Here is a 57,214-nt window from a genome sequence, read left to right as displayed (position 1 = left end):
GCTCCGGGCTCCGGGCTCCGGGCTCCGGGCTCCGGGCTCCGGGCTCCGGGCTCCGGGCTCCGGGCTCCGGGCTCCGGGCTCCGGGCTCCGGGCTCCGGGCTCCGGGCTCCGGGCTCCGGGCTCCGGGCTCCGGGCTCCGGGCTCCGGGCTCCGGGGAATTGTCGCGGAGCTCGGCGGGAAGAGTCGCCCCTCCAAGAATCAGCGCAGCCAAGCCGCCCCAACTTCGGCGATCTTCCCGTTTCACGTGAAACACAGAGACATGAGCCAGAGCTACGCGAGTGACCCAGGAATACCAATAACGCATTCTCAGTGATCTTGCCGGTTTCACGTGAAACGACCACCCGACCCCGAGCCCTGTCGTCGTCGCGGCAGATCCAGCCACGGTTCCGAATCAGAACCCCCACACCCGCCGACACCCCACCAGCGGCTACTGCCAACGTGAGAACCGGTCGCTTTGGGGTTCTGTCAGAGCGATTCTCCTGGGATTTCACGTTGGGGCTCGTGGGGCAAAAGATCACTTCAGAACGCCGATTCCACAACCCTGGGCACGAAAAAGCGCGCGACCACCACGGCCACGCGCTTCCGTCACCTTCCAGCAACCGGAGCCGATCCGGCTACTCCTCCGCGGCCTCGCTACCGCGTTCGCCGGCTCCCTCTTCCTCAACGCCGATCATGCCCACGATCCGCTCGAGGTCGTCGACCGTCGCGAACTCGATCGTTATCTTTCCCTTGTTCCGGCCGATGTCGACCTTCACCCGGGTGTCGAAGCGATCCGACAGACGCTCGGCCAGATCGTTCAGGGCGGGTGCGTGCACCTTGGCTCGGCGGGCGGGTGCCGCCTTCTTGGCCGGGCCTTCGGCTGCCGCAAGCTGAACCAGTTCCTCGGTGGCCCGCACCGACAGGCCTTCGGCCACGATTCGCAGCGCGAGCTTCTCCTGGGCTTCGCTGTCGTCCAAGCCGAGGAGTGCCCGCGCGTGTCCCGCCGACAGCACGCCGACCGCCACCCGCCGCTGCACCGGCGCCGGCAGGTTCATCAGCCGGATGGTGTTGGAGATCTGCGGGCGGCTGCGGCCGATCCGCCGGGCGAGTTCCTCGTGCGTGGCACCGAACTCTTCGAGCAGCTGCTGGTACGCCGCGGCTTCTTCCAGCGGGTTGAGGTTCGCCCGGTGGATGTTCTCGAGCAGCGCGTCGCGCAGCATCGCGTCGTCGGGGGTGTCCCGCACGATCGCCGGGATGGTCTCCTTGCCGACGGCCTGGGCGGCACGCCACCGGCGCTCGCCCATGACCAGTTCGTAGCGGCCGTCGCCGAGCTCCCGCACCACGATCGGCTGGAGGAAGCCGACCTCCTGAATCGAGGCCTTCAACTCCTCCAGCGCCTCTTCGTCGAAGACATGCCGGGGCTGCTTCGCGTTCGGCTCGATGTCGGAGACGGCGAGTTCGGCGAACCGGGCACCCGGCACCGGCGCGAGTTCCACCTCAGGAAGCGACGGCAGCGCCGACGACTGCAGCGCCGGCGGCAACGACGACAGTGGTGCCAGAGTCGACAGAGACGACGAGCCCGCCGCATCCGACGGGAAGGACGCCAGACCGGCGGCCGCCCCCGCGCCCTCCGGCGATTCCTCAGCCTCGCCGGGAGTGGCCGGCTCAGCGGCAGGCGCCGTGGGGATCAACGCACCCAGGCCGCGGCCCAGGCCACCCCGCGGACGGTTCTTCATGCCGTTCCTCCCGTGTTGACCCCACGCATAGCGATCTCCAGGGCTGCCTCGAAGTAGCTCGTTGCACCCCGTGATCCCGGATCGTAGGTCATCACGGACTGGCCATAGCTAGGAGCCTCGGACACTCGTACGTTCCGGGGGATAACGGCGTTCAAGACCTTGGCTCCGAAGTGGTTCCGGACGTCCTGTTCCACCGCGTCGGCCAGGCGCGTACGCCGGTCGTACATGGTCAGCAGGATCGTGGAAACGTCGAGCGTCGGGTTGAGGTGCTGGCGTACCAGGTTGATGTTGTTGATCAGCTGGTTGAGGCCCTCCAGCGCGTAGTACTCGCACTGAATGGGTATCAGCACCTCCTGCGCCGCGCAGAGCGCGTTGACCGTCAGCAGGCCGAGCGACGGTGGGCAGTCGATGAAGACGTAGTCGAACTTCTCCGGGTGCCCGGAGATCGCCCGCGCCAGGCGGGATTCCCGGGCCACCACTGAGACGAGTTCGATCTCGGCGCCGGCGAGGTCGATCGTGGCCGGCACGCAGTAGAGAGTCGGAATGCCCTCGACCTGCTGCGCCACCTCGGCGAGCGGAACATTGTCGATCAGGCAGTCGTAGACGTCCGGCACACCCGCATGGTGGGGCACGTTCAGACCGGTGGAGGCATTGCCCTGTGGGTCAAGGTCAACCACCAGCACCCGGTTGCCGTGGAGCGCCAGCGCCACCGCCAGATTGACGGTGGTCGTGGTCTTCCCGACCCCACCCTTCTGGTTGGCGACGCAAATCACCCGCGGGTGGTCGGGGCGCGGCATGACGATCTCGCCGCTCGGGTTGAGGATCTGCACAGCTCGCAACGCTTCCATGGCAAGGGGCGGATCGTCCTCAACCCCGCCCGGCGTTTCACGTGAAACATGCTCGGCGGGGACTCCGGAGGCCGGAGCGCTGGAGGACCGTACCGCCGCAACTGGCTGCTGGGGCAGGGGTGTGCCGTAGCCGTAACGCGCTGGCTGGCCGTAAGCGCCGGCTGCCCGCGGCAGGGGGGCATTCTGGTCACCGGCGTGCAGCCCACCCGCGTTCACTGCCGACGGCCTGTCGAGAGGCGACTCGGTTTCACGTGAAACACCGTACTCATGCACCGCTTTATCCCTGTGAGTGAGGAAGGATTCGGCCGGCTGACCATGCGCCCCGGCGGGGAGAATCCGGTCCACGTTATCGACGCTTGGCCAGCCTACGGCCGTCGGGCTTGTGTCGCCATGGTCCTCAGTCCGATGAGTCGGACGCAACGTCGCTTTACCCGTCACCAAAACGGCATCAATGGGCGCAACCAACGCAGCAAGCTCAGCCGCTTCAGGTACAAGGTCAAAAGATTCAAACCCTTTTCGGGTACGCGTGACCCCGCCCCTCAACCGCACCACGGTCGTCCCGCCAAGCGGAGGAAGCACCCCTGACCCGGCTTCCACCAGAGGCGCACAGTCCGAGCACGCCCCGCCTCGAACACACGCCGCCCGCAAACAGGTAGACAACGCACCGCTACCCACCACGTGAAGCTGCGGCGCCACGGTGGACCCGTCCCACCGAACGCCCGCCAGCCCGTCCAGCCACGTGGCCACCGCCTCGTCGACGCGCACCACGGCCGGCCCTGCACGGCGTACACCCGAGGTCCCGTCCACGCAGGCCGCGAAAGAGCCACCGCCTGCGGAAGAACCACCGGCCGTCGCAGAGGAACCGCCGACCGGGGAGGAACCATCGGCCGGGGAGGAACCGCCGGCCCTGACGGCAGCCACACCTTCGCAGCGCACCACCGCAGGCCCGGGAGCAACGGCGGGATGCACTTTGGCCTTACGTCTCCGTGCGCCCCGCCTGCCCATGGTTATCTCCTCCGCGTTCCCTTCCGCCCATCACCGCGCCGAGCCCCGCCCTGCCCCGCCTCCGAACGCCCATCCAAGCGCCCATCCGAGCGACGCTCTGAGCGCCCCTCAGAACGACGCTCCGTACGCCGCTCCGCGCGCCGAACAGCAGCCGCACTGGGGCCCCGCACCGGCACCACGTGCCGTTCCTTGATCACGTCCACCACCGTCGCCGGCGGGTCGATCAGCCCGGCTCCGCAGAGCCGCACCACCGTCTCGCCACCGCCCAGCTTCGCCAGGGCCCTGGCGTGCTCGGCGACCTCGTCTGCCGCCGACGCCCCCTTGAGCGCCAGCAGCCGTCCGCCGACCTTGGCCAGCGGCAGGCACCAGCCCGCGAGTTTGTCGAGGGCGGCGACCGCGCGTGCCGTCACGACGTCCGCTTCGGGCAGTTCTCCGATCACTTCTTCGGCACGCCCGCGGACGACCGTGACGTTGCTCAGGTCGAGCGCTTCCACCGCCTCGTCGAGGAAGGAGGTGCGCCGTGCCAGTGGCTCGACCAGCGTGATGTCCAGGTCTGGGCGGGCCACAGCCAGCACGATACCGGGCAGACCGGCACCAGATCCGACGTCAATCACCGAAGCGCCTAATGGGATTAACTGGGACATAACTCCACAGTTGACCAGGTGCCTCTCCCAGAGCCGGGGAGTCTCCCGGGGCCCGATCAGCCCACGGACGACACCCTCGGTGGCGAGCAGCTCCGCGTACCGGCCGGCCAGCTCGAGGCGCTCTCCGAACACCTCAGCGGCCGCGGCGGCGATCTCCGCGGGCGGCACCAACACCGACGGACCGTCCGGGTCCGCAGGATCAGAACCGGCCACCACGGAGGAAACGCCAGGGGGGACAACAGCTTCGGGGGACGACAACGGGAAAGACGACGGCCCGGGCGTCAGCTCGCCCGGGCCGAGGTCACCCGCGCCGTGGCGTGGGTTCGTCATGATCAGTCCGCCACACGCACCACGATGCGCCGGTTGGGCTCCACGCCCTCGGACTCGCTCTGCACACCCGAGATCGCGTTGACGACGTCGTGCACGCACTTGCGTTCGAAGGCCGACATCGGCTCCAGGCGGACCGGGTCGCCGTGCTCCTTGACCTTCTCCACGGCGTTGCGGGCCACCGCCCCGAGTTCCTTGCGCCGGGCCGCGCGGTAGCCGCCGATGTCCAGCAGCAGCCGGCTGGGCGAGCCGGTGGCGCGGAAGATCGCCAGGCGGGTGAGTTCCTGGAGCGCTTCGAGCGTGGCGCCCCGCTGGCCGACGAGCGGCTGCAGGCGGCCACCGACGACCTCGACCATCGGACGACCGGCGGAGACCAGCTCGTCGATGTCGCCGTCGTAGTCGAGGATGTCCAGCAGCCCCTCGACGTAGTCCGCGGCGATCTCGCTCTGGCGGAACAGGTCGCCGTCCGAGGCGACGCTCTCCGACTTCTTGACCTCGGTGGAGGCTGTCCCCTCGGCACCGGCGACCGGCTCGACGTCCTCTGATGCGGACGAACCGGCGGACGAACCGGCGGAAGGGGGCGTGCTGGTGTCGGTCACGGTCTCATCTCCGTTGTCACTCGGGCCGGACCGAAGTCGGTCCGATGTTTCCCACGGCGCCGATTCGTGCCCGGCAGCGCGGGGAGGTCGGTAGCGGGAGAGCGCTCGGGTCCGGACGGGCCCGAGCAGCGATCATCCCTTGGGTTTGGCCGCCGGTCGGGCGCCCTTCTTCGGATTCACCGGTTTGGCACCGGGCTTGGGCGCCCGGGCGTTGGCGTCGACGACCGGGGTGACCGGCTCGGCCTGCGCCTTGCGGGCACCGAAGAGACCACCGGTGCGGGCCGGCTGAACCGGGCTCTTGGCGCTGCCGCCCCGGTTCGTGCCGCCGCCCGGCTTCGCCGCGGAGGACGTCTTGGCGCCCGCCATCTGCACCGGCGGGAACTTGCGGAGCACCCACTGCTGCTGGGCCAGGGTGAACAGGTTGTTGGTGACCCAGTAGATGACCACACCGATCGGGAACAGCGAGCCGGAGATCAGCAGCGAGAACGGGATGCCGTAGAGCATCAGGCGCTGGATCATCTTCTGCTGCGGGTCCTCGGCCCAGCCGGTCTTGAGGATCATCTGGCGGCTGGTGAGGAACGTCGTCCCCATCATGACCAGGACCAGGATGCCGGCCAGGACCTTGACGGTGGTCCCGTCGGCACCGACCGCGGCCAGTTCGGCGGCGGAGGAGCCGAACTTGGCGCTGATCGGGGCGCTGAACAGGTGCGCGTTGGCGGCGCTGTCGAACTGGCCGAGCGTCCAGCCGTAGAGGAGTTTGTACTTCTCGGAGATCGACGGGTCCAGGTGCTGAAGCACGTGGAAGAGGCCGAAGAAGACCGGGATCTGCAAGAACATCGGAAGGCAGCCCATCAGCGGGTTGGCCTTCTCCGTCTTGTAGAGCTCCATCATCTCTTTCTGGAGCGTCTCGCGGTCACCCTTGTGCTTCTCCTGCAGAGCCTTGACCTTGGGCTGCAGTGCCTGCATGGCCCGCTGGCTCTTGATCTGCTTCACGAAGACCGGGAAGAGAATGACGCGCAGCGTCACCACCAGGAAGATGATCGCCAGGATCCAGGCCCAGTTGGTGCCGACCACCCGGCCGTCCGGGATGCCGATCGCGTCCCACAGGGCATGCCAGCGGAGGAGGATCCACGAAATGGCGTAGTAGATCCAGTCGAGACTCAATCTATGCTCCAGTCACATCGGCAGGACGGTGACGGATCGGGTCAGGCACCGGGTCGTACCCGCCAGGGTGGAAAGGTTGGCAGCGCAGGAGCCGCCAGACTGTCAGGCCCGTACCCCGAATCGCACCGTGCTTCGCCAACGCCTCCTGGGCGTATGCGCTGCACGAGGGATAGAACCGGCAGCGAGCCGGCAACGCCGGACTCAAGTATCGACGGTACGCGACGACCGCTGCGCTCAGCAGCCGGGCGGTGACGCTCATCGGGGCCGCCGCGATCGGCGGGCGGCTGCGAGCGCCGACTCCAGGTCCGCGGCGAGCACGGCGAACGGAGCGGCGGCGGAAGGTGGCAGCGCGCGCACGACCAGGGACGCGCCAGCCGGAAGGTCGTCCAGCAAGGGACGGACCAGGTGCCGGAGACGGCGCTTGACCTCGTTGCGGGTCACCGCGTTGCCCACGGCTTTGGATACGACGAAGCCGGCGCGCGCCGTGGAGGCGAACGCCGGCTCCTCGATAAGCAGGTGAACGACCAGAGTCCCACGGCCGGCACGACGGCCACCGCGGATCGCTGCGGCGAAGTCGTTGCTACGCCGCAGTCGCTGCGTCGCGGCCAGCACGACTACCTGAGCATTCCGGCCTGACTGCGGTCGGCTCAGGCCGACAGCTTGTCGCGGCCCTTGGTACGGCGGGCCGAGAGGATGGCGCGACCGGCACGGGTGCGCATGCGCAGCCGGAAGCCGTGGGTCTTGGCACGCCGGCGGTTGTTCGGCTGGTAGGTGCGCTTGCTCACGTCAATACTCCGTCTTCGTCTTACATCCAGGGGGCATCCGCTGCAAGACGCCACTTTAGCAGAGTGCGGCGGAGCAACCGCCCAACCCTACGCAGGGCACTTACAGCGGTCAACCATATCCTTGGTCGGCACGCCGACAAGCCGGGGCGTGCGCCAACCACCTGGTCTTTCCACGCACAAAGTGAATCTTTTCCTGCGGACGGGCTGCGGCGGGCTCCGGGCGGCAGTTGTAGTCCACGCGTCACCGCTGTTAGCGTGCGCGGTTGCTGGTCTCACCGGCCGTCTGCAAACCGCGAAGCGGCGGCCAAAACCGGACAAGCAGGTGGATCGTTCGCCACGATGAGCCTGTTTTCAGCCCGCGCCGCTACAGGCTCCGGTAAATCTGCCGACCAATCCGGCCGGGAGCGGCCACCGGTGGCGCCACAGGTTGTGGATAACCTGTGGATAGCTGGGTGGCGCCGTGCGTGTTCAGCAGGTTAGCTGTGCTGGGTTGGGGGAAGCCGATCGACCGCCCATGGGGGCGACGAGAGGCAGCACAGGCGAAAGGCCGGACAAGCTCCACCGGGGGTCGGTGGCGATGGGGGTGGCGCGGCGGTGGCCGATCAGGTCGACCTGGGCGGGTTGTGGCGGGAGACTCTCGAGGAATTGTCCGACGAGATCGCCTCGCCCCAGCAGCGTGCCTATCTACAGCTGACCCGGCTCCGGGCGATCGTCGAGGACACCGCTCTACTGTCGGTTCCGGACACGTACACCCGCGACATCATCGAGTCCCGCCTGCGCCCGGCGATCACCGAAGCACTGACCAAGCGCCTCAACCGGCCGATCCAGGTCGCCGTTACGGTTCGTCCCCCGGAGGACGGTTCCGGGATATCCACGATGACCGGCACGGTCTACGGCTCACCGTCCGAGGTGGGCGAGCCGCCCGCCGGCGAACCGCAGGCCCGGCACTACGACCCCCGGCCGTACCAGCCCGAACTGCCGACCTATCCGGGTCAGCCACGCCAGCAGGAACCCGCCTACACCCCGCAGGAGTACCCCGCCGAGGCGTACCCGACGGGTTCCGCGCAGCATTCGTCGCTGCCCGGGCCGTACCCACGCGGGGTGCCCACCGCCCGTGACGGGCAGGAGGCCCTGTTCGCCGACCCGTCGCAGCAACCGCCGCCCCCGCCGTCGAACCGGACCGGTGTGACGCACCCGCCGGACCAGGGACCGGACCAGGTGGCACCGCCGACGCCGAACGACACGGTCGCGCACCGGCTCGCCGCCGACCCGTCGCAGCTGCGCGACAACCAGCGTTACCCGGACAACCAGCGGTTTCCCGACGACCGGCCGGCCCTGATCGGCCAGGACCGTCGTGACGACCCGCTGCCCGTCCGCGGCGACAACGGCCCCGGCCGTCCCCCGATCGACCTGCGCGGCCCGGGCGCCTCGCCGCGGCCCGGGGGCAACGACGGCAACCGGCTCAATCCGAAGTACCTGTTCGAGTCGTTCGTCATCGGCTCGTCCAACCGCTTCGCGCACGCCGCCTCGGTGGCCGTCGCCGAATCGCCGGCCAAGGCGTACAACCCGCTCTTCATCTACGGAAGCTCCGGGCTGGGCAAGACCCACCTCCTGCATGCGATCGGCCACTACGCCACCACCCTCGGCCACGCGCGCTCGGTGCGCTACGTGTCGACCGAGGAGTTCACCAACGATTTCATCAACAGCCTGCGCGACGACAAGACCCAAGCGTTCCAGCGCCGCTACCGCGACGTCGACATCCTGCTGATCGACGACATCCAGTTCCTGGAGAACCGCGAGCGGACGCAGGAGGAGTTCTTCCACACCTTCAACACCCTGCACAACGCCAACAAGCAGATCGTGATCAGCTCGGACCGGTCGCCGCGCCAACTGGCCACACTGGAGGACCGGATGCGTACCCGGTTCGAGTGGGGCCTGCTCGCCGACATCCAGCCGCCCGACCTGGAGACGCGCATCGCGATCCTGCAGAAGAAGGCCGCGCAGGAACGGATGTATGCGCCGGCCGACGTCCTGGAGTTCATCGCGAGCCGGGTCTCCAACTCGATCCGGGAACTCGAGGGCGCCCTGATCCGGGTCACCGCGTTCGCCAGCCTGACCCGCTCGCCGGTACAACTGTCGCTGGCCGAGGAGGTCCTGCGCGACTTCATGCCGGACGGCGCCGGGCCGGAGATCACCGCCGACCAGATCATGGTGTCCACTGCGGACTACTTCGGTGTCAGCCTGGAGGATCTGCGCGGCCACTCCCGCAGCCGGGTGCTCGTCAACGCCCGCCAGGTCGCCATGTACCTGTGCCGCGAGCTGACCGATCTCTCCCTGCCGCGCATCGGCCAGGCGTTCGGCGGACGCGACCACACCACCGTGATGCACGCCGACCGCAAGATCAGGCAACACATGGCCGAACGCCGGTCGCTCTACAACCAGATCGCCGAACTCACCAACCGCATCAAACAGAACACCTGATCTTTCTCGTACGCGCCACACCTCCCTCAGCCGCAACCAAGCCGTCCCCGAGCTCTCCGGGACGGCTTCGTGCTTTCCGGGTCCCCGCCTTGCCGCCGCACCGCTACCTCGGACCGCCTGTGGAGCTGCTGAGCCGTCGAGCCCACGCTGCCCAGCCGACCTGTGGAAACCGCGCGTACGCTGCGGAAACGAGCGCTGAGTCGGCCGCCCCGCCGCCCGCATCGATCTTCACGATTACGCGCGGTGACTGGTGAATCCTCCTCGCAGACGGCCTTCCGCAGAGGTTGTCGGTCAACTGGTTGACCGACTCACTAAAGAGTGACGGCGCCTCGCGTTCGGATCTTGGACGGTTCGCGCTCCGGCAGCGTTGTACACAGAGTGATGACTAGAGGGTGGCCGCTTATGCCCACAGGGCGTGAGCAGCGAAACCACTAAACGATCCACAGGCAGGCCCAGGTTATACACCGGGTTATCCACAAGTTATGCCCAGATCATCGCAGGTCAAGGTCATATTGATGACAATCGTTGTCCGAAAATGAGTACCAAGAACGTCGAGTTGTCAACGTCGCGACGGTTCAGTTTCGTGCCAACGTTTTCCACACTTGTCCACAGGCTTCCACAGGCTTCATCCCCAGATCGTGGATATCCCGGAGGTGAGTTATCCCCAGATGTGGAAAAACCCTGGGGATATCGATGTGGACAGTCGCTCTCCGTAATATTTCTGTCCCCAGGCTGTGGAAGGCTGTGGATAGCCTGTTGAAGGATCTGGGGACGACGGGTCAGTAGCGTCTCAGCGTTATGCACAGGGCAGGGGATAAACCCGGTGGATAACCGGTGGATAACTCGTGGATGCCTGTGGACGACTGTGTGGAGACAGGTCGTAGATGACCTTCCTGTGGACAGAGGGCCGGGTTTATACCCTGGTTACCCACAGGCTAAACACCGGTGGATAACTCGCTGACCTGCGAAAAGGCCGGTTATCCACAGAATCCACAGCACCGATGAAGACGACTAGATATTTCTTCCTAGAAAACTTAAAAGCAATCATCAGCGTTGTGGATGGTGTGGGAGGGCTGCTTGCGGGTCGCTGCGCCTCGGGCTCGACTTCGCAGCACCGGGGTCGGGCGCGCATCAGTGCCGTCAGCGCCATAGAGTTCAGTGGGGTCGGACCCCCTGTAGAGGAAGCATCGCGGAGGACAGCATGAAGTTCCGGGTTGAGCGAGACGCACTCGCCGACGCCGTGGCCTGGACAGCCAAGAGCCTGCCCAGCCGGCCGTCTGTTCCGGTGCTCGCCGGCGTCCTGCTGCGAGTCACCGACGGCAGGTTGCAGGTCTCCGGCTTCGATTACGAGGTCTCCAGTCAGGTGACCGTCGAGGTGCAGGCCGACGCCGACGGCGCCGCCCTCGTCTCCGGCCGCCTGCTCGCCGAGATCACCAAGGCGCTCCCCGGCAAGCCGGTCGACATCGCCGCCGTCGGTGCGCATCTGGAGCTGGTCTGCGGCAGCGCACGCTTCACTCTGCCGACGATGCCGGTCGAGGACTACCCGAGCCTTCCGGAGATGCCGTCCAGTGCCGGCACCGTCGACGCCGCCACGTTCGCTTCCGCCGTGTCGCAGGTGGCGATCGCCGCGGGCCGTGACGAGACGCTGCCGATGATGACCGGTGTCCGGCTGGAGCTCAACGGAACGACGATGGCGATGCTCGCCACCGACCGCTACCGCCTGGCGATGCGCGAGATCGAGTGGAACCCGGACGACCCGGAGATCAACATCAACGCGCTGGTGCCCGCCAAGACCCTCAACGACACCGCCAAGGCCCTCGGCCCGATCGGTGGCTCGGTGACGATGGCTCTGGCGCAGGGCAGCGCGGGCGAGGGCATGATCGGGTTCGCCGGTGGCGCCCGCCGCACCACGAGCCGTCTGCTCGACGGGGCCAACTACCCGCCGGTGCGGTCGCTCTTCCCGGCATCGCACAACGCCGAGGCACGGGTGACCGTCGCGGCCCTGGTCGAGGTGGTCCGGCGTGTCGCGCTGGTCGCCGAGCGCACCACCCCGGTGCTGCTGAGCTTCAGCGAGGACGGTCTGGTGGTCGAGGCCGGCCAGACCGAGGAGGCCCGGGCCAGCGAGGCCATGGAGGCGGCGTTCACCGGTGAGCCGCTGACGATCGGCTTCAACCCGCAGTACCTGATCGACGGTCTGCAGAACCTCGGATCGGCCACCGCGGTGCTGTCGTTCGTCGACGCGTTCAAGCCAGCTGTGATCTCGCCCGCTGGCGAAAGCGGCGAAATCATCCCGGGTTACCGCTATCTGATCATGCCGATCCGGGTCACTCGCTGATACTGAGCTGGAAGCAATCGCTCATCTAGGGAGATCACCATGCAACTCGGCCTGATCGGTCTCGGCCGAATGGGTGGCAACATGCGGGACCGTCTGCGTGCTGCCGGGCATGAAGTAGTTGGATTCGACCACAACGCGGACAAGAGTGACGTCGCCAACCTGGCCGAGTTGGTGGACAAGCTGGCCGCACCTCGCGTGATCTGGACGATGGTTCCGGCCGGCAAGATCACCGAGGAGACCGTCGACGCGCTCGCGGAGCTGCTGTCCGAGGGTGACATCGTCATCGACGGCGGCAACTCGAAGTTCACCGACGACGCCCCGCGCGCCGCCCGCCTGGGCGCCAAGGGCATCCACTACCTGGACGTCGGCGTCTCCGGCGGCGTCTGGGGCATCACCAACGGGTACGCGCTGATGGTCGGCGGCGACGCCGCGCAGGTCGAGCACTGCAAGCCGATCTTCGAGGCGCTCAAGCCGGCCGGCGAGTTCGGTTTCGCGCACGCCGGCACGCACGGCGCCGGCCACTACGCCAAGATGATCCACAACGGCATCGAGTACGGGATGATGCAGGCGTACGGCGAGGGTTACGAGATCCTCATGGCGTCCGAGCTCGTGCACGACGTGCCCGCGGTCATCAAGAGCTGGCGTGAGGGCAGCGTCGTCAAGTCGTGGCTGCTCGACCTGCTCGACCGGGCGCTCGACGAGGACCCGACGCTGGCCAACCTCAAGGGCTACGTCGAGGACACCGGTGAGGGCCGCTGGACCGTCGACGAGGCCGTCCGCCTCGCCGTTCCGGCCCACGTCCTGGCCGCCTCGATCTTCACGCGTTTCGAGTCGCGCCAGGAGGACTCGCCCGCGATGAAGGCCGTCGCCGCGCTGCGCCAGCAGTTCGGTGGCCACGCCGTGAAGCGCTGATCCATGCACGTACGCCGGGTCGAGCTCACCGACTTCCGCTCGTACGAGCGGGTGGCCGTGGACCTCGATCCCGGCGTGTCCGTGCTGGTCGGGCAGAACGGCATGGGCAAGACGAACCTCATCGAGGCGTTGGGCTACGTGGCCACTCTGGACAGTCACCGGGTGGCCACCGACGCTCCACTGGTCCGGGCCGGCGCCACGTCGGCGGTGATCCGGTGCGCGGTCGTCCACGATGGACGCGAACTCCTCGTCGAGCTGGAGATCGTCCCGGGCCGGGCCAACCGGGCACGGCTCAACCGGTCGCCGGTACGCCGTCCCCGTGAGGTGCTCGGGGCGCTGCGGATGGTGCTGTTCGCCCCGGAGGATCTCGAACTGGTCCGGGGCGACCCGTCCGAACGCCGCCGCTACCTCGACGACCTGCTGGTCGCCCGCCAGCCGCGGTTTGCGGGCGTGCGCGCCGACTACGACCGGGTGGTCAAGCAACGCAACGCGCTGCTCCGGACGTCGTACCTGACCCGCAAGGTCGGCGGCACCCGCGGGCAGGACCTGTCGACGCTCGCCGTCTGGGATCAGCACCTGGCCCACCACGGCGCCGAGCTGCTGGCCGGCCGGCTGGAGCTGGCCGCGGCGCTCGGCCCGCACCTGACGAAGGCCTACGACGCGGTGGCGGCCGGGCGGACGGCGGCGTCGATCGCCTACTCGTCGCGGCTCGGCGAGTCTCTGGTCCCGGACCGGCCGGCTCTCGAGGCGGCTCTGCTCGCCTCGCTGGAGGAGCGCCGGACCGCCGAGGTCGAACGCGGCACCACCCTGGTCGGCCCGCATCGCGACGACCTGGCCCTGACGCTCGGAGACCTGCCGACCAAGGGCTACGCGAGCCACGGGGAGTCGTGGTCGTTCGCACTGGCGCTGCGGCTGGCCGCCTACGAACTGCTGCGGTCGGACGGCATCGAACCGGTGCTGGTCCTCGACGACGTCTTCGCCGAACTGGACGCGGGCCGCCGGGAACGCCTGGCCGCGCTGGTGTCGGACGCGGCCCAGCTGCTGGTGACGTGCGCGGTCGCCGAGGACGTGCCGGCGTCGCTGGCCGGTGCGCGGTTCGACGTGAGCACCGGAACGGTGGACCGTGTCACGTGACGCCATCCCGGCGAGTGATTGTTTCCGGTCTCAGCGGCCCGTGAGAGCTCTCGGGGTGCTGTGGGTGGGTCCGGGTGTGGCCGGAGGCGCTTCGGGGCCGCAGAGGGCTCGTGAGGGGCGGTTGCGGCTGTCCGGGTTCGGGGCCACGTCGTGTGGATCATTGATTCGACGGCGGGCTGGTTCGTTCGGCGGCATCGGTGGAGACTTCTCGGGGCCGAACCCGACAGGGCCGAACCCGACAGGGCCGAAGGCGAAGGCAATGGCGGCCGTCGTGATGGAGCCGGACGTGAAGGCGCTGCGGAGTGCCGGGCGACCACGAGGAGGACCGCGATGAGCGAGGACCCACGACCGGACGCCGACAAGCCGACCGCGGGTGCTGACGGTCCGGCCGGTCCGGAGCTGGCGCGCGCGGTGCTCGACGCCGCCCTCGCCCGGCGGCGGGAGGCGATGCGCCAGCCGCGGAAACGCGCCGGGAGCGGGACCGGCCAGAAGCGCCTGCGGGGATACTCCGGTCCCGGACCGGACCCGCGGGATCCGCAACTGTTCGGGGCGATGCTCGAACGGCTCGTGAAGGCCCGCGGCTGGGAGAAGCCGAAGGCCGAGGCGACCGTGTTCGGCGCCTGGGAGCGGGTCGTCGGACCGGACATCGCCGATCACAGCCGGCCGGTGAAGCTCGAGGGCGGCGTGCTGACCGTCGAGGCGGAGTCGACCGCCTGGGCCACCCAGTTGCGGATGCTGACGGCCACGATCCTGCGGAAGATCGCCGGGGAGGTCGGCCACAACGTGGTCGCCCGGTTGAACATCCACGGTCCGGCGGCGCCGTCCTGGAACCGCGGGCCGCGCCGGGTGCAGGGCCGCGGCCCGCGCGACACCTACGGCTGAGTCCCCCGCAACCTACGGCTCAGTCGGCCGCAACCTACGGCTGAGTCGGCGGCAGCCTGCCGCTGAGTCCGCCGCAATCCGTGGCCGAGCCGGGCGCTGCGGCCGAGGCCCGGCGCACGAAACCGCGACGGTGTGCAACCTGGGCGCGTTTTCGCACGTCGAACCCGCATGATCATGCGTCGGCTGATGGTGCTGCTTCTGCTCGTGTTGGCTCCGATACCCGTCGCCGCGGCACCGGCATGGGCGTGTTCCTGTGCGGTGGACCCGCCCGTCGACGAGGCCGCGCTGGTGTTCTCGGGTGTCGTCGAGGAGGTGGACACCGGTTGGTTCGGGGCGGCGTCGGAGGTGAAGGTGACTTTCGGGGTCGAGTCGGTCACCAAGGGTGATGTCGGTAAATCCGTGACATTGGCCACACCCGCTGAGGAGCCTTCCTGCGGGTACGAGTTCGTCGAGGGCACGCGGTACCGCGTGGTGTCGATGGAGGGCGCGACGACGAACGCCTGTGACGGCAACGAGCAGTTGGCCGTCGGCCCGGCCCCGGCTCAGGACTCCGGTCGCGAGTTGATCGCGTGGTCGGTCTCCGGCCTGATCGTGCTGCTCATGATCGGTGCGTTGTTCTGGCTGCTGCGTCATCCACGCGGCGCGGCCGCCGCATCCGGTCCCGCTGATCCCGTCGAGCCGGGCGAACGGGACGGCCGCTGAGCTGGAGCGCGATGCGGCCGTCGACCAGCGTGAACGTGACTGTCGCCGAACGCGGGGTGAGAGTGGGTGCGCACGCAGAATGAAGGGTGCGGCGATCGGGCTGGACGCGCCAGCGGCCAGATCGCCGTGCCCGGCCTCCGCGGGAGCGACGGTCCGCACCCACCACCCAGGTGGGACCAGAAGCTCTTGACCTGGATCTCCGTCCAGATGGTGATCGGTTCAGTAGTCGGCGAACACCGCGAAACCACGTTCCGCGCAGCGCCGGTAGAAGCCGGCCAGCACGGCCAGTTCGGTGCGGGCGAAACTCCAGTGCGGAGCGTTGCCGGCGTCGTCGCGCAGGGCGGTCAGGCGCTGATCGAGCCAGCGCAACTGCTGCTCGGGCAGGCGCCCACCGGCGATCGCGGTGCGCATCACCTCGGCGACGGTGTCGAAGGTGACCAGGTCACCGAACTTGTCGTGGCCCTCGACGAACCGTTCCAGGCCGCCGGCGATCCACGCGCAACCGTCCGGATCGATCACCGGATCCTCGTCCTCGGCGGCCGCGTCGGTGGCGTAGAGCACACCTTCCAGGCCCAACAGGAGATCGACCAGTTCGGTGTACGCCGTGGCGCGCACCGTCCCGGTCTTCGCCACGTGCAGCGCCAGCGCACCGGTGGGCGCGGCGATCTCGGGGCGGTCGGCGATCGTGCCGAAGTCGACGAACTCGGCGGGAGCCACCGGGTCGTAGTACTGGTTCGTGCGCGGCCAGTGCACCGCGACGTTGTCCAGGCCCTTGTCGTGCGCCATCGGGCCACCCCTCCTCGACCTGCCTGCGAAGCCTCATCCGCGGACGCGGACCCTCCGGTGGGGCCCGTCGCGGCGGACGACCGGTGCCATTCGTCCGACGGCGTCCGGCCATCACCGGTCCGCGCGGGCGAGGCTACGACACCGGCGCGGGCGGCTGTCGAGCAGTGTCGCAGTGAGTGCCGGTCGGGCACGGCAGGCGCGCCCGAGGGGGCAAACAGCCGCAGCGTTTGCCGTTGTGCTCCCTGGTAGTTCCGTGTAGGGGAACACGTGGGTAGCGGCCTGAATCGCGCTACGGGACTCTCAGGCACCCGGAAGGGGTGCCGGACCCTCGCCAACTCGCTTCGGCGGAGTAGAATCGACGGCGACCGGGAAAACTGTGCTTGACGGTGGCGGCCCTGGCTCATTCGACTGCCATGCGGCCCACACCGTCACGCTATGCGGTTTTTCCAGCCGATCACGATCCGCGGGACGTCCGCGGCGGCCGGCGTGCACGGTTCCACCGGTGGTCCGCTCCTCTCCGCGGTGTCATCTCCGGTGCTCGGTGCGTGCCGTTCTCCGCTGGTCGCCCGACAACCCCGCGTGAGGGCTCCGCAAGGGCTCGCCGCGAGAAAGTGGCCGAGGGTGGCAGAGAACAAGCAGGAGTACGGTGCGGATTCAATCACCGTGCTCGAAGGTCTCGAGGCGGTCCGCAAGCGTCCCGGTATGTACATCGGCTCCACCGGTGAGCGAGGGCTGCACCACCTGGTCTGGGAGGTCGTCGACAACGCCGTCGACGAGGCGCTCGCCGGGTACTGCGACACGATCGACGTGATCCTGTTCGCCGACGGCGGTGTCTCGGTCACGGACAACGGCCGTGGCTTCCCGGTCGACCTGCACCCCCAGCTGAAGAAGCCCGGCGTCGAGGTGGCGCTGACGGTTCTGCACGCGGGCGGCAAGTTCGACGGCAAGGCCTACGCGGTCTCCGGTGGTCTGCACGGCGTGGGTGTCTCGGTCGTCAACGCGCTCTCCGTCCGGATGGCCGTCGAGATCCACAAGTCCGGTTTCGTGTGGCGGCAGAAGTACAACGCCTCCAAGCCGGAGGAGCTGATCAAGGGCGAGCCGACCGACAAGAACGGATCGACCGTCCAGTTCTGGCCGGATCCGACCATCTTCGAGACGGTCGAGTTCGACTTCCAGACGATCTACCGCCGGCTGCAGGAGATGGCGTTCCTCAACCGGGGCCTGACCATCAACCTCACCGACGAGCGGGCCGAGTCCCTCGACGAGGAGGGCAAGCCCCGCCAGGTCACGTTCATGTATGCGGGCGGCATCGCGGACTTCGTGCGGCACCTCAACGCGACCAAGAGCGCCATCCACAAGACGGTGATCGAGTTCCAGTCCGAGGACAACGAAGCGCGCATGGCGGTCGAGATCGCGATGCAGTGGAACGAGTCGTACGGCGAGTCGGTCTACACCTTCGCGAACCGCATCAACACCCACGAGGGCGGCACCCACGAGGAGGGCTTCCGCGCCGCGCTGACCAGCATCGTCAACCGGTACGGCGTCGAGAAGAAGTTCCTCAAGGCCGACCAGAAGCTCTCCGGCGAGGACATCCGTGAGGGCCTGGCCGCGATCATCTCGGTGACCCTGGCGAACCCGCAGTTCGAGGGCCAGACCAAGACGAAGCTCGGCAACACCGACATGAAGAGCTTCGTGCAGAAGGTCGCCAACGAGCAGCTCGCCGACTGGTTCGACCGCAACCCGGCCGACGCCAAGCTGATCATCACCAAGGCGGACCAGGCGGCTCGCGCCCGGATCGCCGCGCAGCAGGCCCGCAAGCTGGCCCGGCGCAAGTCGCTGCTGGAGTCCGGTTCGATGCCGGGCAAGCTGGCCGACTGCCAGTCGACCGACCCGCGCGAGACTGAGCTGTTCATCGTCGAGGGCGACTCGGCCGGCGGTTCGGCCAAGTCGGGCCGGGAGAGCCGGATCCAGGCGATCCTGCCGATCCGCGGCAAGATCCTCAACGTGGAGAAGGCCCGGATCGACCGGGTGTTGAAGAACAACGAGGTCCAGGCGCTGATCACGGCGATGGGCACCGGCATCCACGACGAGTTCGACATCGGCAAGCTGCGGTACCACAAGATCATCCTGATGGCCGACGCCGACGTGGACGGCCAGCACATCCAGACGCTCCTGCTCACCCTGCTGTTCCGGTTCGTGCGGCCGCTGATCGAGATGGGCCACGTCTACCTGGCGTCGCCGCCGCTTTACAAGATCAAGTGGAACAAGCGGGGCGACGACGCGCAGTACGCGTACTCGGACCGCGAGCGTGACGGCCTGATCGCGCTGCGCCAGCAGAAGAAGGCCAACGCGAAGCCGGACGACATCCAGCGGTTCAAGGGTCTCGGCGAGATGAACTTCGACGAGCTCTGGGACACCACGATGAACCCGGACACCCGGACGCTGCGCCAGGTCACGCTCGACGACGCCGCGGTCGCGGACGAGCTGTTCAGCGTGCTGATGGGCGAGGACGTCGAGGCGCGGCGGTCGTTCATCCAGCGCAACGCCAAGGATGTTCGCTTCCTGGACATCTAGTGGCGTCGCGTATCCACAGCGTGAGCCTACTTTCCACATGGTTATCCACAGCGATATGCGGGCTTTGGCCGCACATGTCTGGTTTCACCTTGAGTAAGGGTTAAAAGTGACTGACATTCCCGAGCCCTCGGACGGCGACGAGACACAGGACGAAACCGGCGGTGGCGTGAGCCAGCGTGTCGAGCCGGTCGGCCTCGAGGTCGAGATGCAGCGGTCCTACCTCGACTACGCGATGAGCGTCATCGTGGGCCGTGCGCTGCCCGACGTCCGTGACGGCCTCAAGCCCGTACACCGCAAGATCCTCTACGCCATGTACGACTCCGGGTTCCGCCCGGACCGCGGATACGTCAAATGTGCCCGCATCGTCGGCGACGTGATGGGCAACTACCACCCGCACGGCGACTCGTCGATCTACGACGCCCTGGTCCGGATGGGGCAGCGCTGGTCGCTGCGCTACCCGCTGATCGACAGCAACGGCAACTTCGGTTCGCCGGGTAACGACCCGCCCGCCGCCATGCGCTACACCGAGGCGAAGCTGTCCCCGCTGGCGATGGAGATGCTGCGGGACATCGACGAGGACACCGTCGATATGCAGGACAACTACGACGGGCGCACCAAGGAGCCGACGATCCTGCCGGCCCGGTTCCCCAACCTGCTGGTCAACGGTTCCGAGGGCATCGCGGTCGGCATGGCCACCAAGATCCCGCCGCACAACCTGCGCGAGATCGCCGCGGCCGTCCAGTGGTGCCTGGACAACACCGAGGCCGACGAGCAGACCACCCTCGAGGCGCTGCTCGAGCTGGTCAAGGGCCCGGACTTCCCGACCAAGGGTCTGATCGTCGGACAGCAGGCGATCCAGGACGCCTACCGGACCGGCCGCGGCTCGATCCGGATGCGGGCCGTCGTCGAGGTCGAGGAGGACAGCCGGGGCCGGCCGTGCCTCGTCGTGACCGAGCTGCCCTACCAGGTCAACCCGGACAACCTCGCCGAGCGGGTCGCCGAGCTGGTCAAGGAAGGCAAGCTCACCGGCATCGCCGACATCCGGGACGAGTCGTCCGGGCGTACCGGCATGCGGCTCATCCTGGTGCTCAAGCGTGACGCGGTCGCCAAGGTGGTGCTGAACAACCTCTACAAGCACACCCAGCTGCAGGAGACCTTCGGCGCCAACATGCTGGCGCTGGTCGACGGGGTGCCGCGCACGCTCAACCTGGCGCAGTTCATCCGGTACTACGTCGAGCACCAGATCGAGGTCATCCGCCGGCGGACCGAGTACCGCCTGCGCAAGGCCGAGGAGCGCGCGCACATCCTGCGCGGTCTGGCCAAGGCCCTCGACATGCTCGACGAGGTCATCGCCCTGATCCGGCGTTCGCCCACCGTCGAGGACTCCCGCCAGGGCCTGATGTCGCTGCTCGACGTGGACGAGGTGCAGGCCACCGCCATCCTCGACATGCAGCTGCGCCGGCTGGCCGCCCTCGAACGGCAGCGGATCGTCGACGAGCTCGGCAAGATCGAGCTGGAGATCGCCGACTTCAAGGACATCCTGGCCAAGCCGGAACGTCAGCGTGCCATCATCTCCGACGAACTGGGCGAGATCGTCCAGAAGTTCGGGGACGAGCGGCGCACCCAGATCATCCCGTTCGACGGCGAGGTCTCGATGGAGGACCTCATCGCGCGCGAGGACGTTGTGGTGACGATCACACGTACCGGTTACGCGAAGCGCACCAAGGTCGACCTGTACCGGTCGCAGAAGCGCGGCGGCAAGGGCGTGAGCGGCGCAACCCTCCGTCAGGACGACATCGTCTCGCACTTCTTCGTGATCTCGACGCACGACTGGATGCTGTTCTTCACGAACAAGGGCCGGGTCTACCGGGCGAAGGCCTACGAGCTGCCCGAGGCGCAGCGTGTGGCGAAGGGGCAGCACGTCGCCAACCTGCTCGCCTTCCAGCCGGACGAGCACATCGCGCAGGTCATCCAGATCCCGAATTACCAGGTCGCGCCCTACCTTGTGCTCGCCACCAAGAATGGTCTCGTGAAGAAGACCCGGCTCGAGGAGTTTGACTCCAACCGCAGCGGTGGCATCATCGCCATCAACCTGCGGGAGGATGACGAGTTGGTGGGCGCTGCCCTGGTGGCACCGGAAGAGGATCTGCTGCTGGTCTCCAAGAACGCGCAGGCCATCCGGTTCAACGCCACGGACGACGCACTACGTCCTATGGGCAGGGCCACTTCGGGCGTGATCGGGATGCGGTTCGGCGACAACGACGAGCTCCTGGCGATGGAAGTTGTTCGCGAGGGGTTGGATGTGTTGGTGGCGACCAACGGTGGGTATGCCAAGCGCACACCGATCGAGGAGTATCCCGTTCAGGGTCGTGGCGGTAAGGGGGTGCTGACCGCCAAGATCACCGAGCGTCGTGGTGGACTTGTGGGCGCTCTGGTGATCAGCCCGGAGGATGAACTGTTTGCCATCACCAGCAATGGTGGTGTCATCCGGACTCCCGTGAAGCCTGTACGGCGCACACGGGATCGGAACACAATGGGGGTCAAGCTGATGGACCTCCCAGAAGGTGTAACCATCGTGGCGCTTGCTCGCAATGCCGACGAGCCTGACGAACAGGACTAGTTGATGCCGGAGACACAGGCGAAGTCGGGGGGCCCGGGGGCCTCGGCGACTCCGGACGATGCGGCGAAGAAGGACGGCGCCGCAGCGAACGGACGCGAGGCTGCAGGGCGCGCCGCTGTCCCCGCCGATTCCCCGTCTGGGCCGAAGTTCACCAGGGCGCCGGGAATGGCGCCGCCGCCCGGCGAGCCGGCTGCCGGCAGTGACGGCGGTGCCGACGCCAAGCGTCCGGGCGGACCCTCCGTGGTGAAGGGATCGGCCACCGTGCCGGTCGTCACCAAGGGCAAGGGTGCCGCACCGGGGACCCCGGCCGCCCGGCCGGGGACGACGCCGCCCAGCACGGGCACGGCGGCCCCACGGGCCACCGTGACCCCGCCACCGGCCCAGCCGGCCACAGCGCCCGTCTCCACCACCGGTAAGCAGCGGACCGGCTCCGCGCCGGCCGGTGCGGCCGCGGTGGGCGCCGCCCGTGTCTCGGAAGCGGTGCGGTCCGCGCGGTCGACGGTCTCGTCGGCCGCTGCTCGCGGTCCGCGCCGGGCCCGTCTCAACCTCAAGCGGATCGACCCCTGGTCCGTGATGAAGTTCGCGTTCGCGGTGTCGATCGTGCTCTTCATCGTGGTGGTGGTCGCCACATCGGTGCTCTACCTCGCCCTGGACACCATGGGCGTGTGGACGTCGGTCAACGACAGCCTCAAGGACCTGGTGACCGCCAGCGGTGGGGCCGACGCCTCGTCCGGCAGCGCCTTCCGGATCACCGCCTGGGGCGTCATCGGCACGTCGATGCTGATCGGGGCGGTCAACGTGGTGCTGTTCACCGCGCTGGCGACCCTGAGCGCGTTCATCTACAACGTGTGCGCCGACCTGGTCGGTGGCATCGAGCTGACGCTCGCCGAACGGGACTGACCGCGCGATCGGGTTGTGAGCCACCCCCGCTTTGGTGGCTCGCAACCCGATGCGGTAACGTTCTCTTCGCAGTTGAGGGGCTATAGCTCAGTCGGTTAGAGCGCAGAGCTGATAACTCTGAGGTCGCTGGTTCGATTCCAGCTAGCCCCACGAGATGGTTGGGTGGTCTCTGCCCGTGGAAAACGCGGGCCGGGATCACCTCGTCATATCTGCTCCGGAGGCCGAGCCCCCGGAAACCCCGCGATCTGATGATCGCGCTGGAAAGTGCCTGGTTGCGCTTCGCGAATGTGGGGGAAGCATTCAATGTTGAAGAAGCTTCTGATCGTCGCCGCTGTTGCGGGTGCGGCCTTCGTGGTGGTCAAGAAGGTCAAGGCGTCCAGCGACGAGCGGGCTCTGTGGCACGAGGCGACTACCGCCCCCGACCTCCGCTAGGTTGGTAGGGACGGGGCCCTAGCTCAACTGGCAGAGCACCGCCTTTGCAAGGCGGGGGTTAGGGGTTCGAGTCCCCTGGGCTCCACAACGAAACATCTCGCGCCGCCCCTCGAGGGCGGCGTTTGTCATATCCGGTCCGACGGGGCCGCGCGGGCGGGTTCCGTGCTGTTTCACTGATGCCGTGAAACGCCGTGCCGTCCTTCTCCTGCTCGCCGCCACCGGTCTCGCGAGCTGCGCCGACCCGGAGCCGGCCGAGCCGCGGACCGGCGTGTCCAGCGCCGCAGCCGACTACCTGTGGCCGGTGCACAGCCGGGAGCTCGGACAGGGCTTCTGCTTCACGCTGGTGCAGGGCCTCACCCCCGTCGAGGTGGTCGCACGGCTCGGCGGCACCGAACTGGAACGGGTCGAATGGCAGCGCCTGGTCGGGCCCGGCGACGGCGAACGGGGCGACACCGGGCGGTTCTTCCTCGGCGTGACCCGGGCCGGCGACGACTGGTCGTTGATCGTCGAGGACAACGGGGCGCTGGGGGTCACTGAGAGCCTCGTGGAGCCACTTTCGGCGGGGAGCACGGTTCTGGCCTACTACAGCGACGCCGAGGAGCACGGGCGGCTTCTGGCGCTGCGTGACGGCGACGTGGTCCTGGACTTCGACTCGGGCACCCCGGACCGGTGGGGCGGCAGCCGCCCCGGCGACTTCGTGCCGGCGATGCGCGCGGCCGGGCTCATCGGCGGCACCGGTGTGACGGGACCCACCGGGCCGGCACTGGCCTTCCTGGACGGACAGACCGGTGTCCGGCTCACCCACGACTTCCTGGCGGAACGGACATATCTCCTGGTCACCGTTCCGAAACCGTAGTTCCGCAAATGCCCGATCTACCGGGTGACGGGGTATCCACAGAGGAATGAAGGAATCCTGCGGAGCACAGTTCCTCCGGCTAGCCTGCGACTCGTGAGCGAACGAAGACGGGCCGCCGCCGTGATCGTGCGGGACGGCCGTGTGCTGATGGTGCACGAGCGCAGCCGGCGATCCGGTGGCGGCGAGTGGTGGACCCTGCCCGGCGGCGGTCTGCGCCCGGGCGAGACCGCCGAGGAGGCACTGCGCCGCGAGGTCTTCGAGGAGACCGGCCTGATCGTCGGCGACGCGCGCCACGTGCTGGAGATGCCCTATCCGTCCGGCATGACGTCGGTCTTCGCGGTGACCGTGGCCGACGGCGAGCCACGGGCCGGCCACGACGACGGGTTCGGCCCCGAGCCGCTGGGGGTGGACTGGCTGCCGGTGCCGGAGCTGCCGATCGAGACCAGCGGGGTGCCGGTGCCCCCGCTGATGGTGGTGCTGCCGACCCTGGCGCCGGATCCTTCGGCGGCTCCGGCGCCGGAGCCAGCCCCATAGGTTGCAGCGGACCTCGGCGCTCAGGGGCGAGGTCGAAGCCGGCACCATTGCCGGCGGCGCGTCGCCGTGGTGTGCGACCGCATCGACCTCCCCGACCGGCTTCTCGCGGTCTTCGACAGCCACGCGCCGCTGTGTCCGTTCATCGCGGCGGCCGTCGAGATCCCGGACCCGGAACACCCGGCCCGCGTGCTCGCCCGCGACTACAAGAGGGCTTTCGCGGTACGCCTGACCGACAGTGCCCGCGAGGCCGGTGCCGCCGATCCCGAGCGCCTCGGTGAGCAACTGGCGCTTCTCCTGGACGGCGCCTCGGCCCGTAGTCGCGTTCTGAACACCGAGACCCTGGCCACCGCCGCCGCCATCGCGGCTGTCCTCGTCGACAACGTCCTGCCGACAACGCCCTGCCGACGATGGCGCCGGCCCGTGCGACTCCCATGCCGCTCAGCTCAAGTTGATCAAGGCCGTGACCGGTGACTGTGCAATCCTCTTCGCCGTGGCGATTCGTCGGCGGTGACGGTGGCGGTCGGATCAGCGCGGCTCAGTCGTTTGTTGCAGCGTGGGGTCACGTCCAAGGTCACCTTGAGCTGGGTGGCATGGTGCGACTGCCGGCCGTCGCCCGCGGTTGCTTTCGGTTTGCGGATGGACCGCAGTCGACGGCCGGGCCGGTCGAGCCGTCGGTCACGGCTGTTCGGGAGGGCGGGAATGAGCCGTCGGCGACGGCTCGGGGTCACTCGGCCGTCGTCTGTGGTCGTTTTCGGCTCCCGGGTGGACCGTGGGCGACGGCCGGGGTGTCCGGAACGCCACTCGACCTCTTCCGATCTCGGCGGCGGCTTCGGGGAGGCCGCGAGTGGCTGAACGGTGCCGACGCACGGGCGACCGGAGGCGGCGCTGTGGTTCTCAGGCCGAGTCGGGCAGCGACCGAGCGGCTTCGACGGCCGGTGAAGTGCCGGTCTGTTCGACGCGCGCTGCGGTACTGGTCTGTTCGACGCGCGCTGCGGTACTGGTCTGTTCGACGCGCGCTGCGGTACTGGTCTGTTCGACGCGTGGTGCGGTACTGGTCTGTTCGACGCGTGGTGCGGGACCGGCCGGTTCGTGGTGTGGCGCGGTGTCGACCCATTCCGCGTGGGGCGCCGAGTCGTCCTGGTCGTCGGGCACACCGGTGTCGGCGTGGTCGACGGATGTCACTCCGATCGGCAGGGACACGATGGTTCGCCGCCGCTCCACGACGAAGTAGGCGCACGCCGCGGCGTACCCGGCACCGAGGATCGCGCCGAGCAGCCGGACCGCGTCGGAGACCAGCGGGAGCAGCGGTAGTGCGACGGCGGCCATCGACCACGCGGCCAGCAGCATGGTGTTGACGGTGTCGTGCCGTCCCCAGATCCGGGTCCGTCGCCGGGCCTGCCGCTGGATCTCGACGATCAGTGCGTGGGACATGCCGAGCGAGAGCAGGCCGAGCAGCAGGGTGGCGAAGATCGAGTGATGGCCGCCGGCCACCGCGACGAGGGCGGTGGCTCCGGTCAGGAGGGCGAGGCCGCTGACGGTCCCGACCCGTGCTTTCCGACGCTCCTCCACATCCTCTGGCGGTCGGCATGATCGGCATGGACCTGAGGGTTCCCGGGGTCCGGTACCGGGCAGTCGAGTATCCGAAGATCCACGGCCTGGGTGAGGATGAACAGCATGATGGGAAGCCTGCAGACCGAATCAGCCCAGTCCCGGCTGGACCTGCTCGCCCCGCCGGTGGCCAAGGCGCTGGAGGTCTGGCCGGTGGAGGCGCCGATCGACGCCGATCAGGTGCTGGTCGCGCCGATCGATGCGAGCCTGGCCGACACCGCGGCGTTCTGCGAGGCGTACGGGGTGAGCCTGGCCGAGTCCGCCAACTGCGTGATCGTGGCCGGCCGCCGCGGTGAGGTCACCCGCTACGCGGCCTGCATCGTGCTCGCCACCACCCGGGCCGACGTCAACGGTGTGATCCGGAAGCACCTGGACGTCCGCAAGGCCAGCTTCGCGCCGATGGACGACGCGGTCTCGTTGACCGGGATGGAATACGGCGGGATCACCCCGATCGGGCTGCCGTCCTCCTGGCCGATCCTGGTCGACTCCCGGGTGATCGCCACCCCGCACGTGATCATCGGGTCCGGTGTCCGGCACAGCAAGATCGCCATCGCCGGCCCGGCCCTCGGAGCGCTGCCCGGCGCCGAGGTGATCGAGGGGCTGGCCCGCGAGGTCGGCTGACATCGCCGGGTCTCGATGTTGTTCCACGTGAAACATCCACGGAAACGTCATCGACCGGGATCACCGCCCCGCTTCGACCGTCTCGCGTCGCCGGATCTCCTGGAACGCCGACAGCAGCGTGGCGGGATCCTGCGCTCCCTGGATCACGAACTTGCCGTCGATCACCAGTGTCGGGACGCTGGCGACGCCGAGTTCCCGGGCCTCGTCCAGGTCGTTGCGGACCGCCGCGGTGCCGGCCTGCGATTCCAGGTAGGACAGAGCTTCGGCGGCGTCCAGCCCGATCGATCCGGCCACGGCCGCCAAGGCCGGCACCGACCCGAGGTCCACGCCGTCGGCGAAGTGCGCGCGCTGCAGCGCGTCCAGCATTGCGGACTGCCGGTCGCGGAGCGCCGCCCAAGCGATCAGCCGATGCGCCGTGAAGGTGTTGGCGGTGATCGCCCGGCCGAAGTCCAGGACCAGTCCGTCGGCCGCACCCGCCGCGGTCACCCGGTCGACCATCTCCGCGGCGTTCGTCATCACCGTGGTGACCGGCAACGGCTCGGGCACCGGGGACGGGTCGAGCTGGTAGGCGCGGTAGGTCACCGTGACGTCCTCGCCGAACATCGCGAGGGCCGCCTCCAGTCGGTGGCGGCCGAGGTAACACCAGGGGCAGACGACGTCGGACCAGACCTGGATGTCCACGTCACTCCGCCGGGAGCGGGGCGAGCTGCTCGGCGACCTGCCGCTTGAGCCGGGCCAGGACCGCCGTGCCGCCGCGGACCCGCAGCGGGCTGATCGCCTGCGCCAGCCCCATCCGCGCGTAGAGGTCGGCCGGCACCGCGAGGATCTCGTCGGCGGTCGCGCCGGCCAGGCCCTCGGCCAGGATGCCGGCGAAGGCGCGGGTGGTCGGGGCCTCCGGCGGGCAGTCGAAGTGCGTCACCACGGTCCGGTCCGGCTGGACCACGGCCTTCAGGAAGAACGCGGTCTGGCACTCCGGGACCTGTTCCATGCCCTCGTGCCCGGCGAGTTCCGCGGGCAGAGGGGCGACCGCGTCCGAGAACTCCAGCAACATCTCCAGGACCACGTCACGGGGTGCGGAGGAGAAGTCGTCGACGATCTCGGCCAGTTTCGGCGGCATGTCAGTCACGCCCTCGAATCTACGCGCCGGGTGATCCGGTCATCCGCCGCGCCGAGCAGCGGATGACCGGAGACCGCAGAGCGGACCGTCAGGCGGCCGTGGCGGTGGCGGACAGTGCCACGTCACTGAGGCTGAGGATGCCGACCAGGTTGCGGTCCGCGTCGCAGACCAGCAGCCGGCGCACACCCCGCTCCCGCATCGCCTGCACCGCCTCCTCCACGGTGGCGGTCTGCTCGATCATGACCAGCTCGCGGCTGGCGACCGTGGCCAAGGTGGTGGAATCCGGTGGCAGGTTCTCCGCGATCGCACGGATCACGATGTCCCGGTCGGTGACGATGCCGGCCAGAGCCGGGCCGCGCGTCACCACGACATCGCCGATCCCGCGGTCGCGCATCGCCTGCGCGGCCTCGTCGAGTGGTGTGTCCTCCGGCAGATAGACGACCTGCCGGGTCATCGCGTCCGCGACCAGTCTGACCATGACTCTGCCGCCCCTCCAGCGCTGTTGTGTCACGGTTACCCGACCTCGGGCCGGATTACACCGATGACGTCCACAAGGGGCGTTCGTGACCTGTGGTGTGTGCGGCGTAGCAGCATGTCAACCAAGGCTAGGGATCGGGGGTGGTGAAAGCACGCCCATATCACTGTGTCGCCAGCGTCACGTTCCGTCTGGCCGCCGTCCGGTGGAAACTTGCTCAGCAGGCAAAGCTGAACAGACGTTAGGGGGCGAGATGGCCTGGCGCAGCTTCGTGGCTATGGGGGACAGCTTCACCGAGGGCATGTCCGACGAGTACCCGGACGGCACCTACCGCGGATGGGCGGACCTGGTGGCCACCCGCTTGGCAGTGGAACACGGTCCGGAGTTCGGGTATGCGAACCTCGCGGTCCGCGGGCGTCTCCTCGACCAGGTGCTCGCCGAGCAGCTGGAACCGACGTTGGAGATGAAACCCGACCTGGTCAGTTTCGCGGCCGGCGGCAACGACATCCTGCGGCCCCGGGTGGACCCGGAGATGCTGCTCGACAAGATCGACCCGGTGGTGGCGCGACTGCGCGCGGCCGGCGCCGACGTGATCCTGTTCCGGTTCGCCGACATCGCGTCGCTGGTGCCCGGCGGGCGCCGGATGATCGGATCCCGGGCGGACGCCCTGAACGACGGCTTCCGGGACATCGCCGCCCGGCACGGCGGCCACGTGATCGACCTCTTCGGGGACCACGCGTTCCTCAACCGCGACCTGTGGAACGCCGACCGGCTGCACCTGTCCGCGGCCGGCCACCGGCGGGTCGCCGGGCACGTGCTGAACGCGCTCGGCGTCGGGGTCGAGGAGGAGTGGATGCTGGTGCCGCCGATGCCGCAGTCCACGCCGTGGCGGCTGGCGCTGAGCGCGGACCTGCGCTGGGCCCGCGAGCACCTGGCCCCCTGGGTGGGACGGCACCTGCGCGGACGCTCGTCCGGTGACCTCGTCACGGCGAAGCGCCCGGTGCTGACCCCGTTCGGGGACTGAACAGGGTTCCGTCAGGGGGCGGGAGCGAGGCGAGGTCCAGCCCTCTGACGGAACAGGCGCTAGCGTGGCAGGCATGTCCGTTCCGAACGATCCGGCGCCGGCGCTGCAGGCGTACGCGCATCCCGAGAAACTGGTCACCACCGAGTGGCTCGCCGCGAACCTGAACAGCCCGGGCCTGGTCGTCGTCGAGTCGGACGAGGACGTGCTGCTCTACGACACCGGGCACATCCCGGGCGCGGTCAAGGTCGACTGGCATCTGGAGCTGAACGACCAGCTCACCCGCGACTACCTGGATCCGGACGCGTTCGCCGCCCTGTGCGCGGCGAAGGGCATCGGCCGCGACGACACGATCGTCTTCTACGGCGACAACTTCAACTGGTGGGCGGCGTACGCCCTCTGGGTCTTCGGTCTCTTCGGGCATCGCGACGTGCGGCTGCTCGACGGCGGCCGGCAGAAGTGGTCGGCCGAGGGGCGTGAGCTGACCCGGGAGAAGACCGTCCGGGAACCGGCCGACTATCCGGTCCCGGTGCGCAACGACGTCGAGATCCGGGCGTTCCGTGACCAGGTGATGGGGCACATCGCCGGTGGGCGGCCGCTGGTCGACGTGCGGTCCCCGCAGGAGTACACCGGCGAGTTGACGCACATGGCGGCGTACCCGCAGGAGGGTGCGCTGCGCGGCGGGCACATCCCGGGCGCGGTCAGCAAGCCGTGGAAGTCGGCGGCGAACGAGGACGGCTCGTTCAAACCGCACGACGAGCTGATCAAGATCTACCGCGACGAACTCGGCCTCGAGGAGGCGGACGACATCATCGCGTACTGCCGGATCGGCGAGCGGTCGAGCCACACCTGGTTCGTCTTGCGCCATCTGCTCGGCTACCCGCAGGTTCGCAACTACGACGGTTCCTGGACGGAGTGGGGCAACCTCGTGCGGGCGCCGATCGCCCGGGGCCAGGAACCCGGCGGTCTGCGGTGACACCGGGCCGCCGGGCCTGATCGACGCTGTGTAAACAAACGGTGCTGCCCGCTCGGGTAGCACCGTTTCTGTCGGTCCGGCCCGGTACCGTGCACGCCCGTGAGCAACACGTTCCAGGTCGACCTACGGGGCATCGTCGACCTGCTCAGCCACCACCTCTACGCGAGCCCCCGCGTCTATGTCCGCGAGCTGCTGCAGAACGCCGTCGACGCGATCACGGCGGTCGGGCCCGACCACGCCGGGGCGGTGGCGATCACGTCCGCCGATGCCACCGGGGACGGCACCCTGCGGATCAGTGACAACGGCATCGGCCTCACCGAGGCTCAGGTGCACGAGCTGCTCGCCACCATCGGCCGCAGTTCCAAGCGCGACGAGCTCGGCTTCGCCCGGCACGAGTTCCTCGGCCAGTTCGGCATCGGCCTGCTCTCCTGCTTCCTGGTCGCCGACGAGATCCGCGTGCACACCCGGCGGGAGGGTGCGGCCCCGGTGCTCTGGACCGGTTTCTCCGACGGGCGCTACGAGGTGCGGCCGGGTCCGGAGCGCGAGGCCGGCACCACGGTCACCCTGCTGCCGCGCCGTGGCGCCGAGCATTTCCTGACGGGTACGACCGTCGTCGAACTCGCCACCGTCTATGGCTCTCTGCTGCCGGTCGCCGTGACGGTCGACGACCGGACCGTCACCACGGGCGTCCTCCCGTGGCAGCTGCCGCCGGCCGGCCGGATGGCGTACGCGCAGGAGACCCTGGGTTTCCGGCCGTTCGACGTGATCGAGCTGAACGTGCCCGGTGCCGGGCTCACCGGTGCCGCGTTCGTGCTGCCCACCCCGGTCAACCCGGCCAGCCGCGGCGGGCACCGCGTCTACCTCAAGCGGATGCTGCTCTCGGAGAACGTCGAGGGACTGCTGCCGGAGTGGGCGTTCTTCGCCCGGTGCGTGGTGGACAGCTCCGAGCTGCGGCCGACCGCCAGCCGGGAGGCGCTCTACGACGACGGCATGCTCGCCGAGACCCGCGACGCCATCGCCGACCAGCTGCGCGGCTGGCTGGTCCGGCTGGCCGCCACCGACCCGCACCAGCTCGGCGAGTTCCTGCGGATCCACCACCTCGGGGTCAAGGCGCTCGCCCTGCACGACGACGAGATGTTGCGCCTGGTCGAGCAGTGGTTCCCGATGCAGACCAACATGGGTGAGGTCACCCTCGCCGAGTTCCGGTCCCGGCACGGCGTGCTGCGTTACGCGGCCACCGCCGACGAGTTCCGCCAGCTCGCCGCGGTCGCGGCGGCGCAGGACGTCGGCCTGATCAACGGCGGGTACGTCTACGATGCCGAGCTGATCGAGCGGCTGGCCGCCACCGACCCGGAGGTCCGCGTCGAGCGGCTCGACCCCACCGACCTGACCACCCGGTTCGTTCCGCTGGACACCGAGGTCGAGTTGCGGCTGCGCCCGTTCCTGGCCGCCGCCCAGCGCCGGCTCGACCGGCTGGGCTGTGAGGTGGTGGTCCGCGCGTTCGATCCGGTCACCCTTCCGTCGCTCTACCTGGTCAGTCGGGCAGCGGCGTTCCACGATGAGTTCACCGCGAGCCGCGATGAGGCGGATGATCTGTGGGGCGGGGTGCTGGACGCTTTGTCGCGGACAGTGCCGGCCGACCGTCCGCAACTGGTGCTCAACCATCGCAACCCGTTGGTCCGCCGGGTCGCCGCCCTCGGTGACGCGGAGTTGGCCGGCCTCGCCGTCGAGTCGCTCTACGGCCAGGCCCTGATGCTCGGCCACCACCCGATCCGCCCGTCCGACGCGGCGCTGCTCACCACGTCGTTCCTCGGACTGCTGGACCGGGCCGTCCCGGGGGAGGAGAACCGATGAAGACCGCACAGGAGCTCTGGGAACTGCTGCACCAGGCGTACGACCTGCCGTACGGCGCGGCGCAGATCGCCCTGACCGAACAGGTGCTGCGGCACGTGGAGGCGACCGGCGACCCGGAGTTGCGTTTCCACGCCCGCCTCTTCGCCACCACGGCGTATCTCTACGGCGGTGAGCCGGTGAAGGCGTTCCCGACCTTCTCCTGGTGTGTGAGCGATTTCGACCGCAACCCCGCGCCGTACCACGCGAGCCGGGTGCACAACATGTTGTGGCTGTTCAAGAACATGGTCAGCTCGTTGACGAAGTTTCCCGAGGTGCCGCTGGAGCGGACCTACGCGGTGCTCGACGACATGGAGCGGCGCTACCGCGAGGGCGGCCACGGCCTGCAGCCGGTCTACAAGTACCGCTACCTGGTCGCCGATCACGTCGGTGACACCGAGCAGGCCGAGGAGTGGTTCGCGAAATGGCAGACGGCGCCGCGCAACGAGTTGTCCGACTGCATCGGCTGTGACCCCAGCACCCTGGTCCGGCACCTGGCCGAGAACGGCAAGCACGCCGAGGCGGTCGAGCTGGCCGAGCCGGTGCTGGCCGGCGAGCTGACCTGCTCGGAGCAGCCGCAGAGCATCCTCAGCGACCTGATGGTGCCGTTCCTGCGGATCGGCCGGTTGCGGGAGTCGGCCGACGCGCACCGCCGTTCCTACCTGGTCGAGCGCAACAACCTGGCCGACCTGTGGGGCGTCGGCGACCACATCGCGTTCTGCGCCCGGACCGGCAACGAGAGCCGCGGCCTGGAGATCCTGCAACGGCACATCGACTGGCTGGACCGTGCCCCGTCACCGGCCGCCGCGATGAACTTCGCCGCGTCGGCGGCGTTGCTGCTGCGCCGGGTGACGGTGCTGGGCCACGGCGACTCGCCGATCCGCCGGGCCGGCCGCCCGGACATCACGGCGGCGATGCTCGGCGAGGAGCTGGCCGGGTTCGCCACCGGTCTCGCCGCCAGGTTCGACGCCCGTAACGGCACGTCGCACCAGAGTGCCGTGATCGCCGAGGTGCTGGCCGCCGAGCCGTTCGAGGTGACCGTCCCGCTCTCGCCGACCGCCCGCCGTGCGGGCGCGACGCCTGCCGAGCCGGTGACGGTGCCGGCCGGGCCGGTGGCGTCGCCGGCCACCGCACCGGCCGCCGTGATCCCCGAGATTCCGGCCGAGGCGACCGTTGCGGAACTGCTCGACCTGGCCGAGTTCCTGTCCGCCGACGACCAGGAGGTCGCCGCGGTCGCCGTCGTCGCGGTTCTCGGCGAACGCTTCGGGGAGCCGGCCGACCCGGAACAGGCGGCCCGGTTGCTCACCCTGCGGGGCTTCCACCTGCCCGACGAGGAACACGCGGCGACCGTGGCGGTCTGGAAACGGGCCGCCGACCTGTTCGCCGAGGCCGGCCGGACCGGCGAGGCGGTCAGCGTGCTGGCCCGCGCGGCCCTGGAACGCGTCCGGATGGTCAAGGCCGGCGACGACGACGCCGAGGAGGTCCACGCGGTGGCCCTCGCGGCGGTGCAGGCCGACGTCGCCCACCAGGACGAGCACGGCGACGCCGGTCAGCGGGCCGGCGCCTGGACCCGGCTGTCCACGATGTACCTGCTGCTCGGCCGGATCGACGAGGCCAACGACGCCGGTGACCGTGCCGACGAGCACGCCGTGGCGTCCGGCGACCTCCGGCGGCAGGCCCACCACGCGATGATGCGGGTCCGGAACCGGGCCGAGGCGCACCGGCACGACGAGGCCGGTGAGGCGGCCCGTCAGGCGTGGGAGTTCTACCGCGAGCACGGCCCGGTCACCCTGTCGGCCGGTGCCGCCGCGGCGTTCGGGCAGCTCGCCGACGACCCGGACGAGGTGTTCACCGCGCTCACCGAGGTCATCGGGACCGGTCTGCCCGAGACGGTGCTGACGGCCCGGGTCCACAGGGGGCGGGCGCTGATCCGCCTGGAGCGGTTCGAGGAGGCGATCGACGACTTCGTCGAGGCGGTGGCGGTCTGCGCCGAACAGGGCCGCGATGAGGGTGGCCTCTTCGCCCGGCAGGAGCTCGCCGAGGCGTACCGCGAGGGTGGGCACCTGGCGGAGGCGGCCGAGGTGGGCGAGGAGGCGCTGATCGGGTTCCAGCGGCTGGAGATGGACGAGGCGGCCGACGACACCCGGTTCCTGCTGGCCGCGATCTACCGCGACCTGGGCGACAACCAGCGTGCCCTGGACCTCTACCGCGAACTGATCGAACGGCTGGCGGACAACCCGGCCGGCCGGGGCCAGATCGGTGAGCAGGCCGGCCAGCTGCTCTACGACATGGACCGGGACAGCGAGGCGGCGCTGACCTTCCAGGCGGCCGCCGACGCGTTGCGGGAGTCCGGCGACGCGGTCGGTGAGCTGCGGCTGCTCCGCCGTCAGCTGATGGCGCTCAACTACGCCGACGAGGTGCCCGCCGCCGAGGAGCTGATCAGCACGGTCGCCGGCCACTACGCCGAGCTCCCCGCCGAGCTGGCCGACCACCCCGGGGTGATCTGGGGGAAGGCGATCTTCGCGTTCGAGGTGGGCAACCTGCTGATGCGCCGTGGCCGCTACGCCGACACCGTGCCGCATCTGCGTGACGCGCCGGCACTCCTGCGGGGGATCGAGGCGGACGACGACGCCGATCGGGTGGAGGGGATGCTGGCCGAGGCGCTGCTGCGTTCGGGTGCCGCGGCCGAGTCCGAGGAGATCCTCAACGGCCTGCTGACGAGGATGGGACCGGCCTCGCCCACCCACCAGCTCGCCGCCGAGCTTCTCGAGGAGGCGCGCGCCGCGCGAAAATAAGGCCTAACGACCGTTAAGGCGTGGGTTGACATCGGGTTAGAGTGGCCGGGTGACGACGGTAGAACAGCGGAACCGGGCCACCCCGCCGGCGCCCCGGCGGCGGTCACGCCGCGATGAGATTCTCGAGATCGCGGTGGGTCTCTTCGCCTCCCGTGGCTACCACGGCGTGTCGATGGACGACATCGGATCCGCCGCCGGCGTCACCGGGCCGGCCCTCTATCACCATTTCGCGGGCAAGGAGGCGATGCTGGTCGCCGCCCTGATCCCGGTCAGTGAGGGCCTGCTGCAGGGCGGGCAGGAACGGGTCGGCCGGCATCCGGACGACGCGGAGGCCGCCCTCGCCGACCTGATCGACTTCCATGTGGACTTCGCGCTGGCCAACCCGGCGGTGATCGCTCTGCACCTGCACGAGCTGGATCGCCTGCCGGAGGAGCCCCGCCGGCAGATCCGGCGGCTGCAGCGTCTCTACGTGGAGGAATGGGTCGGCGTGCTGTCGCGGGTGCGCCCGGAGCTGACCGCGCCGGAGGCCCGGGTGCTGGCACACGCCGCGTTCGGCCTGATGAACTCGACGCCGTTCCTGGGCGGCGAGGTGGACCGGCGCCGCCGTGCCCACCTGCTGCGTGAGGCGACGGTGCACGCCCTGACGGGCCACTGATCACCCACTCCCCACCGGGACCAGCGGGAAGGGCCACATGATCGAGTCCTTGCTCATCGCCAACCGGGGCGAGATCGCCCGCCGGATCGTCCGCACCGCGAAGCGGCTGGGGGTGCGGGCCGTCGTGGTGCACTCCGAGGCGGACGCCGGCCTGCCGTTCGTCCTCGAGGCGGACGAGGCGGTCTGTGTCGGACCGGCGAGCCCGGCACAGAGTTACCGCAATGCGGAGGCGATCCTCGCCGCGGCCAAGTCGACGGGTGTCCAGGCGGTGCACCCCGGCTACGGCTTCCTGAGTGAGAACGCGGACTTCGCGCGTACGGTGAGATCGAACGGCCTGGTGTGGGTCGGGCCCGGCGCCGAGGCGATCAGCGCGATGGGCGACAAGATCAATGCCCGAAATCTGATGGCCGCGGCCGGGGTGCCGGTCGCACCGGGCTCACCGGAACCCGCCGGCTCGGCCGAGGCCGCGCTGGCGACCGCGACGGCGATCGGTTTCCCGGTGATGGTCAAGGCGGCTGCCGGCGGCGGCGGCATGGGCATGGCGGTCGCGACCGAAGAGGCCGGGCTCCGCACGGAGTACGACAAGGTGCGTGCCTTCGCCGAGCGGATGTTCGGCGACGGATCGGTGCTGATCGAGCGCTACTTCCCCCGGGTGCGCCACGTGGAGGTGCAGATCCTCGGACTTGCCGACGGCCGGGTGGTGGCCCTCTCCGAGCGGGAGTGCTCGGTGCAGCGCCGCAACCAGAAACTCCTGGAGGAGGCGCCGTCCCCGGCGGTCGGCCCGGAGCTGCGGCAACGGCTGCTGGCCGCCGCGGTCAAGGCGGGCGAGGCGGTCGGTTACCGCAACGCGGGCACAGTGGAGTGTCTGCTGGACCCGGCGAGCGGCGAGTTCTTCTTCCTCGAGATGAACACCCGCCTGCAGGTGGAGCACCCGATCACCGAGCTGATCCACGGCATCGACCTGGTCGAGGAGCAGCTGCGGATCGCGTCCGGTCTCGCCCCGCTGTTCGACCCGGACCGGGCGACCCGGGGGCACGCGATCGAGCTGCGGGTCAACGCGGAGGATCCGAAACGGTTCCTGCCGGGGCCGGGCGCGGTCGCGACCTGGGACGAGCCGGCCGGTGAGGGGATCCGCGTCGACGCGGGCTACGCCGAGGGGACGACGGTCACCCCGTTCTACGACTCGCTGATGGCGAAACTGATCGTCACCGGCGCGGACCGGGACGAGGCGATAGCCCGGGCGCGGGCCGCGGTGGCCGGGTTCCGGATCGCCGGCCCGAAGAACAACCTGCCGTTCTTCGCCGAGCTGCTGGAGAACCCGGAGTTCCTCTCCGGCGACTACGACACCGGCATCGTCTCCCGGATGCGGTGACGTGATGACCACCGCGGTGTCGCTTCGGGAGGTCGCACCCCGCGACGGCCTGCAGAACGAGGAGCCGGTCCCGACCGAGGCGAAGATCCGGCTGATCGACGCGCTGAGCGGCACCGGGGTGCGGCGCATCGAGGCGGTGTCGTTCGTGCATCCGCGGGCCATCCCGCAGATGGCCGACGCGGACGAGGTCTGGGCGAAAGCCTGGCACAACCCGGACGTGCGCTACTCGGCTCTGGTGCCGAACACCCGGGGCGCCCAGCGGGCGATCGCTGCCGGGTTCCGGGAGATCGAGGTGGTGGTGTCGGCCAGCGACACCCACAACCGGCGCAACCTCAACCGGTCCACCGTGGACTCGCTGGACGACATCGCCGGCCTGATCCCGCTGGTGCACGAGGCCGGGGCGACGGTGGAGGTGATCGTCGCGACGAGCTTCGGCTGCCCGTTCGAGGGGGACGTGGATCCGGCGCGGGTGGCGGCCATCGTGGCGCGGGTCCGGGGCGACGGCGCGGACCGCATCGCCTTCGGCGACACCACCGGGATGGCGACGCCGCGCCGGGTGCGGGATCTCCTCGCCGAGGTGCGCCCGGATCTGCTGCACTTCCACGACACCCGCGGTACCGGCCTGGCCAACATCCTGACCGCGCTGGAGCTGGGGATCACCGAGTTCGACGCCAGCGTGGGCGGACTGGGTGGCTGCCCGTACGCGCCGGGTGCCACCGGGAACGTGGCGACCGAGGAGGTGGTGCACATGCTGCACGACATGGGCCTCGACACCGGGGTCGACCTCGACCGACTGATCGTGGCGGCGGAGTTGGCCGAGAGGGTGGTCGGTCGACGGTTGTCGTCGGGTGTTCTGCGGGCCGGACCGCGTACCCGATTGGTGTGATTCACCCTTTTTCTCACGATCATTTTTCCGATTTGTCCCCGTGACTTTCCCGTCCGGGGCCTCGTTATCTATACCGAGCGGCCAATATCGCCTGTTCCGGCCACAACCGGACAAAAACGGTGTATAAGGCCTCGGTAGACGACGAGGGGGTGGGTCATGACGGATGTGATCCATAGCGGTTCCGCCCTCATGCCGTTCCACAACCAGGGGACGGCGAGGAGCCCGGAGCGCCGTGCGGTGCTCACCGGTCACCGGTGGGTTCTGCGTGTACTCGTCGTCGGCGGACTGGCCGGTGCGGCCTGGCTGCTCACCGGCACCACCGCGCAGGCCGCGGACCCTGCGGGCGTGCCCGCCGGGGCCGTGGCGGAGGTGCCCGGCTCCGAACCCGCGGCCGGCGAGCCGCGGCCGACGTCCTCCGTCGCGGGCCTGTGGGCGGTGTCCGTCTCCCCGCAGGCCGGCGGGAACACTGTGGACGAAGCGCCGCCGGTCACGGCAGGGGCCGGCGCGAGACCCGTGGCGACTCCGAGTGGGGAGACACCACGGGCCGGCGCCGCGGAGGACGGTGAGACGCTGCGCATCGGGCATGCAGCCGTCCTGCCGCGCGCCGACACCGCATCCCGGCTCCCGGGCGCGATCGACGCCGGCCCGCGGCGACACCATGTCGCGGCACCGGCCGTCCCTCCCGACTGACGCACCCCGCTCCTTCCGCGGCCCGCGATTCCTCAACCGTTTGCGTACGAACGGCGAATCGCCGACGCCGAGCGCCGTTCCCGGACGTGCTCAGAAACAAAAGGAATAGTGCCCGGGCAGCACTGTGTCCGAAAAGCGTAGTTCCGGATCCGCATGTGAATACGCGGAAATCCTCTTGACGACCTTGCGAGAAAGGCGTGCCTCCTGATGAAGAAGACTTGGGTTCGTAAGACGCTCAGCGTGGGAATCCTGGCCGCGGGCGCGCTGCTGTTCGGCCCGGCCGCGGCGGCGAACGCCACCGAGGGCACCGGCGGCTCCTCCTACGGCAACATCGGCGCGCTCAACGGGAACTCGGTCTCGATCCCGGTGGACATGCCGGTGAACGTCGTCGGCAACAGCGGCGCGCTGCTCGGCGGCAAGAGCGTCGCCGGTGGCAGCGGCAGCAACCAGGTCAAGGGGCAGGGCAAGACCGCTCAGCAGGCCGCCGGCACCAACCTGGGCCTGCTGAACGGCAACTCGATCTCGGTGCCGGTGACCGTGCCGGTCAACGTCTGCGGCAACTCCGACGCGGTGCTGGGGCACAGTGCCGCCGGGGCGTCCTGCTCGAACAGCGTGGGCGGCGTCGGGGGCGGCAACGGGTACGGCTCGGCCGCGAAGGACAAGAAGGGCCGCACGCTGGAGAGCACCACCCGGCAGGGTGGCGGCAACCCGCTGGCGACCAACATCGGGCACCTGAACGGGAACGACATCGCCTCCACGGCCATCTCGCCGGCGAACCTCTGCGGCAACTCGCTCGGCATGCTGGGGCACGCGTACAGCGCCGGGTCCTGCGGCAACGACGTGAGCGGCGGCAAGTACACCAAGCCGGGCAACAGCCACAAGGTGCAGCCGAGCCACGACTGGGCGCACGACCTGTGGCACGGTGGCGCCGGGTACGTCTACGGCGCGGCCCACAACCTGGCCCACGGTGGCGTCAAGACCACGTCTCCGGCCGCCGGCAACCTCGGCGTCCTGAACGGCAACTCGATCAACATCCCGATCACCGTGCCGGTCAACCACTGCGGCAACTCCCTCGGGCTGGCCGGTGCGGCGTACGGCTCGGGCAGCTGCGGCAACAACGTGGGTGGCGGCTACCAGCACAAGGGTGGCCAGAAGCCGATGAAGCCCGGCTACGGCGGCCAGGGCGCTCTCAACAACACGGTCGACGTCCTGGACAACGACTACGTGGTCCTGGACAACCAGGACAGCGGTGCGCTGGACAACGGCGCGGGTGGCGCCATCGACGCGGGCGGCCAGGGCGGTCACGGCGGCCAGGGCCACGGGAACAAGGGCGGCAAGGGCCACGGCAACGGCGGCTACGTCAGCCCGGACATGTACGCCGACCAGGGCGGCGACGCCGACACCGGCAACGGCGGCCGCAAGACGGAGGCCACGGTGAACCGGCTGACCGGTGGTCTCGGCACCGGCAGCCTCGGCGGACTGGACCTGCTCGACGCGGTGCGCTGACCGCGCGTCGCACTGGAACGGGGTCACACGCCGGTCCCGGGCGTGGACCCGGCCCGCCGGTGCTCCTCCACAGCGCCGGCGACAGTTGAACGGGGGTTCCCGCATCACGCGGGGACTCCCGTTCGTCGTTGCCGGAACACGCAGGGTCGTTGCCGGAGCGCGCCCGGTGAGTTAGCCTAACGCTCGTTAAGGTCTAACGAGCGTTAAGGCGAATCGGAGGACGCGATGGACGGCGACGCGCTCGCGGGTGCCCGCAAACGGGTGCTGGCCGGTGGGGCGGAGCGCTACCACGCCGCCAACGCCGCCAAGGGCAAACTCTTCGCCCGGGAACGGGTCGCCCTGCTGGTCGACGAGGGTTCGTTCGTCGAGGACGGGCTGTTCGCCAACAGCCTCGCCGACGGGCTGCCCGCCGACGGGGTGATCACCGGAGCCGCCCGGATCGACGGCCGCGACGTGCGATTGATGGCCAACGACTCCACGGTCAAAGCCGGGTCGTGGGGCGCGCGCACCGTCGAGAAGATCATCCGGGCCATCGAGCGGGCCTACCGGGACGGCGTGCCGATGATCTATCTCGTCGACTCGGCCGGCGCCCGCATCACCGACCAGGTCGACCTCTTCCCCGGGCCGCGCGGCGCCGGCCGGATCTTCCACAACCAGGTCCGGGCGTCCGGCGCGATTCCGCAGGTCTGTGCCCTGTTCGGGCCGTCCGCGGCGGGCGGCGCCTACATCCCGGCGTTCTGCGACGTGGTGGCCATGGTGGACGGCAACGCCAGCATGTACCTCGGTTCCGACCGGATGGTCGAGATGGTCACCGGGGAGAAGACGACGCTGGAGGCGATGGGCGGCGCCCGGGTGCACTGCGCCGAGTCGGGCGTCGGGCACTTCCTCTGCAAGAGCGAGCGCGAGGCGCTCGACGTGGTCCGGACCTACCTCTCCTACCTGCCGGCCAACTGGACCGAGCGTCCGCCGTCGGAGGCCGCCACCGCCCCGGCGGGCATCGATCTGGGCGCCTTGGTCCCGGTGAGTGAGCGGCAGGCCTTCGACATGCGGCGGTACGTGAAAGGCCTGGTCGACGAGAATTCCTTCTTCGAGATCCACGCGTTGTGGGCCCGGGAGTTGACGGTCGGATTCGCTCGTCTGGACGGCGAGGTGGTCGGCGTCGTCGGCAACAATTCGATGTTCAAGGGCGGGGTGCTGTTCGTGGACTCGGCCGACAAGGCCGCCCGTTTCGTCCAGCTCTGCGATGCCTTCAACGTCCCGTTGCTCTTCCTCACCGACGTGCCCGGCTTCATGGTCGGCACCGCGGTGGAGAAGCAGGGCATCATCCGGCACGGCGCCAAGATGATCACCGCGATCGCCGAGGCGACGGTTCCCAAGATCTGTGTGGTGGTCCGTAAGGCGTACGGGGCCGGCTTGTACGCGATGGCCGGGCCCGGGTTCGAGCCGGACGCCACGATCGCCCTGCCCACCGCCAAGATCGCGGTGATGGGCGCCGAGGCCGCGGTCAACGCGGTGTACGCCAACAAGATCGCTGCGATCGAGGACGCCGGGGAACGGGCCGCCTTCGTCGCCGCGCGCCGCGCCGAGTACGAGCGCGACATCGACATCATGCGCCTGGCCAGCGAACTCGTCGTGGACGCCGTGGTCGAACCCGGCGACCTGCGCGACGAACTGGTCCGGCGGTTCTCCGCCGCGCGGGGCAGGGACCGCGCGTTCTCCCGGCGCCGGCACGGCGTCACCCCGGTCTAGAAGGAGCACAGGTCATGGTCGACTTCCGGCTCGCCGACGAGCACGAGGAGTTGCGCGCGAGTGTCCGGGAGTTCGCGCGTGAGCAGGTCGCCCCGGTCATCGCCGATCACTACGAGAACCGGACGTTCCCGTACGAGATCGTGCGCCAGATGGGCAAGATGGGCCTCTTCGGGCTGCCGTTCCCGGAGGAGTTCGGCGGGATGGGCGGCGACTACTTCGCGCTCTGCCTGGCGCTGGAGGAACTGGCCAGGGTGGACAGTTCGGTGGCGGTGACCCTGGAGGCCGCCGTGTCGCTGGGCGCCATGCCGATCTTCCGGTACGGCACCGCCGACCAGAAGCAGCGCTGGCTCCCCCGGCTGACCAGCGGCGAGGCCCTGGCCGCATTCGGGTTGACCGAGCCGGGCTGCGGGTCGGACGCGGCGGGCACCACCACGCGCGCGGTCCTCGACGAGGACACCGGCGAATGGGTGATCAACGGGACCAAGGCGTTCATCACCAACTCCGGTACCGACATCACCTGTCTGGTCACGGTCATGGCGGTGACCGGCCGCAACGCGGACGGCAGCAAGGAACTGTCGACGATCGTGGTGCCGTCCGGGACACCCGGCTTCACCGTCGCCCCCGGCTATTCGAAGGTCGGCTGGTGCGCGTCGGACACCCACGAGCTGTCGTTCGACGACGTCCGGGTGCCGCAGGCGTTCCTGCTCGGCGAACGGGGCCGTGGTCTGGCCCAGTTCCTGCGGATCCTCGACGAGGGGCGGATCGCGATCGCAGCCCTCTCCGTCGGTCTCGCCCAGGGCTGCGTGGACGAGTCGGTCGCGTACGCCAAGCAGCGCACCGCGTTCGGCCGGCCGATCGGCGACCACCAGGCGGTGCAGTTCCTGATCGCGGACATGGAACTGCGCGCGCACGTGGCCCGGCTCGGCTACTACGACGCGGCCGCCCGGCTGCTCGATGGCGACGACTTCAAGCGTTATGCGGCGATCGCCAAACTCAACGCCAGCAACGCCGCGATGGAGAACAGCCGGTACGCCACGCAGGTCCACGGCGGGTACGGCTTCATGAACGAGTCCGCGGTGGGCCGGTTCTACCGAGACGCCAAGATCCTCGAAGTCGGTGAGGGGACGTCCGAGGTGCAGCGCATGCTGATCGCCCGGGGGTTGGGTCTCTAGATCAAGCGGGCTGGGCCGTCTCCGCGCTGCCCGCCGCGGCGCACGGGTTCACCGCGTCGCGGATGGTGCGCAGGGAGTCGAGCAACTGGGTGAGCTGGTCCGTCGGGAGCATTCCGACATACCACTTCTGCAGCAGCTCGAGGTGCCCCGGCAGGACCTCGGCGATGCGCTGCGAACCGGCTTCGGTGATCACCGCGTAGGAGCTGCGCCGGTCGCTCGGGCAGGCCTCGCGGCAGACCAGGCCGCTGCGCTCCATCCGGTCGACGACGCGGGTGACGCCGCTGGTGGAGAGCGTGGTCTGGCCGGCGAGGTCGGTCATGCGCAGGCGTTTGCCCGGTGAGCGGGCCAGTCGCATCAGCACCTCGAACTCGACCTGCGAGAGCCGGTGCTCGTCGAACTGGGCGGCGAGCCGGTTCATCAATCCGGTGTATGCCTCGGCGAGCAGTCCGACCGCGGTCAGGCGTGGGTCGTCGAGGAGGTCCTCCCGATCTGTGTTCACCCGGTAACCCTAGCAGGCACTTGACAGAGCAACTATTGCCGAGCATATAGTTGCTCCGTCACACAAGCATCCGCGGCGTTCCCCTGGAGAAGAGGCATCACCATGACCGTCAGCACGCGTGAGTTCGAGGGACTGCAGATCCCGGCCGCCGGCACCTACGAGCTGGACGCCGCTCACAAGCGCGTCGGCTTCGTGGTGAAACACCTCATGGTCAGCAAGATCCGTGGCCAGTTCGCCGAGGCGAGCGCCACCATCGTCGTGGGCGAGAACCCGCTGGACTCCTCGGTCAGCGCCTCGATCAAGGCCGCCAGCATCGAGACCGGCGTGGTCGACCGTGACAACCACCTGCGCACCGGCGACTTCCTCGAGGCGGAGAAGTTCCCGACCCTCGAGTTCCGCAGCACCGGCGTGAAGTCCCACTCGGGTGCCGAGTTCGTCCTCGACGGTGAGCTCACCATCAAGGACGTGACCCGCCCGGTCGAGCTGGTCGTCGAGTTCGAGGGCGCTGCCACCAGCCCCTACGGCCAGCACGTCTTCGGCTTCAGCGCGCACACCGAGATCGACCGCACCGACTGGGGCCTGACCTACAACATGGCCCTGGAGACCGGTGGCGTGCTCATCGGCAACAAGATCAAGATTGAGATCGAGGGCGAGGCCATCCTCCAGGCCTGATCCCCACGAGATCTCCCACGAGGCGTCGCCCGGTTCGGGCGGCGCCTCGTTGTGCTGGCGATCCCCCACGCGAGGTGGCAAGGTGAACCGAGCGCAAGCGTTCGCTCACAGAGTGGTGATCGACGTCCGATTCGTCCCCGGCCGTCGCGGGAGTGCACATGGGTAAAGACCTGGTGGGCGCCGTTTTCTCAGCACAGGACCGCGTGCGGTTCCGCAACAAAGTCCGTCGATGTCTCGGCGTGCTGGAACGCATGCTCGACGACGGGCGGTTCGACGGGGACGAGCCGATGACCGGCCTGGAGATCGAGATCAACCTGGTCGACGCGGACGCCGAGCCGGCCATGCGCAACGCCGAAGTGCTGGCCGAGCTGGGCGACGACCGGTTCCAGTCGGAACTGGGCAAGTTCAACATCGAGCTCAACGTGCCGCCACGGCTGATCGCCGGTGCCGGCCTGGGTGACTACGAAGAGGACATTCTGGACGCTCTGCGGGGCGCCGCCGAATGCACCCGCAAGACCGAGACCCGGCTGGCCCTGGTCGGCATGCTCCCCACCCTGGTCCCCGGGCACCTGGTCCTGGACAACCTTTCGATCAACGACCGGTTCCAGGCGCTGAACACCGAGATCGTCGGCGCCCGCGGCGACGACTTCCACGTCGACATCCAGGGTGCCGAACGGCTCCGGATCAGCAGCGACTCGATCGCCCCGGAAGCCGCCTGCACCAGCGTGCAGTTCCACCTCCAGGTCGCGCCGGCGGACTTCGCGCGGTACTGGAACGCCTCCCAGGCCGTCGCCGGCGTGCAGGTCGCCCTCGGCGCCAACTCGCCGTTCCTGCACCGCCGCCGGCTCTGGGCGGAGACCCGGATCGCCTTCTTCGAGCAGGCCACCGACGCGCGCCCCGATGAATTCAAAGCCCAGGGGGTACGCCCGCGCGTCTGGTTCGGCGACGCGTGGATCACCTCGGTCCTCGACCTGTACGCGGAGAACGTCCGCTTCTTCCCGCCGCTGCTCCCCGAGATCAGTGGCGAGGACCCGGAGGCGGTGGTCGCGTCCGGCGGGGTACCGCAACTCCCCGAGCTACGGCTGCACAACGGCACGGTCTACCGCTGGAACCGGCCGGTCTACGACGTGATGAACGGGCGCCCGCACCTGCGCGTGGAGAACCGGGTGCTGCCCTCCGGGCCGACCGTCGTCGACCTGCTCGCCAACGCGGCGTTCTACTTCGGGCTGGTGCGCGAGCTGGCCGAGGACGACCGCCCGGTCTGGGCGGATCTTCCGTTCAGTGCGGCCGCGGCGAACTTCCAGCGGGGTGCGCGGGACGGCATCGATGCATGCGTACGCTGGCCCGGCTCGGAGAACGTGCCGGTGGTGGATCTGGTGCTGGGAACGCTGTTGCCGAAGGCGTATGCCGGTCTGGACCGGTACGGCGTGCACCCGGTCCACCGCGACCGGCTGCTCGGCATCATCGGGGAGCGGTGCCGGACCCGTCGCAACGGCGCCTCCTGGCAGACCCAGACGGTCCGCCGGGCCGAACGGGAGCACGGTCTGGACCGGGACGCGGCGCTGCGCGAGATGACCCAGCGCTATCTCGAGTTGCAGCGGGCGAACGAGCCGGTGCACACCTGGCCGGTGCACTGAATCGCCGGCCAGGTGTGCGACCGGTCTCGTTGAGCTGCCGTCTTCTCCGGTCGGCGGTCAGGTGCCGTTCTTCGGGTTGATCCGGGCCACGGCCGGGTTGGCCGGCGGCGGCGTGATGGTGCCGCTCTTGCGGGGCGGAGGCCGTTTCGATCCGGAGGACTTCCGCGCGGCCGCGGCGATCTCCGGGTCACCGACCTTGTCGGATTTGTCGTTCTTATCGGTAGGTGCCGTGACGTTTCCCATTCGTGCCGGGGTCGCCTTGGCCGGAGCGGGTCGCGGGGCCGGCGGCGGATTGACCGGCGCGGGCGCCTGCGGCGGGGCGTTCGTCGGGATCGGTGTCTTCGGTGCGGAGTCCGATGTGGCCGTTTTGCGGGAGAAGAGTCCGCGGAGAGGCTTCGGCGACGCTTCCTTCGCGGGTTCCTCTTTCAGCCCCAGCAGCGGGCTCGGCCCCTCCTTGAGGTTGCCGGGCTCGTTCTTGAGGCTGCGCAGCCACTCGCTGGTGGACTCGTCCTCCGCCACGCCGGAGGCGCCACCCTTGCCGGGCTTCCCGTCGGCCGGTTTCGCCGGAGCGGGATTCTCGGTGGCCGGCGTCTCGGCCGGGGGCTTCTCCGTGACCGGCCTCTCGACCGTCGGCTTCTCGGCGGGAACAGCGGACTCCGCCGCCGCGGCCTTACGGCCCCGGGCCCGGGGCGCGGGGGCCGGAGCCGCCGGGGCGGGCGGCACCGGTTCGGGCGCCGGGGGCAGTGCCGGAGCCGTGGGACCGGGAGCCGCCGGCTCGCTGCGCAGGCCCGACCGGACGTCGCGCCGGCGGGTGAGCGTCACCGTCACCGCCGAACCACCGAGCCCGGCGAGAACGGCGTACGGCGCGATCAGATAGGCCGACTGCAGCGGGCCCAGCGCCTCGGTCAGCTGCGGCGCCAGGATCAGGAACGAGAACGCGACGAGCAACGGGCCGACCGCACCCGAGATCGCGTTGCTCAGCCCCAGATTGCCCCGGCGGGCCGCCGGCCAGGACGCGACCAGACCGATGCCGAACGCCGCGACCAGGGTCAGCAGCGCGCTCGGCCAGTAGATCCCGCCGTAGCGCACCGGGTCGATCGACTCGGCGAACTGCCAGCTCGTCAGATAGGTGGCCAGGTCACGTCCACTGGCGAGCTCGACGGCCACCCCCGCGACGGCGAGTGCCCACAGCCACGCGGCAGTGCCGATCAGGTTCGCCGCGACCGGGCTCGAGGAGACCGCCCAGAACGCGATGATCAGCCCGGCGATCAGTCCGGCGACCGCGTAGCCACTGGCCACCAGCTGCGGGGAGAGCGTGCCCGGGTGAACCGCCGACCGGGCCGGCAGCGCCACCAGGGCGACCGACACCAGAGCGCCCAGCGCGGCTGCCGCGGCGAGACTGAACCGCCGGAAGCCACGCCACCGGCCGCCCTGCTCCGTGCGTAGTCGCCCGGCGATCACCGCGCCGAGCATCGTTGCGCTTGCTGTGATCCATGTCGCCCAGCCGAGACTGCCCAGCCACACGCTCTCGGCGGCGGCCGGGGTCATCGGCCATGCGATCACGCCCAAGCCGTAACCCAGACCCAGCTGGGCGGTGCCGGCTCCGGCGGATATCCCAGCGGCCGTGGCCGCCTGTGTTGTCCAGCCCTTCTCGGCCATGCCGGGCACTGTACTGGCCCCGGCCGATGTCTGCGAACCGACGTTTGCCGGGGTGACACCGTGTGGCGGCAAGATTCGATACGTTGACGGGTGTCATCGCTGCCCGCACGTGGGGATTCGTCCCATGTCGGATATCAGAGATCAGTCGGGTTACGGGTTGCGACGGCCGACGAGAGGGAGCGGGGATGTCCGACGAGCGCGAGCCGGGTCGCGACGAAACGCGGCCCATGTCCCCCGTGAACGATGCGGACGCCACCGCGGTGGACCGGAATCAGCCGTCCGGTGGTCCCCGATCGGATGACGCCGATCAACGTGTCTGGACCGGACGGGCCGGAGTGCGACCGCCACGGCCCGGCACCGCCGACTACGACACCGAGCCGGACTGGGCCGACACCCTGCCGTCCGAGCCGTCCGGCCGCTGGTGGGCGCCGATTGCCGTCGGCACCCTGGCACTGCTGCTGCTCGGACTGCTCGTGGTGGGCGTCGTCCTGATCGTGCAGAACGCGGGCGGTGGCACCGAGAGCCCGTCACCGACCCCGACACTGGCGACCACGACGACCGGTGACGGTGCCGAGACCGATCCGACGGGCACCGTGTCCACGCCGGCCCCGCAGATCACCACTACCCCGACGACCGAACCGGCGAGCACCGAGGTCACGGTGCCGGCGCTGCGCGGGATGCCGCTGGCCGACGCGCAGGCCGCGCTGGACCGCACCGGACTCCGCAACCGGGTCATCCGGATCCCGAGCGACGCCGAACCGGGCACCGTGATCGACAGTGATCCGGCGGAAGGCCGGCAGGTCCCGTCGGACACCCGCGTCACGCTCGTCGTCGCGTCCGAGCAGACGTCCGAGCCGACCACCGCACCGACAGCCTCGGCCGCGTCGTCCCCGAGCCCCGCCGGCTGAGCCCGGGACCGCATCCGGGTGCGTCGGGTGGCTCAGTCGATAGTGAGCGTCGTGACCGGGCCTGATCCTGTCCGCCGAGATCATGGCCGGGTCGCTGGACGCGGGGTGGGTCAGCGGTGGGCGCGAACCGGGCGGGACGGGGCCACGCCGGGACGCGCCGCGGGCTGTCGACCGTTGCGGGCCCGCGGATCGGGGGCCTTGCCGACCGGGCGCAAGCCGTTGACCTGCACGAAGATGGAGCGGCGTTCCACGGCGTCGCCGGCCGAGTTCAGCTCGTAGCCGTCGAGCCAGACCCAGCCCTCGTACGTCGGCCAGTCATGGACCCGGATGACCCGGAAGAGCATCGGTGATGCGAATTGGACGCTCGCGGCCTTCGTCACGTGGATGACATCGCCGGACCGAGGAAGAACCACGTCATCTCCTGCCCTGAGACTCGTGTGGGTGGACTGAATAAGGCACGGATGCACCAGTCTGACCGGTTATCGCACCTTGGCAAGACTCCTATGGGGGAACCATGGGAGACGGTTGCGGAAAGTCACCGTTGCCGACCGCTTCACCAAGATCGGTGCATTGGTCCATGGTGGACCCGCGGTGGCTCAGCGCCCCGTTTTGGACGTTGTTGTGTGGTGTTACGTCTGGCTTGTCCGCATCTCCCAAGAACGTTAAGTGATGCAAGCCATACGCAAAGATTGCACCACCAGTCTTGTCGATGCAAGTTGCATGTACGCCATCCGTGATCCTCCGTGATCATCCACTGTGGCCTGACGATCACGTTCGGACCGGCGGAGCTGTCCGTGAGGTGTGGTGCTCACGGTGGGCGGACGGGTTGTCCGCCGGTCAAGATATCCCGCCGTGTCGCGTCACAAACATCCATCGACTCGGCATTTTGGACAATTGCTTTTCTACCTGCAGGAGGACCCGTAAAACGTCCCTAAATCCCGTTCGGCATCGGATGGTGAACGCGTCATTCGCACCCTTGAGCAGTGGTTATGGCGGTTTGAAGATCAATGCAGTGGATCCGGCGGTAATCGCTGAGGTGGCCATCGGTCTCATCGGAACCATCCGATGGGACGACCCCGTTCGCAGAATCGCGTGACCGCTCCGCGACCCGGCGGGGTCACAGTCGTTACTGATTCAGGACGATCCAATCGATCTCTGGGCGATGCTCGATGGGCCGGCAGGCCCCGGCAAGCCGGCGACGACATGTCACCGACGGGCGAGTCGCATGCGGAGCCGGTCCCCGGAACGGGGCCACCGCCGAGATCACACTTGGCAGAGGAGCCATGGTGGACACCAAAACCGAGATCAAGACCAAGGGGTTCCGGCTCGACCTGAGCCGGGCCGAGTGGCTCGCGAGCACCCAGGGGGGATCGGCCGCCAACCGTGTCGAGGTGGCCTTCGTCGACGAGGCCATCGCGGTCCGGGACTCCCGCAACCCGGCCGGCCCCGCGCTGATCTTCACGGCCGCAGAGTGGGACGCCTTCGTCGGCGGTGCCAAGGACGGCGAGTTCGACCTCTGACCTGCATGTCAGCCCGGTGCGCATGGCCGAGGGTTTGAACCTACTGTGGCCATTTGCCCGATTTTGCCGTCGCTGAGTGCGACTCCCCTCGTTGAACGGCTCATGAGCGCGGGCCGGACCGCGCGACGGGCCGGAATGGACTTCCGAACGAGGCAAGGCATAAAGATGACGATTGGCTCCGACAACCTCAGCAATGGTTCGTCGACGGCGCAGGACCGATTCAGCGGGGGCGTCAGCGCGTACCGGCAGAGTCGGCGGGACGCCCTGTCCCCGGACAGCGACGGCGAACTACTCTCCCGCGGCAGCTCCGGGCTGCCGACCCGGATGCCCGGGCGCACGCACTCGCCCTCCCACAGCCTCGAGCCGACGAGCGCGCTCGACCGGGCGGCCAAACTGCCCTCCCTGGATCTTCAGGGCCTGACCGAACCGGTCTTCTCGTCGAGCAGCTGGGAAAGCTCGCCGAGCCAGTCGATGGCGGACCATCCGCTGCTGCGCGGGCTGCTCCAGGAGCTGCCGCCGCGCGGCACGCTGCCGCAGTCCGACTGGTTCGACCGGTGGTTCGAGGCGGCACGCTCCATCTTGGAGCTGATCTACACCCAGGAGGCCAAGAAGTTCTGACGCACGTGGCGGCGTGCTCCGGCCGGCCGGCCCGTCGACAGACGGCCGCAGCCGGCCGTCTCCGTCTCCGAACAAAGCCGGACCACTTCCTTCATCGTCGCTGGTTCAGCCTGGTCGGGATCACGGTTCGATGATCTTGGGGAGCCGCTTCTCGGCGGCCCGGGATCATCAGAACGGGCGCGATCCCCCGCCGAGCGGAGCGAGACCGGACAACAGAGCCAGGCGGCTGTGCCGCAGCCCCGCCCGCAGCCCGATCACCGCCACAGCGACCGCGACCACGGTGATCGCCACACCGGCGACCCCGGAACCCGGCAGCGACACCACACCCGCGGCGATCGGCAGGCCCACCAGCGCGGCCACCCCGGTCACCTGCAGCGGTGCCGTCACCAGCGGATGCGCGGCTGCGGCGCGCAGCCCCGGCGGCACCGGAACGAGCGGAGCGGTCGCGAACGCACCCGCTCCCTGCCGGACCCGGGAGAGACGGCGCAGGGTCGCGGTGAGGACGATCAGAGCCGGTACGGCCGGGAACAGCGCGGCCGCCGGAGCGGCCGACACCCCGGGCACCGCCTCGACGATGAACGGGAGCGCGACGAACACCACGGCGCCCGCAACCACCAGGGCGGTCAGGAGCCGGGCCCGGCGACGGAGCTGACCTGCGGTGCCGGCGGTCGGCAGACCGTCGACGAGGAGCCCGGCGCTGAGCCAGATCGCGGCGAGGGTGCCGATCAGGATGACGTCCACTGCGGTGTCCACAGGATCAGCGTTCACCGATTGTGGTCGATTCGAAACCGGGTTATGCCCGGAACGCCGACCCGTAGGGGTGGTGGCGACCCACCCCTGCCGAAGGCCGCCGCAGGTCAGACCGCGAAATCGTGGACCGGAACGGTGGCGGGGGCCGGCGGGGCCGCCTTCCACAGTCCGAGCTTCTGCGCGAAGAGCCGGCTGAGGTAGGCCGGGTTCAGCAGCACGTAACGCTTCCAGAGCCGCTTGGGCTCCAGGCCGAGACGCCAGAGCCACTCGAGCGCGAACCTCTGCATCCACGCGGGCGGGTTCTTCAGCAGGCCGGCGTGGTAGTCGAAGGCGGCGCCGACGGCGAGCAGAGGCATGTCGAGGTGCGGGCGCATCGCGTACGTGAAGATCTCCTGGCGCGGGCAGCCGAGCCCGACCAGGACGATGCGCGCACCGGAGTCCTTGATCCGCTCGGCGATCTGTTCCGGCTCGCCGGGCTGCGAGGAGCGGAACTTCGACGCCTCCACCCCGGCGATCTTCAGGGCCGGGAACATCGCGATCAGCGCCGGGACGAGCTTGTCGAGGACCGGCTGGGTCGACCCGTAGAGGTAGACGGGCAGCCCCTCGGCGGCGGCCTGCTCGACCACCTGGAGGGTCAGCTGCGGGCCGTAGACCCGGTCGGTGAGGCCGGCGCCGTGCAGCAGGTTGAGCGCCCACCGGACCGGCTGGCCGTCCGGGGTGACGAGGTCGAACGAGTTGAGCCGGGCGTTGTGCGCCGGATCCTGCACGCCGGTCATCACGCCGTGCACGGCCAGCGCGGTGACGGCGAACGGGCGCTGCTCGCGGGCCGCCTCGATGATCTGTGCCGTTGCCGTCGCGTAGTCCGTAGCGTCGACGAGCACGCCGAGCACGTTCTGCTTGCCCCGAACGGTTCCGGTAGGTGTGACGGTCACGGACGACACTCCAGCCCTAGCCATGAAGAACAGTGAGCGGCGAGCATAACGCCACCTCCCCGGATACCCCATGGTCGACCACGGACCACATGACGGTTCCGCCCGGTTCCTGCCCCCACCGTCCCCGACGACCGCTGTGCGGGCAATCCCTGGAGAGGGTGGCGCGCCCGGAACCCCGGAGACCGAGGGTGACGTGCGCCGCACTTACCAGCCCGAAAACCCCGCTGTGACCCGTTTGAACGAGATTCGCCCCACTGTGCCGGAAACCCAGCCCCGCGCGTGTCGTCGTTCAAAATCACTGAGAAGAAGGACCACGACGACCGCAAGAAGAAGTCGAGAACAAGTCAAGGGCGAAGCCGAAGCCGAGACGAGCCACCAACCGGGCCGACCCGGCACTTTCCAGGGTGACCATCGCAACGCGGGGGTCTGGGGGCTCGGCCCCAGGCAGGAAAACGACGAGAGGCCCCAGGTTCGCGCTTTCCGCGAACAAGGAGCCCCGATGTCGAATCGTGGGGATGGGGGGAGTTGAACCCCCACGTCCTTTCGGACACACGGACCTGAACCGTGCGCGTCTGCCATTCCGCCACATCCCCATGTGACTTGCCCTGAGATCGTATAACTGACCTCGTGGCCCGAAGTAAGCGGGTCCGGTGTGATCCGGTCTAGCCTGCTTCTGGTTACTGCGAGCGACAGACTACGCTGTCGCTCGTCACTAAGCGATTTTGATATCGCCTGGCGACGCCGAAACAGTAGCACGGCGTCGGAGGTGGTCATACGAGGGTCAGAAGTGCCGGGTGCTCTTGGGCTACAGATGCGCAAGCGGCGGCCGGATACCATCATGTCCTCGGAACCCGAGGAGGAGCCGGTGAGCGTGCTGCAGCGCTTTGAGAAGCGATTGGAAGGCCTGGTCGAGGGGGCCTTCGCGAAGGTGTTCAAGGGTGTCGTGCACCCTGTGGAGATCCTGAATGCCATGCAGCGGGAGGCCGAGGCACACAAGGCCATCCTTGCCGGTGGCCGCACCCTCGTGCCCAACCGCTATGTGATCGATCTTTCGCCCTACGACCACAGCCGTCTGGCGCCCTATGCGGCCGCGCTGGCCCAGGAGCTGGCCCAGTCGCAGGCCGAGTTCATCGGCGAGCAGGCCTGGACGGTCTACGGCGATGTGATCGTGGAGATCGAGCGGGGCGACGGACTGGACACGGGCATGTTCCGTGTGACCGCGGAGGTGTACACCGGTGGCGAGGTCGCCCCGGTGCAACAGCCCGCTTACGACGCGGGCGGCTACGGGTCGCCCTACGACCAGCAGGGTGGATACCAGCAGCACGGCGGCCACGGTGGTGGCCCGCGCAGTGTCGGCCTGGTCTCCGGTGACGGCCGGACCTACCCGCTGCAGATGGGCTCGACCGTGATCGGCCGTGGCGACCAGGCGAACCTTCGCCTGCCGGACGTCGGCATCTCGCGTCGGCACGCCCGTCTGGACTACGACGGCAATCAGGTCGTGCTGACCGATCTCGGATCGACGAACGGGACGATGGTCAACGGCCAGCGTGTGTCGGCTGTGGCGCTGAACCCGGGCGACATGATCCAGCTCGGCACGACCACGCTCACCTTCCGAGTGGACGGCTAGCGACCTTGCCCGAATTCGTCCTCACCGTCGCCCGTTTCGGATTCCTGATCCTTCTGTGGATCTTCGTGTTCACGGTGGTCGGGGTCATCCGGCGGGACCTCTTCGCCGGTGGCCGGTCCAAGAGCATCGTCGCCAGCCCTCGGGGGGTGGGTGGCACGGTGCTGCCAGGCCGGCCGGCGAAGGTGAAACGCGGTAAGGCGGCGCGGCAGATGGTCGTGACCGCCGGTCAGTTGGCCGGCACCCGGATCACGCTCGGCGAGGTTCCGATCACGATCGGACGCGCCGAGGATTCGACGCTCGTCATCACCGACGACTTCGCGTCCGCCCGCCACGCCCGGCTGGTGCCACGGGAAGGCCAGTGGTTCGTGGAGGACCTCGGCTCGACCAACGGCACGTACCTTGATCGCGGTAAGGTCTCCGGACCCACTCCAGTCCCCCTTGGCGTCCCGATCCGGATCGGGCGCACTTCTCTCGAGTTACGGCCATGACCCTGACCCTGCGCTATGCCGCTCAGAGCGACCGCGGTCTGATCCGAGACCTCAACCAGGACTCCGTCTACGCCGGTCCGCGACTTCTTGCTGTCGCGGACGGGATGGGCGGCATGGCCGCCGGTGACGTCGCGTCCAACATCGTCATCGCCGCCATGGCGCCACTCGACGACGACGTCCCCGGGGACGCCATGGTCGATGCCCTTCGGCACGCCGTCGGCACCGCCAACCAACAGCTGCGCGACACCGTCGATGCGAACCCGCAGCTCGAGGGCATGGGGACCACGCTGACCGCGGTCCTCTTCTCGGGCAGCAAGTTCGGCATGGTCCACATCGGCGACTCGCGTGCCTACCTTCTGCGCAAGGGTGAGTTCTCGCAGATCACGAAGGACGACACATACGTCCAGATGTTGGTCGATGAGGGACGAGTCAGCCCTGAGGAGGCGAGCAGCCACCCGCAGCGGTCGCTGCTCACCCGTGCGCTCGACGGCCGGGACATCGACCCGGAGTACTCGGTTCGCCAGGTGCTCAAGGGTGACCGCTACCTGATCTGCAGCGACGGCCTCTCCGGCGTGGTGAGCGCCGAGACGATCGGGCAGGCCATGCGGGAGATCCCGGACCCGAAGGCGTGCGTCGAACGGCTGGTGCAGCTCGCACTGCGCGGCGGCGGCCCGGACAACATCACCGTTGTCATCGCGGACGCCACCGACGCCGACATCGTCGAGCAGGCGCCGATCGTGGGCGGGGCGGCATCACTCGACCGGGGCAACACCACGGTCGCGGACAGCTCCACCTCGGCAGCCCGTGCCGCCGCGCTGAAACCGCCGCGTGCGGCACAGCCCGAGCCGGCCGCGGGCGGGTTCGAGCGCGAGCCGGAACCGGCCGGTCACCCGGTGCGGACCACCGTGATGGTGCTGGCTCTGCTCGGTGTGCTCGGCGGCGGTCTGTGGGCCGGCTGGAAGTACACCCAGAACCAGTATTACGTGGGTGCGACCGACGCGGGCCAACTCGCCATCTTCCAGGGTGTTCCCGGACAGGTCGCGGGTCTGGACCTGTCCACCGTGAGCGAGACCAGCCAGGTCCGCCTGGACGACCTGACCACGATCGCCCAGGCGCGCGTGAAGCAGGGCATCCAGGTCGACAACCGGGCCGCCGCACGGACCACCCTCGCCGATCTGACCACCGACGAGCCGTCGAACCCGAACCTGAAGCCGATCTGCGAGGCGCCCACCGCGTCGCCGACCGTCACCACTTCAGCTCCGGTGAAACCGGCCGCCGGTGCGAGTGGCCGGCCCGGTGGCGCGGTCACCACGCCGCCGTCCGCGCCGGTCAGCTCGCCGACCGCCGTCCAACCGACCGAGACCGACTCGCCGGCCGAGGATTCGGTCGGGTGCCGAACCGTCGACTGAGCACGGCCTACACGTCTGGGGAAAACTCTTGACCGCGCCCGCCGTACCGGCTCCGACGCCCGCTTCCACGGGTGAGATGTCGCGTATCCCGGGATTGAAGACCCGCCGTAACGCCGAGCTCGGGTTGCTGGCGTTCGCCATGGTCATCGTCGCCGTCTTCGGCGCGACCGTGGAGGCGAACAAGTACGAATCGCTCCAGTCGAGTTTCTGGGTGCCGGCCGCGTTGCTGAGCATCCTGTTCCTCGGCCTGCACATCGTGGTGCGTATCGTGGCTCCGTACGCGGATCCCGTGCTGCTCCCCACGGTGGCGTTGATCAACGGCATCGGTGTGGCGTTCCTGCGCCGCATCGACATCGCCGACGCGATCAACGACAAGCTGCCGCCGCCGGGCATCTTCTCCGGCACCGGCGGTCGGCAGCTGGCCTGGACGCTGATCTCACTCATCCTGGCCGCGGGTCTGCTCCTGGTGGTCCGTGACCACAAGAACATCTCGAAGTACGCGTACACGCTCGGCCTCACCGGCATCGTGCTGATGATGATCCCGGCCGTGCTCCCCGCCAGCCTCTCCGAGGTGAACGGCGCGAAGCTGTGGATCAAGATCGGTGGCTTCTCCATCCAGCCGGGTGAGTTCGCCAAGATCATGCTGGTCACGTTCTTCGCGTACTACCTGGTCCGCAAGCGCGAGGTGCTCTCGCTGGCCAGCAAGCGCTTCCTCGGCGTCGACTTCCCGCGTGGCCGCGACCTCGGTCCGGTCATCACGGTGTGGTTGTTCAGCCTCCTGGTCCTGGTCTTCGAGAAGGACCTCGGCACCGCGCTGCTGTACTTCGGCCTGTTCGTGGTGACCCTCTACGTCGCCACCGAACGGTCCAGCTGGTTGATCATCGGTCTGCTGCTGTTCTTCGGCGGCGTCTACGTGGCCTACCTGCTCGGCGCCTCGGTCGGCGGTCCGTTCGCGAACTTCTACGACCGGGCGGACGTCTGGCTCAACCCGTTCGACGACGACCAGTACAACCGGGTCGGCGGCAGCTTCCAGCTGGTCCAGGGCCTGCTCGGCCTCGGCACCGGCGGACTGTTCGGCACCGGGCCGGGCGCCGGTTCGCCGCTGTTCGTCCCCGAGGTCCGCAACGACTTCATCTTCGCCGGCCTGGGTGAGGAGATCGGCCTCTTCGGCCTCTCCGCGCTGCTGGTCTGCTACCTGCTGATCGTGGTGCGCGGCATGCGCGCGGCGATCGGCGTCCGGGACTCGTTCGGCAAGCTGGTCGCCGGCGGTCTCTCGTTCACCCTCGGCCTGCAGGTGTTCGTCATCCTCGGCGGCATCACCGGCCTGATCCCGCTGACCGGTCAGACCACCCCGTTCCTCTCCTCCGGCGGTTCGTCACTGATGGCGAACTGGCTGCTCGTCGCGATGCTGATGCGCATCTCGAATGCGGCCCGCGGCCCCGCGACCAGCGGTGGCGGCATCGGCGGAGTGGAACGCCCGGCCGGACCGAAGAAAGCTCCCACCCAGTTGCACGGCGCCATGACGGAGGTGATCAAGCCGTGAACGCACCCCTGCGCAAGTCCGGCGTGGTCCTCCTGGTTCTCTTCGGGCTGATCTTCGCCAACCTCAACTGGATCCAGGCCTACAAGGCCGACGAGTACCGCACCGACTGGCGCAACGCCCGCGTCATCGTCGCCCAGTACGAACGTCCCCGCGGCATCATCGAAGCGGCCGGTGGCGTCGCCCT

53 protein-coding genes and 3 tRNA genes (1 of these 56 only partly in view) are annotated in these 57,214 nt (G+C 69.2%); 37 read left to right on the top strand and 19 right to left on the bottom strand.

Going from position 1 to position 57,214, the window contains the following annotated elements:
- Positions 1–614: 614 nt before the first annotated feature.
- The 8 genes from QSK32_RS38115 to rpmH all read right to left on the bottom strand — a co-directional run bounded on the left by QSK32_RS38115 (position 615) and on the right by rpmH (position 7,087).
- The gene (locus tag QSK32_RS38115) at positions 615–1,715 is read right to left on the bottom strand and encodes a ParB/RepB/Spo0J family partition protein (protein WP_045747769.1); all 1,101 of its coding nucleotides are present in this window, start codon (positions 1,713–1,715) and stop codon (positions 615–617) included.
- A complete protein-coding gene (locus QSK32_RS38110; RefSeq protein WP_285474665.1) occupies positions 1,712–2,680 on the bottom strand; it encodes a ParA family protein in 969 nt (322 codons plus the stop codon). Before QSK32_RS38110 ends, QSK32_RS38115 begins: the two co-directional genes overlap by 4 nt.
- Positions 2,681–3,570: 890 nt before the next feature.
- A complete protein-coding gene (gene rsmG, locus QSK32_RS38105) occupies positions 3,571–4,542 on the bottom strand; it encodes a 16S rRNA (guanine(527)-N(7))-methyltransferase RsmG (protein WP_285474659.1) in 972 nt (323 codons plus the stop codon).
- A gap of 2 nt (positions 4,543–4,544) precedes the next feature.
- Positions 4,545–5,138: a Jag family protein gene (locus QSK32_RS38100; protein WP_045747771.1), complete on the bottom strand. Its 594-nt coding sequence runs from the start codon at positions 5,136–5,138 to the stop codon at positions 4,545–4,547.
- A 132-nt stretch (positions 5,139–5,270) separates the two neighbouring features.
- Positions 5,271–6,302, bottom strand: a complete 1,032-nt coding sequence (yidC, locus tag QSK32_RS38095) for a membrane protein insertase YidC (RefSeq protein ID WP_045747772.1) — start codon at positions 6,300–6,302, stop codon at positions 5,271–5,273.
- Between the two features lies 1 nt (position 6,303).
- Positions 6,304–6,561: a membrane protein insertion efficiency factor YidD gene (yidD, locus tag QSK32_RS38090; protein WP_083449686.1), complete on the bottom strand. Its 258-nt coding sequence runs from the start codon at positions 6,559–6,561 to the stop codon at positions 6,304–6,306.
- Positions 6,558–6,914, bottom strand: coding sequence for a ribonuclease P protein component (rnpA, locus tag QSK32_RS38085; RefSeq protein WP_285474658.1), 357 nt, complete (start codon positions 6,912–6,914; stop codon positions 6,558–6,560). The genes yidD and rnpA overlap by 4 nt, the downstream gene beginning before the upstream one ends.
- A 35-nt stretch (positions 6,915–6,949) precedes the next feature.
- Entirely contained in the window at positions 6,950–7,087 is a 138-nt protein-coding gene (gene rpmH / locus QSK32_RS38080) for a 50S ribosomal protein L34 (RefSeq protein WP_014448226.1), read from the bottom strand.
- A gap of 594 nt (positions 7,088–7,681) precedes the next feature.
- Between rpmH and dnaA the strand changes: the two genes are divergently transcribed.
- From dnaA to QSK32_RS38050, 6 genes are all read left to right on the top strand, one after another.
- Entirely contained in the window at positions 7,682–9,568 is a 1,887-nt protein-coding gene (gene dnaA, locus QSK32_RS38075) for a chromosomal replication initiator protein DnaA (protein ID WP_083449687.1), read from the top strand.
- A 1,201-nt stretch (positions 9,569–10,769) separates the two neighbouring features.
- Positions 10,770–11,903 (top strand): DNA polymerase III subunit beta, encoded by a 1,134-nt coding sequence (gene dnaN / locus QSK32_RS38070; RefSeq protein WP_045747774.1) that lies wholly within the window; start codon positions 10,770–10,772, stop codon positions 11,901–11,903.
- A gap of 39 nt (positions 11,904–11,942) precedes the next feature.
- A complete protein-coding gene (gene gnd / locus QSK32_RS38065; protein WP_045747775.1) occupies positions 11,943–12,815 on the top strand; it encodes a phosphogluconate dehydrogenase (NAD(+)-dependent, decarboxylating) in 873 nt (290 codons plus the stop codon).
- 3 nt (positions 12,816–12,818) lie between these two features.
- Complete coding sequence (recF, locus tag QSK32_RS38060; RefSeq protein WP_045747776.1) at positions 12,819–13,949, top strand: DNA replication/repair protein RecF; 1,131 nt, start codon at positions 12,819–12,821, stop codon at positions 13,947–13,949.
- A 330-nt stretch (positions 13,950–14,279) separates the two neighbouring features.
- The gene (locus QSK32_RS38055) at positions 14,280–14,831 is read left to right on the top strand and encodes a DciA family protein (protein ID WP_045747777.1); all 552 of its coding nucleotides are present in this window, start codon (positions 14,280–14,282) and stop codon (positions 14,829–14,831) included.
- A 168-nt stretch (positions 14,832–14,999) separates the two neighbouring features.
- A complete protein-coding gene (locus QSK32_RS38050; protein WP_285474657.1) occupies positions 15,000–15,533 on the top strand; it encodes a hypothetical protein in 534 nt (177 codons plus the stop codon).
- A gap of 219 nt (positions 15,534–15,752) precedes the next feature.
- Here QSK32_RS38050 and QSK32_RS38045 read toward each other — a convergent pair whose 3' ends face one another.
- Positions 15,753–16,319: a hypothetical protein gene (locus tag QSK32_RS38045; RefSeq protein ID WP_045747779.1), complete on the bottom strand. Its 567-nt coding sequence runs from the start codon at positions 16,317–16,319 to the stop codon at positions 15,753–15,755.
- 621 nt (positions 16,320–16,940) lie between these two features.
- Between QSK32_RS38045 and gyrB the strand changes: the two genes are divergently transcribed.
- The 9 genes from gyrB (at position 16,941) to QSK32_RS38000 (ending at position 24,706) form a co-directional block, all read left to right on the top strand.
- Complete coding sequence (gene gyrB, locus QSK32_RS38040; RefSeq protein WP_045747780.1) at positions 16,941–18,893, top strand: DNA topoisomerase (ATP-hydrolyzing) subunit B; 1,953 nt, start codon at positions 16,941–16,943, stop codon at positions 18,891–18,893.
- Between the two features lie 106 nt (positions 18,894–18,999).
- Positions 19,000–21,513, top strand: a complete 2,514-nt coding sequence (gyrA, locus tag QSK32_RS38035) for a DNA gyrase subunit A (RefSeq protein WP_045747781.1) — start codon at positions 19,000–19,002, stop codon at positions 21,511–21,513.
- Positions 21,514–21,516: 3 nt separating this feature from the next.
- A complete protein-coding gene (locus QSK32_RS38030) occupies positions 21,517–22,413 on the top strand; it encodes a DUF3566 domain-containing protein (RefSeq protein ID WP_045747786.1) in 897 nt (298 codons plus the stop codon).
- Positions 22,414–22,489: 76 nt separating this feature from the next.
- A tRNA-Ile gene (locus QSK32_RS38025) sits at positions 22,490–22,563 on the top strand.
- 153 nt (positions 22,564–22,716) lie between these two features.
- On the top strand, positions 22,717–22,845 hold the full coding sequence (locus tag QSK32_RS38020; protein WP_211275611.1) for a DLW-39 family protein: 129 nt from the start codon (positions 22,717–22,719) through the stop codon (positions 22,843–22,845).
- Between the two features lie 12 nt (positions 22,846–22,857).
- Positions 22,858–22,930: transfer RNA gene (locus tag QSK32_RS38015), tRNA-Ala, on the top strand.
- Positions 22,931–23,026: 96 nt separating this feature from the next.
- A complete protein-coding gene (locus QSK32_RS38010; protein WP_285474656.1) occupies positions 23,027–23,701 on the top strand; it encodes a DUF6461 domain-containing protein in 675 nt (224 codons plus the stop codon).
- 93 nt (positions 23,702–23,794) lie between these two features.
- A complete protein-coding gene (locus tag QSK32_RS38005) occupies positions 23,795–24,235 on the top strand; it encodes an NUDIX domain-containing protein (RefSeq protein WP_045747782.1) in 441 nt (146 codons plus the stop codon).
- 69 nt (positions 24,236–24,304) lie between these two features.
- Complete coding sequence (locus QSK32_RS38000) at positions 24,305–24,706, top strand: hypothetical protein (protein WP_285474655.1); 402 nt, start codon at positions 24,305–24,307, stop codon at positions 24,704–24,706.
- 423 nt (positions 24,707–25,129) lie between these two features.
- Here the strand turns inward: QSK32_RS38000 and QSK32_RS37995 are convergent, their stop codons facing one another.
- The gene (locus QSK32_RS37995) at positions 25,130–25,804 is read right to left on the bottom strand and encodes a hypothetical protein (RefSeq protein ID WP_285474654.1); all 675 of its coding nucleotides are present in this window, start codon (positions 25,802–25,804) and stop codon (positions 25,130–25,132) included.
- Between the two features lie 108 nt (positions 25,805–25,912).
- On the opposite strand from QSK32_RS37995, the gene QSK32_RS37990 reads away from it, so the two are divergent.
- Positions 25,913–26,464, top strand: coding sequence for a YbaK/EbsC family protein (locus QSK32_RS37990; RefSeq protein ID WP_285474664.1), 552 nt, complete (start codon positions 25,913–25,915; stop codon positions 26,462–26,464).
- A 60-nt stretch (positions 26,465–26,524) separates the two neighbouring features.
- Here QSK32_RS37990 and QSK32_RS37985 read toward each other — a convergent pair whose 3' ends face one another.
- From QSK32_RS37985 to QSK32_RS37975, 3 genes are all read right to left on the bottom strand, one after another.
- Entirely contained in the window at positions 26,525–27,145 is a 621-nt protein-coding gene (locus QSK32_RS37985; protein WP_285474653.1) for a DsbA family oxidoreductase, read from the bottom strand.
- Between the two features lies 1 nt (position 27,146).
- Positions 27,147–27,590 (bottom strand): SufE family protein, encoded by a 444-nt coding sequence (locus tag QSK32_RS37980; protein WP_045742517.1) that lies wholly within the window; start codon positions 27,588–27,590, stop codon positions 27,147–27,149.
- Between the two features lie 79 nt (positions 27,591–27,669).
- Complete coding sequence (locus QSK32_RS37975; RefSeq protein WP_045742518.1) at positions 27,670–28,059, bottom strand: CBS domain-containing protein; 390 nt, start codon at positions 28,057–28,059, stop codon at positions 27,670–27,672.
- Between the two features lie 250 nt (positions 28,060–28,309).
- On the opposite strand from QSK32_RS37975, the gene QSK32_RS37970 reads away from it, so the two are divergent.
- The 11 genes from QSK32_RS37970 to QSK32_RS37920 all read left to right on the top strand — a co-directional run bounded on the left by QSK32_RS37970 (position 28,310) and on the right by QSK32_RS37920 (position 42,768).
- Complete coding sequence (locus tag QSK32_RS37970; RefSeq protein ID WP_045742519.1) at positions 28,310–29,080, top strand: SGNH/GDSL hydrolase family protein; 771 nt, start codon at positions 28,310–28,312, stop codon at positions 29,078–29,080.
- Between the two features lie 73 nt (positions 29,081–29,153).
- Positions 29,154–30,053, top strand: coding sequence for a sulfurtransferase (locus QSK32_RS37965; RefSeq protein ID WP_045742520.1), 900 nt, complete (start codon positions 29,154–29,156; stop codon positions 30,051–30,053).
- Positions 30,054–30,152: 99 nt separating this feature from the next.
- Entirely contained in the window at positions 30,153–31,907 is a 1,755-nt protein-coding gene (locus QSK32_RS37960; RefSeq protein ID WP_285474652.1) for an HSP90 family protein, read from the top strand.
- Positions 31,904–34,738: a tetratricopeptide repeat protein gene (locus QSK32_RS37955; protein WP_285474651.1), complete on the top strand. Its 2,835-nt coding sequence runs from the start codon at positions 31,904–31,906 to the stop codon at positions 34,736–34,738. The genes QSK32_RS37960 and QSK32_RS37955 overlap by 4 nt, the downstream gene beginning before the upstream one ends.
- Positions 34,739–34,787: 49 nt before the next feature.
- Positions 34,788–35,393 (top strand): TetR/AcrR family transcriptional regulator, encoded by a 606-nt coding sequence (locus QSK32_RS37950; RefSeq protein ID WP_045742523.1) that lies wholly within the window; start codon positions 34,788–34,790, stop codon positions 35,391–35,393.
- 37 nt (positions 35,394–35,430) lie between these two features.
- Complete coding sequence (locus QSK32_RS37945; RefSeq protein ID WP_045742524.1) at positions 35,431–36,765, top strand: acetyl-CoA carboxylase biotin carboxylase subunit; 1,335 nt, start codon at positions 35,431–35,433, stop codon at positions 36,763–36,765.
- A 4-nt stretch (positions 36,766–36,769) separates the two neighbouring features.
- Positions 36,770–37,651 carry a hydroxymethylglutaryl-CoA lyase gene (locus QSK32_RS37940; RefSeq protein WP_045742625.1) on the top strand — a complete coding sequence of 294 codons (882 nt, stop codon included), beginning with the start codon at positions 36,770–36,772 and terminating at the stop codon, positions 37,649–37,651.
- Positions 37,652–37,807: 156 nt separating this feature from the next.
- On the top strand, positions 37,808–38,341 hold the full coding sequence (locus QSK32_RS37935; protein ID WP_285474650.1) for a hypothetical protein: 534 nt from the start codon (positions 37,808–37,810) through the stop codon (positions 38,339–38,341).
- A 207-nt stretch (positions 38,342–38,548) separates the two neighbouring features.
- Entirely contained in the window at positions 38,549–39,847 is a 1,299-nt protein-coding gene (locus QSK32_RS37930; RefSeq protein ID WP_285474649.1) for a chaplin family protein, read from the top strand.
- 225 nt (positions 39,848–40,072) lie between these two features.
- Complete coding sequence (locus tag QSK32_RS37925; RefSeq protein WP_285474648.1) at positions 40,073–41,596, top strand: acyl-CoA carboxylase subunit beta; 1,524 nt, start codon at positions 40,073–40,075, stop codon at positions 41,594–41,596.
- 14 nt (positions 41,597–41,610) lie between these two features.
- Complete coding sequence (locus QSK32_RS37920; RefSeq protein ID WP_045742528.1) at positions 41,611–42,768, top strand: acyl-CoA dehydrogenase family protein; 1,158 nt, start codon at positions 41,611–41,613, stop codon at positions 42,766–42,768.
- Position 42,769: 1 nt separating this feature from the next.
- Here the strand turns inward: QSK32_RS37920 and QSK32_RS37915 are convergent, their stop codons facing one another.
- The gene (locus QSK32_RS37915) at positions 42,770–43,186 is read right to left on the bottom strand and encodes a MarR family winged helix-turn-helix transcriptional regulator (protein WP_425394648.1); all 417 of its coding nucleotides are present in this window, start codon (positions 43,184–43,186) and stop codon (positions 42,770–42,772) included.
- 183 nt (positions 43,187–43,369) lie between these two features.
- On the opposite strand from QSK32_RS37915, the gene QSK32_RS37910 reads away from it, so the two are divergent.
- Both QSK32_RS37910 and QSK32_RS37905 read left to right on the top strand, forming a co-directional pair.
- Positions 43,370–43,939, top strand: coding sequence for a YceI family protein (locus QSK32_RS37910; protein ID WP_045742530.1), 570 nt, complete (start codon positions 43,370–43,372; stop codon positions 43,937–43,939).
- 158 nt (positions 43,940–44,097) lie between these two features.
- Positions 44,098–45,576 carry a glutamate-cysteine ligase family protein gene (locus QSK32_RS37905; RefSeq protein ID WP_285474647.1) on the top strand — a complete coding sequence of 493 codons (1,479 nt, stop codon included), beginning with the start codon at positions 44,098–44,100 and terminating at the stop codon, positions 45,574–45,576.
- Between the two features lie 57 nt (positions 45,577–45,633).
- Here QSK32_RS37905 and QSK32_RS37900 read toward each other — a convergent pair whose 3' ends face one another.
- Positions 45,634–47,235: a Hansenula MRAKII killer toxin-resistant protein 1 gene (locus QSK32_RS37900; RefSeq protein ID WP_285474646.1), complete on the bottom strand. Its 1,602-nt coding sequence runs from the start codon at positions 47,233–47,235 to the stop codon at positions 45,634–45,636.
- A 236-nt stretch (positions 47,236–47,471) separates the two neighbouring features.
- On the opposite strand from QSK32_RS37900, the gene QSK32_RS37895 reads away from it, so the two are divergent.
- Entirely contained in the window at positions 47,472–48,143 is a 672-nt protein-coding gene (locus QSK32_RS37895) for a PASTA domain-containing protein (protein WP_285474645.1), read from the top strand.
- A 110-nt stretch (positions 48,144–48,253) separates the two neighbouring features.
- Here QSK32_RS37895 and QSK32_RS37890 read toward each other — a convergent pair whose 3' ends face one another.
- On the bottom strand, positions 48,254–48,556 hold the full coding sequence (locus QSK32_RS37890) for a hypothetical protein (protein WP_045742533.1): 303 nt from the start codon (positions 48,554–48,556) through the stop codon (positions 48,254–48,256).
- Positions 48,557–49,429: 873 nt separating this feature from the next.
- On the opposite strand from QSK32_RS37890, the gene QSK32_RS37885 reads away from it, so the two are divergent.
- Positions 49,430–49,663, top strand: a complete 234-nt coding sequence (locus tag QSK32_RS37885) for a DUF397 domain-containing protein (RefSeq protein ID WP_285474644.1) — start codon at positions 49,430–49,432, stop codon at positions 49,661–49,663.
- A 165-nt stretch (positions 49,664–49,828) separates the two neighbouring features.
- Positions 49,829–50,281, top strand: coding sequence for a hypothetical protein (locus tag QSK32_RS37880; RefSeq protein WP_045742535.1), 453 nt, complete (start codon positions 49,829–49,831; stop codon positions 50,279–50,281).
- Between the two features lie 168 nt (positions 50,282–50,449).
- Here QSK32_RS37880 and QSK32_RS37875 read toward each other — a convergent pair whose 3' ends face one another.
- The 3 genes from QSK32_RS37875 to QSK32_RS37865 all read right to left on the bottom strand — a co-directional run bounded on the left by QSK32_RS37875 (position 50,450) and on the right by QSK32_RS37865 (position 52,556).
- Entirely contained in the window at positions 50,450–51,034 is a 585-nt protein-coding gene (locus tag QSK32_RS37875) for a hypothetical protein (protein WP_045742536.1), read from the bottom strand.
- Positions 51,035–51,138: 104 nt separating this feature from the next.
- Positions 51,139–51,963: a WecB/TagA/CpsF family glycosyltransferase gene (locus QSK32_RS37870; RefSeq protein ID WP_245673945.1), complete on the bottom strand. Its 825-nt coding sequence runs from the start codon at positions 51,961–51,963 to the stop codon at positions 51,139–51,141.
- 510 nt (positions 51,964–52,473) lie between these two features.
- Positions 52,474–52,556 (bottom strand) — tRNA-Leu (locus tag QSK32_RS37865).
- Positions 52,557–52,801: 245 nt separating this feature from the next.
- Here QSK32_RS37865 and QSK32_RS37860 point away from each other — a divergent pair.
- From QSK32_RS37860 to QSK32_RS37840, 5 genes are all read left to right on the top strand, one after another.
- Positions 52,802–53,590 (top strand): FHA domain-containing protein, encoded by a 789-nt coding sequence (locus QSK32_RS37860; protein WP_045742627.1) that lies wholly within the window; start codon positions 52,802–52,804, stop codon positions 53,588–53,590.
- 5 nt (positions 53,591–53,595) lie between these two features.
- Positions 53,596–54,078: an FHA domain-containing protein FhaB/FipA gene (locus QSK32_RS37855; protein WP_045742538.1), complete on the top strand. Its 483-nt coding sequence runs from the start codon at positions 53,596–53,598 to the stop codon at positions 54,076–54,078.
- Positions 54,075–55,487: a PP2C family serine/threonine-protein phosphatase gene (locus QSK32_RS37850; protein WP_045742539.1), complete on the top strand. Its 1,413-nt coding sequence runs from the start codon at positions 54,075–54,077 to the stop codon at positions 55,485–55,487. Before QSK32_RS37855 ends, QSK32_RS37850 begins: the two co-directional genes overlap by 4 nt.
- A 76-nt stretch (positions 55,488–55,563) precedes the next feature.
- Positions 55,564–57,030, top strand: a complete 1,467-nt coding sequence (locus tag QSK32_RS37845) for an FtsW/RodA/SpoVE family cell cycle protein (RefSeq protein WP_157411010.1) — start codon at positions 55,564–55,566, stop codon at positions 57,028–57,030.
- Positions 57,027–57,214 carry the beginning of a penicillin-binding transpeptidase domain-containing protein gene (locus tag QSK32_RS37840; RefSeq protein WP_045742541.1) on the top strand. The gene runs 1,303 nt beyond the window's last position, so 188 of the gene's 1,491 nt are visible here — the first part of the coding sequence; it begins with the start codon at positions 57,027–57,029; its stop codon lies beyond the right edge, outside the window. The genes QSK32_RS37845 and QSK32_RS37840 overlap by 4 nt, the downstream gene beginning before the upstream one ends.

This window comes from Actinoplanes sp. NBRC 101535, assembly GCF_030269225.1.
GTDB classification, from domain to species: domain Bacteria; phylum Actinomycetota; class Actinomycetes; order Mycobacteriales; family Micromonosporaceae; genus Actinoplanes; species Actinoplanes rectilineatus.
This window is presented reverse-complemented; position numbering and strand designations above follow the sequence as displayed.

Bases quoted from the DNA above. Each gene is read 5' to 3' on its own strand.
- yidD (WP_083449686.1), bottom strand. From the start codon at position 6,561: ATGAGCGTCACCGCCCGGCTGCTGAGCGCAGCGGTCGTCGCGTACCGT.
- QSK32_RS38030 (WP_045747786.1), top strand. From the start codon at position 21,517: ATGCCGGAGACACAGGCGAAGTCGGGGGGCCCGGGGGCCTCGGCGACT.
- QSK32_RS38055 (WP_045747777.1), top strand. From the start codon at position 14,280: ATGAGCGAGGACCCACGACCGGACGCCGACAAGCCGACCGCGGGTGCT.
- QSK32_RS37965 (WP_045742520.1), top strand. From the start codon at position 29,154: ATGTCCGTTCCGAACGATCCGGCGCCGGCGCTGCAGGCGTACGCGCAT.
- QSK32_RS37970 (WP_045742519.1), top strand. From the start codon at position 28,310: ATGGCCTGGCGCAGCTTCGTGGCTATGGGGGACAGCTTCACCGAGGGC.
- QSK32_RS37905 (WP_285474647.1), top strand. From the start codon at position 44,098: ATGGGTAAAGACCTGGTGGGCGCCGTTTTCTCAGCACAGGACCGCGTG.
- QSK32_RS38045 (WP_045747779.1), bottom strand. From the start codon at position 16,319: ATGGCGCACGACAAGGGCCTGGACAACGTCGCGGTGCACTGGCCGCGC.
- QSK32_RS37920 (WP_045742528.1), top strand. From the start codon at position 41,611: ATGGTCGACTTCCGGCTCGCCGACGAGCACGAGGAGTTGCGCGCGAGT.
- QSK32_RS37955 (WP_285474651.1), top strand. From the start codon at position 31,904: ATGAAGACCGCACAGGAGCTCTGGGAACTGCTGCACCAGGCGTACGAC.
- dnaN (WP_045747774.1), top strand. From the start codon at position 10,770: ATGAAGTTCCGGGTTGAGCGAGACGCACTCGCCGACGCCGTGGCCTGG.
- QSK32_RS37850 (WP_045742539.1), top strand. From the start codon at position 54,075: ATGACCCTGACCCTGCGCTATGCCGCTCAGAGCGACCGCGGTCTGATC.
- QSK32_RS37915 (WP_425394648.1), bottom strand. From the start codon at position 43,186: ATGAACCGGCTCGCCGCCCAGTTCGACGAGCACCGGCTCTCGCAGGTC.
- QSK32_RS37930 (WP_285474649.1), top strand. From the start codon at position 38,549: ATGAAGAAGACTTGGGTTCGTAAGACGCTCAGCGTGGGAATCCTGGCC.
- QSK32_RS37925 (WP_285474648.1), top strand. From the start codon at position 40,073: ATGGACGGCGACGCGCTCGCGGGTGCCCGCAAACGGGTGCTGGCCGGT.
- QSK32_RS38020 (WP_211275611.1), top strand. From the start codon at position 22,717: ATGTTGAAGAAGCTTCTGATCGTCGCCGCTGTTGCGGGTGCGGCCTTC.
- QSK32_RS37940 (WP_045742625.1), top strand. From the start codon at position 36,770: ATGACCACCGCGGTGTCGCTTCGGGAGGTCGCACCCCGCGACGGCCTG.
- rsmG (WP_285474659.1), bottom strand. From the start codon at position 4,542: ATGACGAACCCACGCCACGGCGCGGGTGACCTCGGCCCGGGCGAGCTG.
- QSK32_RS37990 (WP_285474664.1), top strand. From the start codon at position 25,913: ATGGGAAGCCTGCAGACCGAATCAGCCCAGTCCCGGCTGGACCTGCTC.
- QSK32_RS37945 (WP_045742524.1), top strand. From the start codon at position 35,431: ATGATCGAGTCCTTGCTCATCGCCAACCGGGGCGAGATCGCCCGCCGG.
- gnd (WP_045747775.1), top strand. From the start codon at position 11,943: ATGCAACTCGGCCTGATCGGTCTCGGCCGAATGGGTGGCAACATGCGG.
- QSK32_RS37935 (WP_285474650.1), top strand. From the start codon at position 37,808: ATGACGGATGTGATCCATAGCGGTTCCGCCCTCATGCCGTTCCACAAC.
- recF (WP_045747776.1), top strand. From the start codon at position 12,819: ATGCACGTACGCCGGGTCGAGCTCACCGACTTCCGCTCGTACGAGCGG.
- QSK32_RS38050 (WP_285474657.1), top strand. From the start codon at position 15,000: ATGATCATGCGTCGGCTGATGGTGCTGCTTCTGCTCGTGTTGGCTCCG.
- QSK32_RS37900 (WP_285474646.1), bottom strand. From the start codon at position 47,235: ATGGCCGAGAAGGGCTGGACAACACAGGCGGCCACGGCCGCTGGGATA.
- QSK32_RS37880 (WP_045742535.1), top strand. From the start codon at position 49,829: ATGACGATTGGCTCCGACAACCTCAGCAATGGTTCGTCGACGGCGCAG.
- QSK32_RS37975 (WP_045742518.1), bottom strand. From the start codon at position 28,059: ATGGTCAGACTGGTCGCGGACGCGATGACCCGGCAGGTCGTCTATCTG.
- QSK32_RS37845 (WP_157411010.1), top strand. From the start codon at position 55,564: ATGTCGCGTATCCCGGGATTGAAGACCCGCCGTAACGCCGAGCTCGGG.
- QSK32_RS38115 (WP_045747769.1), bottom strand. From the start codon at position 1,715: ATGAAGAACCGTCCGCGGGGTGGCCTGGGCCGCGGCCTGGGTGCGTTG.
- QSK32_RS37860 (WP_045742627.1), top strand. From the start codon at position 52,802: ATGTCCTCGGAACCCGAGGAGGAGCCGGTGAGCGTGCTGCAGCGCTTT.
- QSK32_RS37910 (WP_045742530.1), top strand. From the start codon at position 43,370: ATGACCGTCAGCACGCGTGAGTTCGAGGGACTGCAGATCCCGGCCGCC.